Origin of the sequence: Mesorhizobium sophorae (assembly GCF_002270415.1) — a bacterium.
GTDB lineage: Bacteria > Pseudomonadota > Alphaproteobacteria > Rhizobiales > Rhizobiaceae > Mesorhizobium > Mesorhizobium sophorae.
Window position 1 is genome coordinate 451,305 of sequence record NZ_NNRI01000022.1, and the last position, 54,894, is coordinate 506,198.

55 protein-coding genes (1 of these 55 cut by a window edge) are annotated in these 54,894 nt (G+C 62.9%); 29 read left to right on the plus strand and 26 right to left on the minus strand.

Going from position 1 to position 54,894, the window contains the following annotated elements:
* Positions 1-556 precede the first annotated feature (556 nt).
* The gene (locus CGZ66_RS33245; protein WP_095090902.1) at positions 557-1,495 is read left to right on the plus strand and encodes a YegS/Rv2252/BmrU family lipid kinase; all 939 of its coding nucleotides are present in this window, start codon (positions 557-559) and stop codon (positions 1,493-1,495) included.
* Between the two features lie 80 nt (positions 1,496-1,575).
* Here the strand turns inward: CGZ66_RS33245 and CGZ66_RS33250 are convergent, their stop codons facing one another.
* Genes CGZ66_RS33250 through CGZ66_RS33260 form a run of 3 tightly spaced genes read right to left on the minus strand, consistent with a single transcriptional unit; the run spans position 1,576 to position 5,317 of the window.
* On the minus strand, positions 1,576-2,493 hold the full coding sequence (locus tag CGZ66_RS33250; protein WP_095090903.1) for an NAD(P)-dependent oxidoreductase: 918 nt from the start codon (positions 2,491-2,493) through the stop codon (positions 1,576-1,578).
* Entirely contained in the window at positions 2,490-3,704 is a 1,215-nt protein-coding gene (locus CGZ66_RS33255) for a mandelate racemase/muconate lactonizing enzyme family protein (protein ID WP_095090904.1), read from the minus strand. The genes CGZ66_RS33250 and CGZ66_RS33255 overlap by 4 nt, the downstream gene beginning before the upstream one ends.
* Positions 3,701-5,317 (minus strand): GMC family oxidoreductase, encoded by a 1,617-nt coding sequence (locus tag CGZ66_RS33260; protein WP_095090905.1) that lies wholly within the window; start codon positions 5,315-5,317, stop codon positions 3,701-3,703. Before CGZ66_RS33260 ends, CGZ66_RS33255 begins: the two co-directional genes overlap by 4 nt.
* A gap of 202 nt (positions 5,318-5,519) precedes the next feature.
* Between CGZ66_RS33260 and CGZ66_RS33265 the strand changes: the two genes are divergently transcribed.
* Together CGZ66_RS33265 and CGZ66_RS33270 are read left to right on the plus strand one after the other, a co-directional pair.
* Positions 5,520-6,461 (plus strand): phosphoribosylaminoimidazolesuccinocarboxamide synthase, encoded by a 942-nt coding sequence (locus tag CGZ66_RS33265; RefSeq protein WP_095091707.1) that lies wholly within the window; start codon positions 5,520-5,522, stop codon positions 6,459-6,461.
* A 91-nt stretch (positions 6,462-6,552) separates the two neighbouring features.
* Positions 6,553-6,948: an acyl-CoA thioesterase gene (locus CGZ66_RS33270; protein ID WP_095090906.1), complete on the plus strand. Its 396-nt coding sequence runs from the start codon at positions 6,553-6,555 to the stop codon at positions 6,946-6,948.
* A 256-nt stretch (positions 6,949-7,204) separates the two neighbouring features.
* Here the strand turns inward: CGZ66_RS33270 and CGZ66_RS33275 are convergent, their stop codons facing one another.
* Entirely contained in the window at positions 7,205-7,573 is a 369-nt protein-coding gene (locus CGZ66_RS33275; protein ID WP_167392347.1) for a winged helix-turn-helix transcriptional regulator, read from the minus strand.
* 89 nt (positions 7,574-7,662) lie between these two features.
* Here CGZ66_RS33275 and CGZ66_RS33280 point away from each other — a divergent pair, with 89 nt between their 5' ends.
* Positions 7,663-8,268: an NADPH-dependent FMN reductase gene (locus CGZ66_RS33280; RefSeq protein WP_095090908.1), complete on the plus strand. Its 606-nt coding sequence runs from the start codon at positions 7,663-7,665 to the stop codon at positions 8,266-8,268.
* 180 nt (positions 8,269-8,448) lie between these two features.
* Here the strand turns inward: CGZ66_RS33280 and CGZ66_RS33285 are convergent, their stop codons facing one another.
* Positions 8,449-9,819 carry an IS1182 family transposase gene (locus tag CGZ66_RS33285; protein ID WP_095081263.1) on the minus strand — a complete coding sequence of 457 codons (1,371 nt, stop codon included), beginning with the start codon at positions 9,817-9,819 and terminating at the stop codon, positions 8,449-8,451.
* A 78-nt stretch (positions 9,820-9,897) separates the two neighbouring features.
* Positions 9,898-10,311, minus strand: a complete 414-nt coding sequence (locus CGZ66_RS33290) for a winged helix-turn-helix transcriptional regulator (protein WP_095090909.1) — start codon at positions 10,309-10,311, stop codon at positions 9,898-9,900.
* Between the two features lie 97 nt (positions 10,312-10,408).
* Between CGZ66_RS33290 and CGZ66_RS33295 the strand changes: the two genes are divergently transcribed.
* Complete coding sequence (locus tag CGZ66_RS33295) at positions 10,409-11,389, plus strand: quinone oxidoreductase family protein (protein ID WP_095090910.1); 981 nt, start codon at positions 10,409-10,411, stop codon at positions 11,387-11,389.
* Positions 11,390-11,431: 42 nt separating this feature from the next.
* Here CGZ66_RS33295 and CGZ66_RS33300 read toward each other — a convergent pair whose 3' ends face one another.
* Positions 11,432-13,489, minus strand: a complete 2,058-nt coding sequence (locus tag CGZ66_RS33300; RefSeq protein ID WP_095090911.1) for an ABC transporter ATP-binding protein/permease — start codon at positions 13,487-13,489, stop codon at positions 11,432-11,434.
* A gap of 101 nt (positions 13,490-13,590) precedes the next feature.
* Between CGZ66_RS33300 and CGZ66_RS41420 the strand changes: the two genes are divergently transcribed.
* The 4 genes from CGZ66_RS41420 to CGZ66_RS33315 all read left to right on the plus strand — a co-directional run bounded on the left by CGZ66_RS41420 (position 13,591) and on the right by CGZ66_RS33315 (position 17,161).
* Positions 13,591-13,725, plus strand: coding sequence for a hypothetical protein (locus CGZ66_RS41420; RefSeq protein WP_280952842.1), 135 nt, complete (start codon positions 13,591-13,593; stop codon positions 13,723-13,725).
* Positions 13,726-13,915: 190 nt separating this feature from the next.
* Positions 13,916-14,470 carry a winged helix-turn-helix transcriptional regulator gene (locus CGZ66_RS33305; RefSeq protein WP_095090912.1) on the plus strand — a complete coding sequence of 185 codons (555 nt, stop codon included), beginning with the start codon at positions 13,916-13,918 and terminating at the stop codon, positions 14,468-14,470.
* Complete coding sequence (locus CGZ66_RS33310) at positions 14,467-15,591, plus strand: HlyD family secretion protein (protein ID WP_095090913.1); 1,125 nt, start codon at positions 14,467-14,469, stop codon at positions 15,589-15,591. Before CGZ66_RS33305 ends, CGZ66_RS33310 begins: the two co-directional genes overlap by 4 nt.
* Positions 15,592-15,598: 7 nt before the next feature.
* Entirely contained in the window at positions 15,599-17,161 is a 1,563-nt protein-coding gene (locus tag CGZ66_RS33315) for a DHA2 family efflux MFS transporter permease subunit (protein ID WP_095090914.1), read from the plus strand.
* A 55-nt stretch (positions 17,162-17,216) separates the two neighbouring features.
* Here CGZ66_RS33315 and CGZ66_RS33320 read toward each other — a convergent pair whose 3' ends face one another.
* The 5 genes from CGZ66_RS33320 to CGZ66_RS33340 form a co-directional block, all read right to left on the minus strand.
* Positions 17,217-18,527: a hemolysin family protein gene (locus CGZ66_RS33320; protein ID WP_095090915.1), complete on the minus strand. Its 1,311-nt coding sequence runs from the start codon at positions 18,525-18,527 to the stop codon at positions 17,217-17,219.
* Between the two features lie 157 nt (positions 18,528-18,684).
* Positions 18,685-19,392: an LssY C-terminal domain-containing protein gene (locus CGZ66_RS33325; RefSeq protein ID WP_095090916.1), complete on the minus strand. Its 708-nt coding sequence runs from the start codon at positions 19,390-19,392 to the stop codon at positions 18,685-18,687.
* An 85-nt stretch (positions 19,393-19,477) separates the two neighbouring features.
* Positions 19,478-20,284, minus strand: a complete 807-nt coding sequence (locus CGZ66_RS33330) for an extensin-like domain-containing protein (RefSeq protein WP_095090917.1) — start codon at positions 20,282-20,284, stop codon at positions 19,478-19,480.
* A gap of 117 nt (positions 20,285-20,401) precedes the next feature.
* Complete coding sequence (locus CGZ66_RS33335) at positions 20,402-21,433, minus strand: extensin-like domain-containing protein (RefSeq protein WP_167392349.1); 1,032 nt, start codon at positions 21,431-21,433, stop codon at positions 20,402-20,404.
* Between the two features lie 177 nt (positions 21,434-21,610).
* The gene (locus CGZ66_RS33340; protein WP_095090918.1) at positions 21,611-22,036 is read right to left on the minus strand and encodes a DUF3775 domain-containing protein; all 426 of its coding nucleotides are present in this window, start codon (positions 22,034-22,036) and stop codon (positions 21,611-21,613) included.
* Between the two features lie 145 nt (positions 22,037-22,181).
* Here CGZ66_RS33340 and CGZ66_RS33345 point away from each other — a divergent pair, with 145 nt between their 5' ends.
* On the plus strand, positions 22,182-22,718 hold the full coding sequence (locus CGZ66_RS33345; protein WP_095090919.1) for a tetratricopeptide repeat protein: 537 nt from the start codon (positions 22,182-22,184) through the stop codon (positions 22,716-22,718).
* A gap of 306 nt (positions 22,719-23,024) precedes the next feature.
* Positions 23,025-23,498 (plus strand): transcription elongation factor GreA, encoded by a 474-nt coding sequence (greA, locus tag CGZ66_RS33350; RefSeq protein ID WP_095090920.1) that lies wholly within the window; start codon positions 23,025-23,027, stop codon positions 23,496-23,498.
* A 262-nt stretch (positions 23,499-23,760) separates the two neighbouring features.
* Here greA and waaC read toward each other — a convergent pair whose 3' ends face one another.
* From waaC to rfaD, 3 genes are read right to left on the minus strand one after another with little or no spacing between them, the layout of a single operon-like run.
* Complete coding sequence (gene waaC / locus CGZ66_RS33360) at positions 23,761-24,729, minus strand: lipopolysaccharide heptosyltransferase I (protein ID WP_095090921.1); 969 nt, start codon at positions 24,727-24,729, stop codon at positions 23,761-23,763.
* A complete protein-coding gene (gene waaF, locus CGZ66_RS33365) occupies positions 24,726-25,733 on the minus strand; it encodes a lipopolysaccharide heptosyltransferase II (RefSeq protein ID WP_095090922.1) in 1,008 nt (335 codons plus the stop codon). Before waaF ends, waaC begins: the two co-directional genes overlap by 4 nt.
* On the minus strand, positions 25,706-26,656 hold the full coding sequence (gene rfaD, locus CGZ66_RS33370) for an ADP-glyceromanno-heptose 6-epimerase (RefSeq protein WP_095090923.1): 951 nt from the start codon (positions 26,654-26,656) through the stop codon (positions 25,706-25,708). Before rfaD ends, waaF begins: the two co-directional genes overlap by 28 nt.
* A 164-nt stretch (positions 26,657-26,820) precedes the next feature.
* Between rfaD and CGZ66_RS33375 the strand changes: the two genes are divergently transcribed.
* From CGZ66_RS33375 to CGZ66_RS33390, 4 genes are all read left to right on the plus strand, one after another.
* A complete protein-coding gene (locus tag CGZ66_RS33375; protein ID WP_095090924.1) occupies positions 26,821-27,453 on the plus strand; it encodes a LysE family translocator in 633 nt (210 codons plus the stop codon).
* A 140-nt stretch (positions 27,454-27,593) separates the two neighbouring features.
* On the plus strand, positions 27,594-29,087 hold the full coding sequence (gene rfaE1 / locus CGZ66_RS33380; RefSeq protein WP_095090925.1) for a D-glycero-beta-D-manno-heptose-7-phosphate kinase: 1,494 nt from the start codon (positions 27,594-27,596) through the stop codon (positions 29,085-29,087).
* A 7-nt stretch (positions 29,088-29,094) separates the two neighbouring features.
* Positions 29,095-29,667: a D-sedoheptulose-7-phosphate isomerase gene (locus tag CGZ66_RS33385; protein WP_095090926.1), complete on the plus strand. Its 573-nt coding sequence runs from the start codon at positions 29,095-29,097 to the stop codon at positions 29,665-29,667.
* A gap of 6 nt (positions 29,668-29,673) precedes the next feature.
* A complete protein-coding gene (locus CGZ66_RS33390) occupies positions 29,674-30,312 on the plus strand; it encodes an HAD-IIIA family hydrolase (protein ID WP_095090927.1) in 639 nt (212 codons plus the stop codon).
* Positions 30,313-30,377: 65 nt separating this feature from the next.
* Here CGZ66_RS33390 and CGZ66_RS33395 read toward each other — a convergent pair whose 3' ends face one another.
* The gene (locus CGZ66_RS33395) at positions 30,378-31,172 is read right to left on the minus strand and encodes a glycosyltransferase family 2 protein (RefSeq protein ID WP_095090928.1); all 795 of its coding nucleotides are present in this window, start codon (positions 31,170-31,172) and stop codon (positions 30,378-30,380) included.
* A 247-nt stretch (positions 31,173-31,419) separates the two neighbouring features.
* The gene (locus CGZ66_RS33400; protein ID WP_095090929.1) at positions 31,420-31,899 is read right to left on the minus strand and encodes an Lrp/AsnC family transcriptional regulator; all 480 of its coding nucleotides are present in this window, start codon (positions 31,897-31,899) and stop codon (positions 31,420-31,422) included.
* A 252-nt stretch (positions 31,900-32,151) separates the two neighbouring features.
* Here CGZ66_RS33400 and trxB point away from each other — a divergent pair, with 252 nt between their 5' ends.
* Both trxB and CGZ66_RS33410 read left to right on the plus strand, forming a co-directional pair.
* Positions 32,152-33,126 (plus strand): thioredoxin-disulfide reductase, encoded by a 975-nt coding sequence (trxB, locus tag CGZ66_RS33405; RefSeq protein WP_095091710.1) that lies wholly within the window; start codon positions 32,152-32,154, stop codon positions 33,124-33,126.
* Between the two features lie 79 nt (positions 33,127-33,205).
* Complete coding sequence (locus CGZ66_RS33410; RefSeq protein ID WP_095090930.1) at positions 33,206-34,102, plus strand: LysR family transcriptional regulator; 897 nt, start codon at positions 33,206-33,208, stop codon at positions 34,100-34,102.
* 45 nt (positions 34,103-34,147) lie between these two features.
* Here CGZ66_RS33410 and CGZ66_RS33415 read toward each other — a convergent pair whose 3' ends face one another.
* The 3 genes from CGZ66_RS33415 to CGZ66_RS33425 all read right to left on the minus strand — a co-directional run bounded on the left by CGZ66_RS33415 (position 34,148) and on the right by CGZ66_RS33425 (position 39,143).
* Positions 34,148-34,645, minus strand: coding sequence for a methyltransferase family protein (locus CGZ66_RS33415; protein WP_095090931.1), 498 nt, complete (start codon positions 34,643-34,645; stop codon positions 34,148-34,150).
* Between the two features lie 721 nt (positions 34,646-35,366).
* A complete protein-coding gene (locus CGZ66_RS33420; protein WP_095090932.1) occupies positions 35,367-37,418 on the minus strand; it encodes an elongation factor G in 2,052 nt (683 codons plus the stop codon).
* A 195-nt stretch (positions 37,419-37,613) separates the two neighbouring features.
* Positions 37,614-39,143 carry a putative bifunctional diguanylate cyclase/phosphodiesterase gene (locus tag CGZ66_RS33425; protein WP_095090933.1) on the minus strand — a complete coding sequence of 510 codons (1,530 nt, stop codon included), beginning with the start codon at positions 39,141-39,143 and terminating at the stop codon, positions 37,614-37,616.
* Positions 39,144-39,388: 245 nt separating this feature from the next.
* Here CGZ66_RS33425 and CGZ66_RS33430 point away from each other — a divergent pair, with 245 nt between their 5' ends.
* On the plus strand, positions 39,389-39,784 hold the full coding sequence (locus CGZ66_RS33430) for a (R)-mandelonitrile lyase (protein ID WP_095090934.1): 396 nt from the start codon (positions 39,389-39,391) through the stop codon (positions 39,782-39,784).
* A gap of 81 nt (positions 39,785-39,865) precedes the next feature.
* Here CGZ66_RS33430 and CGZ66_RS33435 read toward each other — a convergent pair whose 3' ends face one another.
* A complete protein-coding gene (locus CGZ66_RS33435; protein ID WP_095090935.1) occupies positions 39,866-41,068 on the minus strand; it encodes a pyridoxal phosphate-dependent aminotransferase in 1,203 nt (400 codons plus the stop codon).
* A gap of 203 nt (positions 41,069-41,271) precedes the next feature.
* On the opposite strand from CGZ66_RS33435, the gene CGZ66_RS33440 reads away from it, so the two are divergent.
* The 3 genes from CGZ66_RS33440 to CGZ66_RS33450 all read left to right on the plus strand — a co-directional run bounded on the left by CGZ66_RS33440 (position 41,272) and on the right by CGZ66_RS33450 (position 43,902).
* Complete coding sequence (locus tag CGZ66_RS33440; protein ID WP_095090936.1) at positions 41,272-42,168, plus strand: EAL domain-containing protein; 897 nt, start codon at positions 41,272-41,274, stop codon at positions 42,166-42,168.
* On the plus strand, positions 42,165-43,013 hold the full coding sequence (locus CGZ66_RS33445) for an EAL domain-containing protein (RefSeq protein ID WP_095090937.1): 849 nt from the start codon (positions 42,165-42,167) through the stop codon (positions 43,011-43,013). The genes CGZ66_RS33440 and CGZ66_RS33445 overlap by 4 nt, the downstream gene beginning before the upstream one ends.
* A 280-nt stretch (positions 43,014-43,293) precedes the next feature.
* A complete protein-coding gene (locus tag CGZ66_RS33450; protein ID WP_095090938.1) occupies positions 43,294-43,902 on the plus strand; it encodes a glutathione S-transferase family protein in 609 nt (202 codons plus the stop codon).
* A gap of 401 nt (positions 43,903-44,303) precedes the next feature.
* Here CGZ66_RS33450 and CGZ66_RS33455 read toward each other — a convergent pair whose 3' ends face one another.
* Positions 44,304-44,516 carry a cold-shock protein gene (locus tag CGZ66_RS33455; RefSeq protein ID WP_010910991.1) on the minus strand — a complete coding sequence of 71 codons (213 nt, stop codon included), beginning with the start codon at positions 44,514-44,516 and terminating at the stop codon, positions 44,304-44,306.
* A 286-nt stretch (positions 44,517-44,802) separates the two neighbouring features.
* Between CGZ66_RS33455 and CGZ66_RS33460 the strand changes: the two genes are divergently transcribed.
* Positions 44,803-45,132, plus strand: a complete 330-nt coding sequence (locus tag CGZ66_RS33460; RefSeq protein ID WP_095090939.1) for a hypothetical protein — start codon at positions 44,803-44,805, stop codon at positions 45,130-45,132.
* Between the two features lie 45 nt (positions 45,133-45,177).
* Here CGZ66_RS33460 and CGZ66_RS33465 read toward each other — a convergent pair whose 3' ends face one another.
* Positions 45,178-45,747 (minus strand): methylated-DNA--[protein]-cysteine S-methyltransferase, encoded by a 570-nt coding sequence (locus CGZ66_RS33465; RefSeq protein ID WP_095090940.1) that lies wholly within the window; start codon positions 45,745-45,747, stop codon positions 45,178-45,180.
* Positions 45,748-45,928: 181 nt separating this feature from the next.
* Here CGZ66_RS33465 and CGZ66_RS33470 point away from each other — a divergent pair, with 181 nt between their 5' ends.
* Together CGZ66_RS33470 and CGZ66_RS33475 are read left to right on the plus strand one after the other, a co-directional pair.
* Positions 45,929-46,861 (plus strand): lytic transglycosylase domain-containing protein, encoded by a 933-nt coding sequence (locus tag CGZ66_RS33470; protein WP_095090941.1) that lies wholly within the window; start codon positions 45,929-45,931, stop codon positions 46,859-46,861.
* A gap of 5 nt (positions 46,862-46,866) precedes the next feature.
* Entirely contained in the window at positions 46,867-47,355 is a 489-nt protein-coding gene (locus tag CGZ66_RS33475) for a GNAT family N-acetyltransferase (RefSeq protein ID WP_095090942.1), read from the plus strand.
* A 9-nt stretch (positions 47,356-47,364) separates the two neighbouring features.
* On the opposite strand, the gene CGZ66_RS33480 is transcribed toward CGZ66_RS33475, so the two are convergent.
* Positions 47,365-47,709 (minus strand): hypothetical protein, encoded by a 345-nt coding sequence (locus tag CGZ66_RS33480; protein ID WP_095090943.1) that lies wholly within the window; start codon positions 47,707-47,709, stop codon positions 47,365-47,367.
* Positions 47,710-47,889: 180 nt separating this feature from the next.
* Here CGZ66_RS33480 and CGZ66_RS33485 point away from each other — a divergent pair, with 180 nt between their 5' ends.
* The 4 genes from CGZ66_RS33485 (at position 47,890) to CGZ66_RS33505 (ending at position 50,340) form a co-directional block, all read left to right on the plus strand.
* A complete protein-coding gene (locus tag CGZ66_RS33485; protein WP_095090944.1) occupies positions 47,890-48,633 on the plus strand; it encodes a DUF899 family protein in 744 nt (247 codons plus the stop codon).
* A 299-nt stretch (positions 48,634-48,932) separates the two neighbouring features.
* Positions 48,933-49,397 carry a cupin domain-containing protein gene (locus CGZ66_RS33495; RefSeq protein WP_095090945.1) on the plus strand — a complete coding sequence of 155 codons (465 nt, stop codon included), beginning with the start codon at positions 48,933-48,935 and terminating at the stop codon, positions 49,395-49,397.
* A 74-nt stretch (positions 49,398-49,471) separates the two neighbouring features.
* Positions 49,472-49,864: a RidA family protein gene (locus tag CGZ66_RS33500; RefSeq protein ID WP_095090946.1), complete on the plus strand. Its 393-nt coding sequence runs from the start codon at positions 49,472-49,474 to the stop codon at positions 49,862-49,864.
* 83 nt (positions 49,865-49,947) lie between these two features.
* Complete coding sequence (locus CGZ66_RS33505; protein WP_027044169.1) at positions 49,948-50,340, plus strand: RidA family protein; 393 nt, start codon at positions 49,948-49,950, stop codon at positions 50,338-50,340.
* A gap of 198 nt (positions 50,341-50,538) precedes the next feature.
* Here CGZ66_RS33505 and CGZ66_RS33510 read toward each other — a convergent pair whose 3' ends face one another.
* Complete coding sequence (locus CGZ66_RS33510; RefSeq protein WP_095088125.1) at positions 50,539-51,882, minus strand: ISNCY family transposase; 1,344 nt, start codon at positions 51,880-51,882, stop codon at positions 50,539-50,541.
* Between the two features lie 295 nt (positions 51,883-52,177).
* Entirely contained in the window at positions 52,178-53,932 is a 1,755-nt protein-coding gene (locus CGZ66_RS33515) for an ATP-dependent nuclease (RefSeq protein WP_095090947.1), read from the minus strand.
* Between the two features lie 310 nt (positions 53,933-54,242).
* Here CGZ66_RS33515 and CGZ66_RS33520 point away from each other — a divergent pair, with 310 nt between their 5' ends.
* Positions 54,243-54,894, plus strand: partial view of an FAD-dependent monooxygenase gene (locus CGZ66_RS33520; RefSeq protein WP_206073831.1) — the 5' portion only. The gene runs 500 nt beyond the window's last position; only the first 652 of its 1,152 coding nucleotides appear in the window; its start codon is at positions 54,243-54,245; its stop codon lies off the right edge, out of view.

Consider the following 54,894-nt stretch of genomic DNA (forward strand, 5'->3'; position numbering starts at 1 on the left):
ATCAGGACACGGTCGCGGCAGCAACTTCCGTAAAGTCGTCGCGCCATGCCGGCCTTGATTTTGACGGTCCTGCCAGCCCGCCACCCGAGAGCAGCGCCCGTTCGGGACCACGCCGGTCTCCGCCCTTGCGGGCTTTGCCCTGCGCACCATCGAAGGTTTTTGCCGTCCTTCATGGCAGCATCAGTCCGCCGTCGGCGTTGGCACGCTTTCCGCGGCCCCGTAGGTCTCGGCATCCGTCCCTCCAACAGGCAAGCCTGCTCTCGCTCAGGGCCGTACGGGCCTCAGGAAATCCGCCTTTCACTTCGCCTTTCGGCTGGGCGATCGGTAGCCGCCTGAGATGGGTTCAATGTACGCCGGGTAAGTGGTCGGCGACACTGCGGCAGGCCTGTGGATAATGGGATTATCGGGGATCAAGCAAGGACAACGGATCTTCCGGTCCGCCATGACGGGTGGCAGCAGTGGACATTCGCCCTTGCCCTGTCGGCGGGCGCGGGTTTCAATGCCGGCAAAGGATTCGAGGCGCCGGGCGCCTTGATGTCCTTGCGGGAGGGTGTGCTTGAAAGTCGGAGTGGTCCTCAATCCGATTGCCGGCGGCGGCCGGTTGAAACGGCATTGGCCGGAGGTCGCCGCGTCGCTGAAAAAGCATTTCGGCGAATTCGAGCTGCGTGAGACGCAGGCCGAAGGTGACGCCGAAAGACTGGCACTCGATCTCGCGGCAAACGGTTTCGACCTTGTGATCGCGGCCGGCGGTGACGGCACTGCCAGCGAGGTGGCCGACGGGCTGCTGCAGGCGTCCAAGGAAGGCCGCAGGACAACCGAGCTTGGCCTCTTGCCGTGCGGGACCGGCATCGATTTCGCGCGCGGGCTCGGCCTGCCGCGCGAGGTTGATGCGGTGCTGAAGCGGCTCGCCGAGACCAAGCCTCGGAAAGTCGATGCCGGGCGCATTTGCTACATCGACGACCATGGCGCGCTGGCCAGCCGGCATTTCATCAACATCGCCAGCCTCGGCCTGTCGGGCGCCACCGACCGCGCCGTCAACGCCGACAAGCGCAAGGGCAAGATGTCGGCCAAGACGCTGTTCCTGTGGCGCACCGTGGTCGAATTCATCCGCTACCGCTTCCAGCATGTCAGGATCACGGTCGACGACGGCACGCCGGTCGAGGCGCGCATGGCGCTGGTGGCGGTCGCCAACGGCAAGTTCTTCGGCGGTGGCATGATGATCGCGCCGGATGCTGAACTGGCCGACGGGCAGTTCGACATCGTCATCCTGCGCGCCGCCGGCAAGCTGAAGCTGATCTGGGATATCCGGCTGCTCTATGGCGGCCGGCACCGCAACCATCCCGCGATCACCATCCTGCGCGGCCGGAAAGTGGTGGTCGAGCCGCTCGGCGATGTCGAGACGAACGGCGCGATGGTCGACATCGATGGCGAGTCGCCAGGACGCATACCGGCGACCTTCGAGATCCTGCCCGGCGCGCTGACGCTCAGATATTGAATCAAGTCGTTAACAGATCGATTCAGGTGAGTCCGGAGATGGGTCCAACCAACTGAAATCGCTTGATTTCTTGCCTGGTGTCAGACTTCGAGCTTGGCTGGAAAACCGGGCGCGCGCAGGTCAGTGCCAACGGCATCTTCCAGCAGTTTGACGATCTGGGTCGACCACGCGGCGCCGCCATAGGCTTCCTTGCCTTGTTCAAAAATCGCGTTGACGCGCGGTGCCAGCTCGAGCGGCACGCCAGACTGTTCGCCCATGGCGAGCGCGAAGCCGAGATCCTTCAGCGCCAAGTCCATGGTGAAGCCGATGTCGTAGGAGCCGTTGAGAATGAGCTGGCTTTCGGTCTCATGGACGAAGCTGTTGCCGGAGGAGGCAACGATGGCGTGGTAGGATTGGGCGAGGTCGAGCCCGCCTTGCCTGGCCAGCATCAGGGCCTCGCCGGCGGCGACGAGATGGATGAAGGCGAGCATGTTGGTGATCACCTTGATCACCGCCGCCGAGCCGATCGGACCCATCAGGAACGATTTCGCGCACATCGCTTCGATGGCCGAGCGATGGCGCGCATAAAGTGCTGCATCGCCACCGACCAGTGCGGTGATTTTTCCGACCGCCGCCAGATGCACGCCACCGGTGACCGGGCATTCCAACGTTTCGATGCCCCTGGCCGAGGCGAGGGCGGCCAGACGCACGATCTCGTCGCGGCCGTTGGTCGACATCTCGATCCAGGTGCCGCCCTCCGGCAGGCCCTCAAGCAAACCGCCTGGACCGGCCAACACCGCTTCGCTGACTTTGGGCGAGGGCAGGCAGGTTACCGCATTGCCGGCTCGCGAGGCGGCCTCGGCGGGACTGTTGGCGGCGGTGGCGCCCAGCGCAACGAGGCGCTCGACAGCAGCGGGCTCGCGGTCGAAGACGGTGACCGCGAAGCCGTTGCGGATCAGGCTGGCGGCCAGATTGCCGCCGAGATGGCCAAGGCCGATGAAGGCGTAGCTTTCGCTCACGGTATCAGCGGCGTCTGCATCATCTGCAGATGCAATTCCTTGCCGGTGTAGGGATGCGCATCGCAGACCGCTTCGTTGAGTTCGACACCGAGGCCGGGCTCCTTCGACGGGATGACATTGCCGTCCTGCCACTCGATCTTCTTCGTGAGCAGCGTCGCGTGGAACCCATCCCACTGCTTCAGCGATTCTAGGATGAGGAAGTTGGCCAGCGTCACCGCCAGCTGGATGTTGGCAGCACCGACGATCGGCCCGCAATAGCAGTGCGGGGCGACCTGGATGTGGTAGGCCTCGGCCATGGCGGCGATCTTCTTGGTTTCGAGGATGCCGCCGGAGCGGCCAAGGTCGGGCTGCAGGATGGTCGCGGCGCGGTTCTCGATGACGCGGGCGAATTCGAACTTGGTCGTCAGCCGCTCGCCGGTGGCGATCGGGATCGACGTGCCTCGCGCCACCTGCGCCATCACTTCAGGCATGTCGGGCGGCACCGGCTCCTCGAACCACAGCGGGTCATAGGGTTCGATGGCGCGGGCCATCCGTAGCGCGCCGGAGGCGGTGAACTGGCCATGGGTGCCGAACAGGATGTCGGCGCGTGTGCCGACCGCCTCGCGGATCGCCTTGATCATGCGGGTGGAGACATCGATGTCGACGAGGCGCGGCTGATGGCCGTCGAAGGCGGTGTAGGGGCCGGCCGGGTCGAGCTTTACGGCATTGAAGCCCTGCTCGACATATTCGAGCGCGCAGGCAGCCGCCATCTCGGGGTCGTTGTAGACGTTCCTGCCGTCCGGAGCGTCCTCGGAGTGGACGCTGCCGGTGTGCGGGTAGAGATAGGTGTAGGAGCGCAGCGTCTCGTGCACCTGGCCACCGAGCAGTTTGTAGACCGGCTTGTTGGCCTCCTTGCCGACAATGTCCCAGCAGGCCATTTCCAGCGCCGAGAAACAGCCCATGCCGGACACGTCCGGGCGCTGGGTGAAGCCGGACGAATAGGCGCGGCGGAAGAAATTCTCGATGTCGTGCGGATCGCGGCCGATCAAATAGCGCTCGGCCATGTCCTCGACCATCTTCGCCGTGACATGGGCGGAGAAGGTGGCGTTGTAGGCCTCGCCATAGCCGACGACACCGCCATCGGTGGTCAGCTTGACGAATATGAAATACTTACCGCCGATGCCGGGCGGCGGGTTGCCGACAACCCAGGTCTTGACGTCGGTGATTTTCATTTTTGGTCCTCCAGAACCAGTTCGGCGCCCTTCCAACCGGTCATGATCGAGGCGGCGTTGGTGTTGCCGGTGATGTTGTCGGGAAAGATCGAGGCGTCGATGACGCGCAAGCCCTCGATACCGTGCAGCTTGAGGCGCGGATCGACCACGGCGCGCGCGGGATCGGAGCCCATGCGGCAGGTCGACACCGGGTGATAGACGGTGCCCGAGCGCTTCCGGAAATCCTGGATCAGATCGGCGTCGGATGTGATCGACGGGCCCGGCAGCACCTCTTCCTCGATGATCTCGGCCATTGCCGGCATCGAGGCGATCTTGCGCACGAACTTCACCGCGTCGAGCATCTCGGCGACGTCGGCCTCGGTCGAATAGGCATTGGCCGATATCCTGGGATAGTCGCGCGGATTGCTGGAACGGATCATGATCTCGCCGCGGCTCGACGGGCGGCAATTGGACAGGCCGATGGAAAAGCCCGGCCACGGGTCGGGCGTCAGGATCGGACGCTCGCCGCTTTTGGGAATGACGGTCGAGAAGGCCTGGAAATAGAGCTGCATGTTGGGGCGGGTCGCCGCCGGGTCGGTGCGGAAGAAGCCGCCGGCATTGTTCATCGACAGCGACAGCGGCCCGGACCGCGTCAGGATGTATTGCATGCCGACCAGGAGCTTGCCCCACCACGGACGCAGTGTCTGGTTGAGCGTCGGCAGCCTGCCCTTGAAGGTGTAGTTGATGCCGACATGGTCCTGCAGATGCGCGCCGACGTTCTCGTTGGCGTGGACGACGGCGATGCCAAGCCCCTTGAGCAGCTCCGAGGGGCCGACGCCGGACAGCTGCAGCAATTGCGGCGAGTTGACCGAACCGCCCGACAGGATGACCTCACGGCCGGCACGCGCCGTCTTGGTCTCGCCGTTCTGCAGATATTCGACGCCGACGGCGCGCTTGCCTTCGAACAGCACCCGGGTCGCCAGCGCGTTCATCTCGACGCGGACGTTGGCGCGCTTCATCGCCGGGCGCAGGAAGGCACGCGCCGCCGACATGCGGCGGCCGTTCCTGGTCGAGATCTGGTAGACGCCAACGCCTTCCTGGGTAGCACCGTTGAAATCCGGGTTGAGCGGCAGACCGGCCTGCTGGCCGGCGGCGAGATAGCGCTTGGTCAGCGGGTGGACCGCGTCCGAACAATCGGTGACATGCAGCGGGCCGCCGACACCGCGCCATGCGTCGGCGCCGGCCTGATTGTCCTCCAGCGCCTTGAAGGCGGGCAAGATATCGTCATAGCCCCAGCCTGGGTTGCCGGCGGCTGCCCAGGCATCGAAATCCTCGCGCGCGCCCCGGATCCAGACCATGGCATTGATCGAGCTCGAGCCGCCGAGCAGCTTGCCGCGCGGCCAGTGGTCGGCGTTGCCGGCGAGCCCCGGGTCGGGCTCGGCCTTGTAGTTCCAGTTCACCGCCGGATCGAAGAAGGTCTTGCCGTAGCCGAGCGGCATCTGCACGTAGAAGCGGCGGTCGGTGCCGCCGGCCTCCAGCACCAGCACGGAAAAGCGTCCGGAGGCCGACAGTTTGTCGGCCAGGACCGAGCCGGCCGAGCCGGAGCCGACGATGATGAAGTCATAGGTCTGCATGATTGGTGGGCGGCTCCGGAAATCTGGCCACAGCCTAGACGCGGTGGGTCCGCCGCGTCGCCGCGCCTTCCGGCATCGGTTGTGAAAAAAGCGACCGCGATGCCAGGTCGAGTTGCGGGGAATCCCGACAATCGCGCTTGATATGCATGGGGTCGACAGCTTATGCGATGATATCAGCCAATCTGCGGAAGGCAGGAATCATATGCGCACCTTGCCTGATGCTTTCATTCCGGAATTGCCGGGCCACTACAGCGGCAAGGTCCGCGAAAACTACGACCTGCCGGACGGCAGGCGCATCATCATCGCCACCGACCGTCTCAGTGCCTTCGACACCATCCTGACCTCGATCCCGTTCAAGGGGGAGATCCTCACCCAGACGGCGCGGTACTGGTTCGAGGAAACCGCCGATATCTGCCCGAACCATGTTCTCGAATATCCGGACCCGAACGTCGTCGTCGGCACAAGGCTGGACATCCTGCCGGTCGAGATCGTCGTGCGTGGCTATCTGGCGGGAACCACCAGCACCTCGATCCTGACAAGGTACCGGCGCGGTGATCGGGACATGTATGGAATGACCCTGCCGGACGGCCTGCGCGACAACGAAAAACTGGCCGAGCCGATCATCACGCCGACCAGCAAGGCCCTGCACGGTGGCCATGACGAGCCCCTGTCCAAGGCCGAGATCCTTGACCAGGGCCTTCTCACGCCGGCGCAGTGGGATACCGTATCGGGCTATGCCTTGCAGCTGTTCGCCCGTGGACAGCAGCGCGCCGCCGAACGCGGCCTCATCCTCGCCGATACGAAATACGAATTCGGCACCGACAAGAACGGGACCATAATCCTTGCCGACGAAATCCACACGCCGGACAGCAGCCGGTACTGGATTGCAAAGAGCTATGAGGAAGCCCTCGCCAGCGGCAGCCGGCCGGAGAGTTTCGACAAGGATTTCATCCGGTCGTGGGTCTCTGCGCGATGCGATCCTTACAGCCAACCGATACCCGACATACCCGACGAGATCGTCGAACAGGCATCCCGGGTCTATGCACAGGCTTACGAGGCAATCACGGGCAGAGAATTCTCTCCCGACCTTTCTGGGCATAGCGTCCTGGATCGCATTCGCTCAAACCTCGCGCGTTACTTCTAGCGGCCAAGCGAGACTTCGGTGGGTGGCGCGTTGACCTCTCGGCGCCATGACGCTACGGGATCGAGGGCATTGACCTCGAAGGATTTCCCCCATGGTGCACTACGCTGAAGGACGGCCGCTCGGCGATCTGACGCTGCGCACGCTGGCCATGCCTTCGGATGCCAATGCGGCCGGCGACATCTTCGGCGGCTGGGTGATGGCGCAGATGGACCTTGCCTGCGGCATCCGTGCTGCCGAGCGCGCCAAGGGCCGCGTGGTGACGGCGGCGGTCAAGGAGATGTCGTTCGCCAAGCCGATGAAGATCGGCGACACGCTGTGCATCTACACCCATGTCGAGCGTGTCGGCCGCACCTCGATGACGCTCAAGGTCGAGGCCTGGGCGCAGCGCTATCTCTCAGACCTGATGGAGAAGGTCACCCATGCCGATTTCGTCATGGTGGCGCTGGATGGCGAGGGCAAGCCAAAGGCGGTTCCGGCAGAAGCCTGACCGGGGCTTCGGCGCGCAGCCATGCCGGGGTGAACACGCGGCAGATGCGAAACGGGCCGCGCGCACGGTCTGTTGATGAACGAAGACAATCAGTCAACGATTGCTGAACGCCGCGCTGGCAGGTACCGCCGCGGCTTTGTCCTTGTCCGCTGACGGCGTTCGTCTGAAAGCCAGACCCGAACCCGGTCAACTGCCGCCGACGGAATGCAATGTCGCTAGCGCAGCCATCGGCGAAAACCATTCCAATACAAAGGCTTCAGGCATGCGTCGCGTCGAATTTCTCGCGTGCTGCCCGCACGCGCGTGGTGTTGACGCGAGCCCATTCACCGAGTGCGCTGACCGGGATCAGCAACTCATGGCCGAGTTCTGTCAGCTCGTAATCGACGCGTGGCGGAATGGTCGGGAACACCGTGCGGGTGACGAAGCCGTCTCGCTCCAATCCGCGCAAGGTGGTGGTCAGCATCTTCTGCGAGATGCCGCCGACAGCAGCGCGTAACTCATTGAATCGCAACGGTCCTTGGCCGAGCTTTCCGACCACGAGAACGGTCCATTTATCGCCGACGCGCTGCAGGATTTCCGAAACGGCGCGGCAATCTTCGGTGTTGAGCGGGTTCCTCAGTAACAAAAAGGTGCCTCCTTGCGCCGCGAGTTGACAGTATCTCATATAGCGCCGGTATCCAAACGATACCAGCTTTACTTGCAAGGAAGAGCCCCATGTCAAAACCCAAGATCGCCATCGTTGTCGGTTCCACGCGCGCCGCGCGCTTCGCCGACGTACCAACCCAGTGGATCGCCAAGATCGCCAAATCGCATGCCGATATCGACGTCGAGATCGTCGACCTGCGCGACTTCCCGCTGCCGTTCTTCGACGAGGTCGCATCCTCCGCCTGGGCACCGTCGCAGAATGAAGTGGCGAAGCGCTGGCAGAAGAAGGTCGCCGAATTCGACGGCTTCATCTTCACCGCCGCCGAATACAATCATGGTCCGACGGCCGTGCTGAAGAACGCCATCGACTACGCTGCCAACGAATGGAACAAGAAGCCGGCCGGCTTCGTCGGCTATGGCAGCGTCGGCGGCTCCCGCGCCGTCGAGCAGCTGCGCCTTCATGCGGTCGAATTGCAGATGGCGCCGGTCAAGTCGGCCGTCCATATCGCCTGGGGCGACTTCCTCGCCGTCCGCCAGGGCGAGAAGAAGCTCGAAGAGCTCGAGCACCTGAACCAGGCCGCCACGGCGCTGGTCAACGACGTCGCGTGGTGGGCCAAGGTGCTGAAGGCAGCACGTCAGGCCGACGCCGTCGCCGAGGAAGTCAAGGCGGCCTGACCGCCGGTTCGAATTGTCCTCCCAAGGATCCGGGGCGGCGCTTGCGCCGCCCTCAGACTGCTGACAAACCCCGTCTATTTTAGGCGGGGTTTTGTTTTATGCGACTGAACGGGTTAGCGATTTCGTTGTCAGGACAATTTGACAGGAGGTTGCAGGACGGGGACCCGTGGTTCGCTGGCCTCAGGCGATGCCTGGTTTTGGCTTTGGCCACAGGCAAAGGGCGATTTTCTTGATGTTCTGGGCGGCGGCTGCAATCAGGCACTGGCAGGCGACGCGAACGTGACTTCGGAAGCGGGCGTAGCGGTGGCCATGCAGTTGCTTGGCGTCCGCGAAGGAGCGCTCGACGGTCTCCTTGCGGCGGCGGTAGATAAGCTTGCCCCAGCCGGTGAGGCGATTGGCGTCGATGCGCTCTCGCGCATCTTGCCAGACATGGCGGGTGATGGTGCGTGTCGCGGCGGCGTTGGTCGTGCAGGAGGCCAGCAGCGGGCAGGTTTGGCAAATGGCCGGGTCGCTCTTGTATTGGCGGTAGCCGTTGCGATCGGTGGTGGCGTAGCTGAGAAGCTGGCCCTGTGGGCAGCGATAGCCATCCAGATCCGGCTCATAAGCGAAGGCGGTTTTCCTCATCATGCCGGGCTTGGGTGGTGTTGGATTGCGATAGCCGGTGACGCCGAGGATGTCGCGGTCCTCCAATCCCTTGGCGATGCCAGCGGTTGCGTATCCCGCATCGAGCCCAACCGCCCCCACTTGGAAGCCGAAGCGTTGGCGCTGTCGGTCGAGGCGTGAGAGATAGACGATCGAGTCATGCACGTTGGCCGGCGTGGCATGGGTGTCGGTGATGATGGCATGGGCGGCGTCCACCGTGCGGTGGTCGAGATAGAAGAAGCCCTTCGGCTTGCCGTCGCGCACCATGTAGCCGCTGTCGGGGTCGGTACGCGACACCTTGGTCTGCTTCTCGGCGGGCTGGCGTTCCTTCTCCTTCAACGGCTTCTTGCCATGTTGGACCCGGTCCTCCTCGATCGCGGCGTCCAGCGCTTCCCAGTAGTCGGCGCGCGACTTGGCCACCACCGCAAGGTCGAAGCGGTTCTTGTTGGCGCTGGCCTTCAGATGCGTACTGTCGGTGTAGAGCACTGTGCCGTCGACAAGCCCATGCCGGATCGCCTGCTCGACGATCCTGTCGAAGATACCCTGCGCGATGGTCTCATCCTGATAGCGCCGGCGTCGGTTCTGCGACAGCGTCGAGGCGTCGAACACCTTGTCCGTCAGCTTCAGCCGCAGGAACCAGCGATAGGCGACGTTGACCTCGATCTCGCGCACCAACTGGCGTTCCGAGCGAACCCCAAACAGGTAGCCGATGAACAGCGCCTTGAACATCAAGGTCGGGTCGAGCGGCGGCCGGCCATTGTCGGCGCAGTACAGCGGCGCGGTCAGATCGTGGATGAACGAAAAGTCGATCGCGCGCTCGATCTTGCGCAACAGATGATCAGCCGGAACAAGCTGATCCAACGTTACCATCTCAAGCGCGGTCTGTTCGGGGGCGGGTCGCTTCAACATGACCCAGTGAATCAAAAACCCCCAGCAAAAGCCAGGGGTTTGTCAGCAGTCTGGGGGCGGCGCTTGCGCCGCCCTTTTTCAATTGTGGGAGGCGTGCGTCTCCCGCGCCGGCCTTGGGCGGATGATGCAATCGGCGAGGCGATCCCTTTCGTTGAGTTCGTCGGCGTGGTGCTGGCCCCATTGGCAGAGTGCCAGCAGGATCGGCTCGAGGCTGAGGCCGAGACTTGTCGCGGAGTATTCGACGCGCGAGGGGACTTCGGCAAAGATCTCGCGGCTGACGAGGCCGTGCTCCTCCATTTCGCGCAGCTGCTGGATCAGCACCTTCTGGGTGATGCCAGGCATCATCGCCTTCAGCGCCGACAGCCGTCGCGGGCCATCAAAGAGATGGTAGAGGATGACCGCCTTCCAGCGCCCAGCGATCACTTTCAGGGCGCGTTCCGCCGGCAGCATCGGCAATCGCTTGATGGGCGGTCTCTTGCTGGGATTGGCCATGGTCACCTCCTGGTCAGCAGGGGACAAATGAGTGTGTAGTCGAGGCTGCGCAGATAGTGGCAAACCGTGGCCGATGCCATAGCGATCGGAGTTTGCCATGAAAGCCATTCAGCTCAGCCGCTTCGGCGGTCCCGACGTGCTGGAGGCGGTAGACCTGCCGTCGCCAGTGCCGCAGGCCAGCGACGTGTTGGTCCGCGTCCATGCCGCCGGGATCAATTTCTTCGAAGTGCTGATGCGCAGGGATGGCTACGCGGTGACGCCGCAACTGCCGATGATCCTTGGCGTCGAGGCCGCGGGCTTCGTCGAGGCCGTTGGACACGGGGCGGATGCGTCGCTGCTGGGAACGCGTGTCGCCGCGCCTTTGTTCGTTTCAAAGCATCCTCACAGCGGCTATGCCGAGCAGGTGACGATCGACGCCGATCTCGTCGTGCGGCTGCCAGATGCCCTGTCGTTCGAGGATGCCACAGCGTTGATGGTACAGGGGCTGACGGCCCTTCACCTGCTGCGGCAAAGCCCGCCCGGCGGCAAGTCGGTGCTGGTGCCGGCCGCTTCGGGTGGCGTCGGGTCGCTGCTTGTCCAGCTGGCCAGGCTAAAGGGCGCACGCAAGGTGATCGCGGCCGCCGGCGGCAAGGCCAAGCTCGATCTCGCTTTGTCGCTCGGCGCTGATGCCGCCGTCGACTATCTCAAGCCGGATTGGCCCGCTCACCTCGGTGACATCACGGACGGGCAGGGCGCCGATATCATCTACGACACGGTCGGCGGCGCACTGACGGCTGCGTTGCTGCAGGCTCTGGCACCCGGCGGCGAACTGGTGTTCGCCGCACTTGGCCGCTACACGCTCGCGGCTTCCGACCTGGAAGCGATGATCGGCCGCAACCAGTCTTTGAGAGGTTTCGCGCTGCTGCCGCTGCTGTCCACGGACGTACTGAAAGCCAGCCTGTCCGAGCTGTTCCAACTGGCGGCAAGCGGTCGGCTGCAGGTTGCGATCGGCGGCCGCTTCCCGCTCGACCAGGCTGGCGAAGCGCACCGCTTGCTGGACGAGCGCCGCTCGACGGGGAAGGTGGTGCTGATCCCCTAGTTTTGGTAGATCAATCGCCTGCAGAGACCGCTTTACCCATGGTCACGCTGCCTTTCGGCCAGAGCCCCACAAGGCGCGCCCGATCAAGTTGCGTCTGCCCTTGCGTGGGACAAGATCGATATCGCTGACAAGCTTTGCGCCGCCCTCGCGCCGCTCCAATGTGATCTTGCGGCTATGGAAGGCTTCCAGTTCGGCTCGATGCGCCACGCTTATGATGGTGACCTTCGGCAATTCTTGGATGAGCACCTCCATCATCTTGCCCTGGCTCTTCTCATCGAGCGCCGCGGTTGCTTCATCCAGCACGATGATGTCGGGGCTGTGCAGCAGGAGACGCGCGAAGGCAAGCCGCTGTTTTTCGCCACCCGACAAGGTCTGGTCCCATGGCGCGTCTTCCTCGATCTTGTTGGCGAGATAGGCGAGCCCCACTCTATCGAGCGCAGCCTTGATCTCCTTAATCGTCCAGTTGTCGGCGGCGGCGGGATAGGCGACTGCGCGGCGAAGCGTGCCCGAGGGGATGTAGGGTCGTTGCGGCAACATGAACAGCCGCCTGTCGGCGTGGAAATTGACGCTGCCGCCACCCCACGGCCAGAGACCCGCGACGGCCCGCACCAGCGTGCTCTTGCCTGAACCGGATTCACCGGCCACCAGCACCCGCTCGCCTGGTTCGATCACGACCTTGGTTTCCTTGACCACGGACGTGCCGTCGTCGAGCGTCACGGAGAGATTGTCGATGCTGAGCATCGCACCGTCTTCGGTTTCGCCGCGCTGGATGCGTCCCAGGGCGTCGCTCTGCTCGGCGCGCTCGAGCCCATCGAGCGACATCATCAGCGAGGCGATGCGCCTTGCCGAGGCGTTCCAGTCGGCGAGACGGGGGTAGTTGTCGACCAGCCATCCGAATGCGCCCTGCACGATAGCAAAGGCGGAGGCAGCCTGCATGACCTGTCCAAGTGTCATGCTGCCTTCGAGAAACTTTGGAGCGCAAAGCAAAACCGGCACGACCGGCGCAAACAGGCTCGACCCCTGTGACACCAGTGCGGTGCGCATGTGCTGGCCTGTGAGGAGCGCCCATTGCCTGAGCACATGGGCGAACCTCTTGTCGATGCCGCTGCGCTCCTCCTCCTCGCCGCCGAGCAATGCGATACTCTCGCCGTTCTCGCGCACGCGCGTCAGCGTGTAGCGGAATTCGGCTTCCGCCTGGTTCTTTTCCTCGGAGAGGTGGACGAAATGGCGGCCAATCACCGCCATTGAGGTGGACGTGATCGCGGCATAGATGACCGCCGTGATGACGAGGAAGCCGGGAACCGTGATGGTCGAACCCGAGATTGTGAAGCTCAGGGCTCCGCCGATCGTCCACAGCACCACGATGAAAGTCGAGGCCGACAGAAACGCGTTGATGACACCGGCGGTGAAGTCGACCGGGGATTCGGTGGCAATCCGCAAATCCTCCGAAACGCGGGCTTCGGGGTTCTGGTGGTCGCCGCCGACGAGGTTCAACTGATAGTAGCGGCCGTTCGCGAGCCAGCGCGCGATGACCGCAGTGGTGAGCCAGGAACGCCAGCGGCGCTGAATCGTCATGCGAAGGAAGACTTGCGTAACGACAAGGCTTCCGCTTCCGAGCACCAGCGGCACGAAAACGGCGCTCAGGAAGTACACGGTATGGGCATCGCGTTGCTCAAGGGCGTCGAAAATCGCCCGGTTCCAGCGATTGATCCCATACTGGAAGCCGACGTTCACGCATATCAGGATCAACAGCCCGATCGTGAACGGCCAGGCGAGCCTGTCACCGCCGCGGCCCCAGTAACCGCGCGCACTGATCCAGAAGCGCTTCAACAAGTATTTCTTGCGCGCCTGCTCGGCCTCCTCGGGCGTCAGTTCCGGATCGGGTTCGATGACATCCGGCGGCGGCGCGGCCTGGCCGTTGACCTCGGGCGCGGCCTGCCCGTCGACCTCGGGCGCGGCCTGCCCGTCGACCTCGGGCGCGGCCTGCCCGTCGACCTCGGGCGCGGCTTCGACAGTCGATGCCTTTTCCTGGCGCGACTTTTCAGCTCCGCGTGGTTTGGCACCGTTGACAGATTTCGGCTTGGATTTGACCCCGGACATAGGCCGATAACGGCTTAAAAATCAAAAGGTTTCATGGATGTCAGCGCTTCTCGACAATTATCAGCGCGGCTAGGCAAAGGGGGGTGGCGAGGAGCTTGTCGATGAAACGCACGCGGGCCGGCATGGGGCCGGCCCGCCGCGGCCATTCAGGCTACCGCCGGGATGTGACGCGGGCCGGCAAGCATGGCGAGGCCAAGGCCTTTGGTCGAGCACATGACCCAATCATTTTGACGTGACGTCGTCGCGATCCGTATCCACGGTGGGGCGCACGGCGCCGCCGTCCATCCGATGGGCGGAATCGACGTCTTGGTGTTTTAGCCGATCTCCGTTGAAAACCGGGTTCCAGCCCTCGATCCTCACAAGTCACTTGCATAATGCAATCCACTAGGCTATGAGGCACTTTCATTTTGAAAGAGACCAGCGACAATGGTTGCCAAAACAAGCTTCGAAACCCGCCCATGCCCCATCGCGCGCAGCCTCGACGATGTGGGTGAGTGGTGGAGCATTCTTCTGCTGCGGGATGCGTTCCAGGGCCTGACGCGCTTCGACCAGTTTCAGAAGAGCCTGGAGATTGCGCCCAACATTCTGACGCGGCGGCTGAACAGCCTGGTCGAGCGCGGCCTGTTCGAGAAGCGCGTCTACTGCGAACGGCCGCTTCGCCATGAATATGTGCTGACCTCCAAGGCGCGCGATTTCCGCCCGGTCCTGCTTTCCTTGCTCGCTTGGGGCAACAAGCATCTGGCGCCCGAGGGCCCCAGCCTCGTCGTTGTGGACAAGGCTGACGGGCGCTGGGCCGAGCCGGTGCTGGTCGATCGCCAGACCGGCAAGGAACTCGACAGCGAGGACTTCGCCATGGCAACGGCACCCAAGGCCACCGATCGCATGCGGCGGCGATATCGCTTCAGCAGCGAAGGCTCAGGCCTTCCGCTGGTCGACAACGCGTTGCTTCAGCACAGCCAGGACGAGGGGCGCGGCAGATGAACAAGGTTCTCTCGCCGGCCGAATTGCAGCCATCGGTCGCCCAAAATCTCACGCCTGCCATTTCCGTTGCCGCCACTCCCATGCCCGCCAGGAAGCGTCGCAGGCCGCTGCTGATGTTGGCAGGCCTTGTCGTGATCGGCATCGCCGGCTGGTACGGCGTCCAGTGGTGGCAGGCCGGCCGCTTTCTCGTCTCGACCGATGACGCCTATGTCGGCGGCAACGTCACGCCGCTGGCGCCACGGGTCGCCGGTCATATCGACCAGATCCTTGTCGAGGACAACCAGCATGTCGAGGCGGGTCAGCTCGTGATCCGCATCGACGACCGGTCCTTCAAGGCGGCGCTGGAGCATGCGCAGGCATCGGTCCAGCAGCAGCAGTCGGCTCTCGACAATCTTCATGCCCAAATCTCGCTGCAGAATTCGGTGATCGAGCAGGCCGAGGCCGATCTCGAGGCTAAGAGCGCGGCCGCCGTTTTCACCACTCAGGACGCGAAACGCTATGAAGTGCTGGCCAGCACGAGGGCCGGTTCGCAACAGGACGCCCAGAGAAGCTTTGCCGCCGACGGTCAGGCCAAGGCGTCGGTGACCGCCTCTCGGGCGGGGCTTGCCGCCGCCAAGCAGCAGCTCGATGTGCTCAACACGCAGATTTCGGAAGCAACCGCCGCAGTTTCCGCCGCCAAGGCCGATCTCGACACGGCGCAGCTCGATCTCGGGTTCACGCAGATCCGTTCTCCCATCGACGGTGTCATCGGCAATAGGCTGGCACAAGTCGGCACCTATGTGTCGCCGGGTAGCTATCTCTTGACGATCGTTCCGGAGAGGGGGCTGTGGGTCGACGCCAATTTCAAGGAGGACCAGCTACGGCAGATGGCCGAGGGGCAGCCGGCGACGGTCTATACCGACATTGCACCTGACGAGCCGCTCAAAGGTCATGTCACCAGCCTGGGGCCTGCAACCGGGGCCATCTTCAGTGTGATCCCGCCGCAGAACGCGACCGGCAATTTCACCAAGATCGTCCAGCGCGTCCCCGTCAGGATCACCATCGACCAGGACCAGGTGCAGAAGGTTGCGCTCAGGCCAGGTCTGTCGACCGCCGTGAAGGTCGATACCGCGTCGCGCTGAGGACGCCATGTCAGAGCGCGCCGTCCCGCAGTCCTTCTTCGCGAGCATCCTGCCGTTCATGGTGATGTGCGTGGGGATGTTCATCGCGCTTCTCGACATCCAGATCGTCGCGTCCTCGCTCCAGGATATCGGTGGCGGCCTGTCGGCTGCCCAGGATCAGATCGGCTGGGTGCAGACATCCTACCTGGTGGCGGAAATCATCGTGATCCCGCTGTCGGGCTGGCTCACGCGCGTTTTCTCGACCCGGTGGCTTTTCACCATCTCGGCGGCCGGCTTCACCCTGGCAAGCATGCTTTGCGGATTGGCCTGGAACATCGAAAGCATGATCGCTTTCCGCGCACTGCAGGGGCTGCTCGGCGCGTCGATGATCCCGACGGTCTTCACCTCGTCGTTCCACTATTTCCAGGGTCCGAGGCGGGTCTATGCGGCCGCGGTGGTTGGCAGCATCGCTTCGATCGCGCCGACGCTCGGCCCCGTCATCGGCGGCTGGATCACCGATACGCTGAGCTGGCATTGGCTTTTCTATGTCAACGTCATTCCCGGCACCATCATCACCATCCTCGTCGCCACCCTGGTCAAGATCGACGAACCCGATCCGTCCCTTTTGAAGGGCGCCGACTACATCGGCATCGTCCTGATGGCGGTCAGCCTGGGCACACTTGAATATGTTCTCGAGGAGGGCTCGCGCTGGAACTGGTTCGATGATGCGACAATTCGCAATGGCGCCATCCTCGCCGGGGTCACCGGGGTTCTGTTCGTCGTCCGCAGCCTGACCTATTCGCAGCCGGTGGTCGATTTCCGTGCCTTCGGCAACCGCAATTTCGCGATCGGCTGCTTTCTCTCGTTCATCACCGGTGTCGGCATCTTCGCCACGATCTTCCTGACGCCGCTGTTCCTCGGTTACGTGCGCGGCTACGACGCCCTGCAGACCGGGCTGGCGGTCTTTTCCACCGGCGTCGCTTCGATGGTCGGCGTCCCGGTCTACATCTTCCTCGCCAAGCGCTTCGACACGCGCTGGCTGATGATGTTCGGGCTTGCCTCCTTCGGTGCGTCGATGTGGAGCTTCAGTGCCATCACCAGCGAATGGGGCGCCGCGCAGCTGCTTCTGCCCCAAATCTTTCGTGGCTTCCCACAGGTCTTCGCGGTCGCGCCCAGCGTCAATCTCGGTCTCGGCAGCCTGCCACCCGAACGGCTGAAATATGCCAGCGGGCTGTTCAACACGATGCGCAATCTCGGCGGTGCGGTCGGCATCGCCGTTTGCGGCGCGATCCTGAACGACCGCACCAACTTCCATTTCCTGATGATTGCATCGCATTTGACGCCACAGAATGAGGCTGCGATGCGCCTCGTCGACAACGTCGCGCTGCGTTATGGCCAGATCCCGGGCGCAGTGGCCGACGGTCACACTGCTTCGCTGAAACAGCTGTGGCAGCTGGCTTATCGCGAGGCATCCACGATGGCTTACGCGGATGCGTTCCTGGTGATCATGATCGCGTTCGTCATCGCGACGGCTCTCGTACCGTTCCTGCGCAACGTCACACCTAAGGCGCCGCCTCCGGACGCACATTGAGGCGGGATCAAAGCGACGATCGAACGAATCAGACAGGGAGCCTGAAGGCCGTTCGTCAGCGCACGGCTTCTCGGTGCGAGCCGGGCAGTCGGGTGGCGATCAGCTTGTCGATGCGGCGGCCGTCGAGATCGACCACCTCAAAGCGCCAGCCCTGCGCGTCGACGCATTCGCCGGTCGCCGGCAGGTGATGCATGTGCGCCAGCACGTAGCCGGCGACGGTCTCATAGTCGCGGTTTTCCGGCAGGTCGATGCCCAGAATCTCGGCCATTTCGTCGGCCTGCATGTAGCCGGCGAGCAGCCATGAGCCGTCCTCGCGCTTGACGGCGTTTTCCTCGTCGCCGGCATCGGTGTCCGCCCTGAAGACGCCGGTGATGGCTTCGAGAATATCGGCCGGGGTGACGATGCCTTCGAAATGGCCGTATTCGTCATGCACCAGCGCCATTGGCACGTCGGATTCCTTGAGCTTCTGCAACACGTCCAACGCGTCGGCCTGGTCATAGACGATGGGGGCGGCGCGCGCATGCCGGCGCGGGTCGAGCACATGGCCGGCAAGCAGCGCGGCGAGCACGTCGCGCGTCTGGACGACGCCGACCATGACGTCGACGCCACCGTCGCCCGCAGGCAGGCGCGAATGCTGGGTCTCCATCAAAAGCTTGCGGATGGTGCCCTCGTCGGACTGCAGATTGATCCAGTCGACCTCGGTGCGCGGCGTCATCACGGCGCGTACGGCGCGGTCGCCAAGCCGCATGACGCCTGCGATCATGCGCCGCTCGTCGGATTCGATGGTGCCATGGTGCTCGGCCTCGGCGACCAGCATCTTGATCTCCTCGTCGGTGACCTTCTCCTCGCTTTCGCCGCGCTGGCCGAGCAGCCACAATATGGCGCGGCCGGAAATGTCGAGCAGGAAGACCAGAGGAGCCGAGACGGTGGCGAGGATGGTCATTGCCGGGGCCGCCCGCGCGGCCACGCGCTCGGGATCGCGCAAGGCGATCTGCTTGGGCACCAGCTCGCCAACGATGAGCGAGAAATAGGTGATGATGGCGACGACGATGCCGACGCCGACCGGATCGGCGACGTTTTCGCGCATGCCGGCCGAGGCCAGGAAGGTGGCCAGCCGGTCGCCCAGCGTGGCGCCGGAAAACGCGCCGGAGAGAACGCCGACCAAAGTGATGCCGATCTGCACCGAGGACAGGAACTTGCCGGGATTGGAGCCAAGCTCAAGAGCCCGGCCGGCGCCGTTGACGCCGCGGTCGATCATCGCCTTGAGCCTGGCCGGGCGCGACGAGACGATGGCGAGCTCGGACATGGACAAAAGGCCGTTCACACAGATGAGGACGACCACGATAGCGATTTCGACGTATAGCATGAGCGGTCAATAGCATTGCGGCGCGGCTTTCGAAAATAGTCCGCCAAGATTTTTAGAAGATGACAGTGACAGCTCTCAACCGATGTCGTCTGCGGCATCGGGGTCACGGCCAATTTTCAGGTCGATCCCGGACCATCTGGTCTCAGAACACATGATCTCACGGCAGTTGCTTCAACACGCCGACAACGGCCTCGCCGTCGGTGAAATAGGGATCGCCGCCCCCATTGCGCCCGCTGCTGGTGGCGCCGATGCCGGCCATGTCTCTGGTCGAGATCAGCGTGCCGGCGGTGGCCAGATCGCGCATCAGGAAATTTCGTTCGGCATCGATGTCGGGGCCAATGTGATGGGTGATGGCGCCGGTATCGTGGCTCAGCCCCACGCCGCGATCGAAGCTGGCCGAACCGAGCCACAGCGGCCGGCCGTCGTCGCCGCTCGCGCCTGTCTGCCAGAGGCGGACATGATGACGCCGGTCGGCGCTGGCTCCCACCGGCTTTTCGAACGCAAGATCCTGGGCTCGGCCGTCGAACAGCAGCCGGCTGACCGGCGCATCGGGATAGGGATGGTCGAAGAGCACGCTTTCACCGATCTCGATCGCGGTCGTCAAGGTCACGGCGTCGGCAGTGTCCCAGCCGGCGACGGCGAAGGCATGGACCACTTCCTTCTTGGTGCCGACAAGGCCGACATTGATCGGATCACCCGGAATGCCCTGCGGCGTGTGCGTCACCATCTCGAAGAGCTGGGTGCGAAAGCCGCGATCCCGGAATGTCCAGAATTCCGGCGCGGCGAAATAGGCGAGCGCCAGATAGGCGGCCAGGAAGGCCGTCATCCAGATTGCAATGCGTCGCCGAAAACTTCGCTGGCTCATCACCGTCGCCCGAACGTTCCGGCATCACTCTATGCGATGTCGTGTTTCGCCGGCAAAGGGCGTCGACATGCTGTTGTCCGACACTCTAGCGGCAGGCGCGATAACCGTTCCTGCGGTTCTTGATGTCGAAGTGGAAGTGGTTGCGGTGGTCGTAATTGTAGCCGGGGCCAAGCACGGTGGTGAAATACTGGCAGCCGTCGGCGCGCACATTGTTGAGGAAACCGCGGGTGCGGAAGGCGAACAGGCCGGGCTTGCGCACGTCGATGTCGTCGCCATTGTTGAGCTCGATGCTCATCACGTCGAGCGCGTTGCCCTTGCCGTGCTCCGACAGCACACCTTCGCCGGCAATGTTACGGCAGGAATAACTGGAACCCTGGTGGATGGTCTTGACGCCGGAGAAATAGCGCCAGCGGGCGGAGGGAACGAGTTCGTTCTTCGTCCAGCCGGCGAAGGTCGCGGCCATGTCGCAGGTCAGCGTGGCGGCGGGCTTCATCTGGATGCTGCCTATGGCCGAGACCTTGACCGGATAATCGATGCCGCACTGACCTTCATGGATCGGCGCCAGGTCGGTGTAGGCGACATCGAGGCGCTTCAACTGCTGGCGGCAGTCGGTTTCGCTGGCCGGCATCTGCTCGACCGGCGACATCGGCTCATCCATGCGCGGATAGGCGGCGCTCGTCATATAGGGATTGGACGGAACAAGCTTCTGCATGCCCGTGTATTGCGGCACGGCAGCGGTCTGCGAGCCGACATCGACGGCCGGTTCAAGTGACAGCACGCTGCCGGTGTTGCAGGCCGAAACCGCCGCGAGGGCAAGGCCGGCGGCGACCATCGCAACATGTTTCGATTGGCGCGCGGCGGTGGAAAACACGACGCGAAATTTGCCGGCCATTGGCGGAAATCCCATTCACGGATATCCGGCATTTTAACGATCAAGGGTAAAGGAAAACTCAGCGCCCGTGTTCATGCCTGCGGCCGAATTGCGGCATGCAGTGTCGGCCCACCAGGCTCACTGGCAGAAGGTGCCACCATGCCGGCGCGGTTCGAGATCAAGATGGAAATGCAAGGCATGGTCGGGGTCGGCGCCTGGTCCGAGCACGGTCTTGAACGGTCCGCAGGCGGCCTTGCGCACGGCGTTGAGGAATTTCGCGTCCTTTTCCGGCGGCGCCGGGCCGACTTCGATCTTCTTGCCGTCCGACAGCGTGAAGCTGGCGATGTCGAGCGCGTTGCCGAAGGCGTGTTCCGACAGTTTTCTCGTGCCGTGGCGCGGCCGGCAGACAAAGGCCGATGCCTGGCCGATCGATTGCAGATCCGCCCCGAATTCGGCTTTCGCGGCCGGCTGGATGACGTCAGCGGCGAAACGCGCCGCAGCTTCGGCCATCGGGCAATTGAGCTCGGTGCCGGGGCCGATGGCGATCGACTTGCCGAGTGTCTTCAGCACGATCGGGTAGGGGATCGAGCAGCCGATGTCGGGATTGCTTTCTGCCTTGTGTTCCTCGAATTCGACACCGAGCGTCTTCAGCCGCTCGCGGCAAGAGACTTCCTCGTCGGGCATCTTGTCGTCGGGGAGATCGGCCGAGCGCGGGTCGGGCAGCATTTTCTCGTCGCCTGCATCCGCCGGCTTTTGCGGTGGCTGCGGGGCGACGGCCGGTGGCTCAACCTCGGGCTCCACGGTCCCAGGCTTTGGTGGTGGCGTCGGCGCCACGGAAGGCGGCTCCGGTTCGTTTTCCGTATCGGCCGATGGTTCGGGGCGCGCCTGCTTTTTTTGATGCGACTTATCTTGATTGAGCCGGTCAGCCGCTCCGCCGCTCTTTGGAGCTTGCGTCTTCAGCTCGTCCTTCTTTGAAACCTCGGCCTTCTGCGCGTCTGCGGGACGTGGCTCCGGCACCGGAACGTCGGCTGGTGATGTCAACGGATCCTGCGTTTTCTGCTGTATCTTTGTCGGGCCCGGCGTGACGTGCTGAGGGCCCCGCCGTTTCAGCCGATGCTTGCCCCGCGGTTCCAGCGGCTGGTCGGCCCGCAGCGACATCGGCTGCTCCACCTGGGGCTTGTGGTGCCGCTGCCGATGTCTGGCGTCAGCGGGCGTAACAAGCACAGCCGCGATGGCTACGACCAGTGCAATCCTGCAGGTTTGGGAAAAGACAATCGACCCCATGGCCGTCAACGGCGCGGACGCAAGGAGGTTGCCTTGGCCCCATCACGAACGGTAACCGCTATGTTACGCGCCGATCGCTTCCAGCCCTTCCTCCAGCCAGTCGGCAAGCAGAGGCATGCCAAGCAGATACTTCGCCGTGCGCCTGTTGGCGCGTTCGCGCGCCGCTGCAAGCGCATCCGCCCATTCGGTGCCATCGTAGTCGCCGCGACCGATCCAGGCCAGGGCGATGAGTTCGGCAGCTTCGTCGACATTGAGGTCGTTGATCAACTCACGCAGTTCTTCCTCGGTGAGGTTTTCGGAACTTTCCTCGGCGAGGCCGTCATGATGGTGGTTGGCATGGGCCTCGCCGTCGAGTTCGACCTCATGCTCGGCGCCACCGGCATAGTCTTCATTGACGGCGGCACTCAATGCCTTGGCCTTGAGGATGAACAGGCGCACGGTGTCGGGGCCGATCGAAAGCTCCCAATCCTTTTCAAGGCGCCGCTGCACATTCCGTCTCCGTCAGGTCGTTTGCTTGAATGATAGCGGATTTGCAGCATCCGTCACCTGATGTTCTCCGATATGCTTTTTTTCCGGGATGAAACCGAGGGCGTCCGGCGTTAGTGTTGCATTCTCACCCCTCAAGGAGGCTTCGATGCATAAAAGAATGCTGATCCAGGCGGCGACTGCCCTTGTCGCACTGCAGTTCCTTGCCGTTCCGGTGTACGCCGCCGGCAGTAGCGGCGGCAGCGACCAGACCGTGACCCAGTGCAAGAAGGGCCAGGTCTGGGACAAGAAGAAGAAAAAGTGCGTCGCACCCCAGGAAGGCATGCTGGATGATGACAGCATCTATGATGCCGGGCATTCGCTGGCGCTGGCCGGGCGCTATGACGAGGCGATCGCCGTGCTCAGCCTCGCCGCCAACAAGCAGGATCCGCGTATCCTCAATTATCTCGGTTATTCGCACCGCCATTCCGGCCGCGTCACCGTCGGCCTCGGCTATTACGAGGAAGCGCTGCGCATCGACCCCAACTACACGCTGGTGCGCGAATATCTCGGCGAAGCGCATCTGCAGATCGGCGATCTGGCCGGTGCCCAGCAGCAGTTGATGGAAATCGAAAAGCGGACCGGCAAGGGTTCGCGCGAATACGGTATGCTGTCGGAGCAGATCGACCATTTCATGCGGAGCTGATTTCGGCGCCCAATATTTCTCAATCCGGCCGCGAGCGATCGCGGCCGGATTTTTTGTTGCCGGCCATCGCCGGTTCGCATCTGCCGCGGTAGCATTTGCGAATGCAGCGACGGCATTTGTGAAAGCCGGAGAACATTTTCGCAAAACCGATTTTTGGGCGTGAAAAACCCGCGAAGATTGCTATATTCAGGGAAATTGCGGTGAAACGGTTCCGTTAGCCCGAGGCTCTCGGACCGTTTTCTTTTTGTACCCATCGACAAGGCTTTCCCCGAAGCGCGGGGGTGGCAGCAGGAAAGGTCAGGCATCATGAACAAGGTCCCGATGACAGGCGAGGGGTTCGCGTCATTGAAGGAAGAGCTGCGCTGGCGCCAGCAGGAAGAGCGGCCGCGCATCATCGAGGCGATCTCCGAGGCGCGCTCGCATGGCGACCTTTCCGAAAATGCCGAATACCATGCCGCAAAAGAGGCGCAGAGCCTCAATGAGGGCCGGGTCAACGAACTTGAAGATTATATCGCGCGCGCCGAAGTGATCGATGTCAGCAAGCTCAGCGGCGACAAGGTCAAGTTCGGCGCCACCGTGGTGCTGGTCGACGAGGACACCGAGGAAAAGAAGACCTACCGGATCGTCGGCGACCAGGAAGCCGACGTGAAGTCCGGCCGCATCTCGATCTCCTCGCCGATCGCGCGCGCGCTCATCGGCAAGGAAGTCGGCGACGCCATCGAGGTCAACGCGCCAGGCGGAGCAAGGGGTTACGAGATCGTCCAGGTGCAGTTTATCTAGCGGATTTGAGAAGCGCCGATTTGCGCCGATCTGCTTTTCAAGCCAAGGCTGGCGCCGCCCCTCATCGCCCTGCCGGGCACTTCTCCCCGTATAGCGACGGGGAGAAGGACGCCTTCACCGATGATTTCGCTAATTTTCAGCGTTTGCAAACATCCGCCAACTTTGCGCTCTGCTCCCTTCTCCCCGTCACTATACGGGGAGAAGGTGCCGGCAGGCGGATGAGGGGCAGCACTAACCTTTCCAATTGAATTGATTGAATAAATCAATCCGCCTGGCTACGCTCCAGCAGCCTATCGGCCTCCGCTACCACTTGCCCCGGCGTTACATGGTCCCCGAGTGCGGCCAAAAGCGTTGATGCGTATGGCCCGCGCGGGCCGGTGAGGCCGGGCTCGGTGGCAAGAAAAACCGCAACCGTCGGCAGGCCGAAGGCGCTGGCGAGATGGGTCAGCCCGGTGTCGGCGCCAATGACCAGCGTCGAGCGGCCGATGATCGCGGCGATGTCGGAGAGCGGCGATTTGGGCACCACGACCGTTGACGGAACAGCCCCGGCGATCGCTTCGGCGACGGCCTTTTCGCGCTCGTTCGACCATGTGGTGACCGGCGTCGTTTCCCTTTCAACCAGCAGACGGGCGGTTTCGATCCAGTCTTGAACCGGCCATTTCTTGTCTTCGCGGCTGGTGCCGTGCAGCAGGAAGGCGATTCTGCCACTGATGCCGGCCAGATTGCCGGGCGGCGGGACGATGCCGGAGTCCAGCCTCGAAAGATCGGGCTGGTAGCCGAGCGCCAGCCCGAACAGCCGCCGCGTGCGTTCGATGGCGTGCAGGTCGCGCGGCACGGCGTAGGTGACGTCGTAGACCAGCGTCGCAGAAGGTTCGCGCGCGCTCGACCGGTCGAAGCCGGCGATCGGCGCGCCGGCCTGCCTGGCCACCAGGGCTGACTTCAGCAGGCCCTGCGCATCGATGACGAGGTCGTAGCGGCAATCACGCAGGGTGCGGCGCAAGGCAGCCGCTTCGCGCCATGTGCCGCCGTCGAGCAATGTCTTGCGCCAGCGCCGGATCGCCACCGTGTGGATCCTGTCGATCGCCGGATGCAACGCAACGATGCCGGCGAATGCCTCTTCCACGCACCAGTCGAAGGATATGTCGGGCCTGACAAGGCGGGCATCCTCGACGGCCGGAAAGGTGTGAATGACGTCGCCCATCGACGACGTCTTGACGATGAGGACCTTCATGCGGCTGCCGGGATTTCCAGCAGGCGTTTCGCCGCTGCCACAACCTGCTCGACTTCAAGCGTCTTCAGGCAGTTGAGGTGGCCGAGCGGACAGACCTTCTGGTGGCAAGGCGAGCAGGACAGGCCGAGCCAGACCAGTTCGCACCGTTCCGCCAGCGGCGGCGTATTCTGTGGCGAGGTCGAGCCGTAGACGGCAACGATCGGCGTGCCGACTCCCGCCGCGACATGCATCAGCCCGCTGTCGTTGGACACCGCCAGCCTTGCCGCCGAGATCAGGTCGATGGCGTCCTCCAGCCGCGTCTGACCGGCGAGGTCGACAACGCCGGGGGCGAGGGCGGCGATCTCCGCCGCCACGTCGCGGTCGTTCTTCGAGCCGAACAGCGCGACCTTCAAACCCTTCGCCATGAGATCACGGGCAAGCCCGGCATAGCTTTCGCTCGGCCAGCGCTTGGCCGGGCCGAACTCGGCGCCAGGCATCAGCGCTGCGAATTTCTGGGGCGCGAGTCCGAAGCGGTCGAGCAGAGCGGCCTGATTCTTCGCGTCCACGGTCAGGCGTGGCGGCCGGAAATTGCCGCCCTGGGCGAGGCCGAAATAAGCCTGCGCCGTGCGTCGTTTGACGCTGTCGGGCAGCGGCACGATGTCGGTCAGCAGGCCGTAGCGCATTTCGCGCAAATAGCCGAAACGGCGCGGAATGCGGGCAAAGAACGGGATCAGCGCCGATTTCCAGCTGCCCGGCAGGACATAGGCCATGTCGTAGCGGCCGCGCAGCAGTCGGCCGAAACGCCGGCGAATGGTGAATTCCAGCGCGCCGGGCTTGAGCGGAAAGTCGATCTGCTGGCGGATTTCGGGCATGCGCTTGACCAGCGGTGCGGCCCAGGCCGGCGCCAGCACATCGATCGCGGCGTTGGGATGAAGCTCTTTCAGTGCCGAAAACAGGCACTGCGCCATCACCATGTCGCCCACCCAGCGTGGGCCGATCACGAGGATCGTTGGGCTTTCAGCCATTCGACATAGTCTCTGACACCGGTTTCCACTGTCCGGAATTGGCCATTGTAACCGACCGCGCGCAAACGGGACATATCAGCTTGCGTAAAGCTCTGGTAGCTGCCCTTGAGATGGTCGGGAAACTCGATGAATTCGATCTCGCCCTTGCCCAGCGTGTCGATGACGGTTTCGGCAATGGCACGAAAGGGCTGGGCGCGGCCGGTGCCGCAGTTGAAGATGCCGCTCGATCCGCGCTTCCACAGCCACAGATTGACGTCGGCAACGTCGCCCACATGGATGAAATCGCGGCTTTGCTCGCCCGGTCCGAAGCCATCATAAGCGCCGAACAGTTTCGGGTTCTCGCCCCGCTCGACCTGGTTGAACAGGTGGAAGGCGACCGAGGCCATGGCGCCCTTGTGCGCCTCGCGCGGACCGTAGACGTTGAAGTAGCGCAAGCCCACAACCTGCGCATGATCGGTGTCGAAGACGGTGCGCCTGACATAGTCGTCGAACAGCTTCTTGGAATAGGCATACACGTTGAGCGGCCGCTCGAGCGCCGGGTCTTCGCGAAATTCTGCGCCGCCGCCATAGACGGACGCCGAAGAGGCGTAGAGAAAGGGCACGCGCAGCGCCTGGCAGGCATGCAGCAACCGTTTCGAGAAGGCGTAGTTCACCTCCATCATGAACTTGCCGTTCCACTCGGTGGTGGTCGAGCAGGCGCCCTGGTGGAACACGGCCTCGATGCGGCCGAACGAGCCAGCCTCCATACGGCCCAGGAAATCGTCCTTGTCGAGATAGTCGGCGATGCGCAGATCGGCGAGATTGGCGATCTTGTGGCCATCGGTGAGGTCGTCGACGACGAGGATGTCGTCATGGCCTTCGGCATTCAGCGCGGCGACGATGTTGGAGCCGATCATGCCGGCGCCGCCCGTGACGATGATCATGTTGTTGGCCCTGATACGCGTTTCACTTGCCGATTCCGGCCCTTATAAGGGAGGCAAGGTGGGCTGTCGATAAAGCAGGCAGCGAAGCGGATGTCACAGTGGCGCCGCAAAGCTTCCGCTTCAGTCGGTTTGTGCCACCCGGGACGATCGTGAGGGACAAAAGAATGCCGTCGACCGAACTGCTCATTGCATTTTTCGCCACCACGGCGATCTTCGCCTACATTCCCGGCCCGGCTATGCTCTTCGCCGCCGCGCAGACGATGGCGCGCGGCCGCTGGTCCGGCCTGACGGCAGCACTTGGCATTCATCTGGGCGGCTATGTGCATGTCTTTGCCGCTGCCGCAGGCCTGTCGGTGCTGTTTCACGCCGTGCCGCCGCTCTACCTGGCGGTCAAGCTGGTCGGCGCGCTCTACCTGATCTGGCTCGGCGTTTCGCTGTTCCGCAAGCGCGTCGAGGGCGACATGGCGCTGCCCGCGATCGAGCGGAAATCGGCGCGGCGCGCCTTTTTCGAGAGCATCACCGTCGAGGTGCTCAATCCCAAGACGGCGATCTTCTTCATGGCCTTCCTGCCGCAGTTCATCGATACCTCGGCGGCGCTGCCGGTCTGGCTGCAGTTCGTCGTGTTGGGCACCATCGTCAATCTGATGTTCTCTTCGGCCGATATCGTCTGCGTGTTCCTGGCTGGTGCCGTGATCGGCCGCTTGCGGCGTTCGAGCCGTGCACAGCGCCTGATGCAGCGGGCCGGTGGGGCGGTGCTGGTCGGGCTGGGTGTCCATGTCGCCCTGCAGAAGACCTGACCGCCTGGCCATCGTGGTCATGGCCAGCCGTTGCGCTGCGTGGATTTGCGGTATATCGGCTTCGCCATGAACGAACCGGCCCTTCAATTGATGATTACCCGCAAGGTTGAAATCGGCCATTTCCACGCGTTGCCAGTGACATGATCAAGCACAATCCGCCTTCTCCCGAACCCCTGCACCGCGCCATCGCACGGTTTGGCCAGGCCACCGTGCTGGTGGTCGGCGACTTCATCCTCGACCGGTTCGTCAACGGCGTCATCGAGCGAATCTCGCCGGAAGCGCCGATCCCGGTGCTGCACGGGCGCGGCGAAACCTCGACTATGGGCGGCGCCGGCAATGTCGTCGCCAACATCGTCTCGCTCGGCGCATCCGCTGTTCCCGTGTCGGTGATCGGCGCCGACGCAGCCGGTGACAATCTCGTGCGCATGCTGCGCGAACTCGGCGCTGACACTGCCGGCCTGGCGCAGGCGCGTGGCCGCATGACCTCGTCGAAGAGCCGCTTCAGCGCGCTCAACCAGCAGGTGCTGCGCTTCGACGAAGAGGAGATCAAGCCGCTCGATGTTGCGGAGCGCGACGGTCTGATCCGGCATTTCCGCTCGGCGCTGACGCGCGCCGACATCGTCGTCCTGTCCGACTATGGCAAGGGCATATTGCTCGACGGCGTCGCCGGCGACTTGATCGCCATCTGCCGTGAGGCGGGAAAGCCGGTGCTTGTCGATCCGAAGGGCCGCGACTATGCGCGCTATGCCGGAGCGACCGCCATCACCCCCAACCGCAAGGAGCTTGGGGAAGCTGTCGGCCATGCGGTGTTCGCCGATGACGAGATCGTGGCGGCGGCACGCCAGCTGATTTCAGCGCATGGCTTCGATTTCGTCGTGGCGACGCGCAGCGAAAAGGGCATGAGCGTGGTCGACCCGACCGAGGCGCGCCATATCGCCACCCAGGCGCGCGAAGTGTTCGACGTTTCGGGCGCCGGCGACACGGTGATCGCGAGTTTTGCATTGGCGCTGGCGGCCGGTGCCGACCCTGTCTCGGCGGCATCGATCGCCAATGCCGCCGGCGGCGTCGTGGTGGGCAAGCGCGGCACCGCGCGGCTGACGGTCGAGGAACTCACCGGTGCGCTGTTCCGTTCGCACGGGCCGACCGCCCACAAGGATGCCATCCTCGACGCTACGTCGGCCGCGCGCATGGTCGCGGCGTGGAAGGAGGAGGGCTTGAGCGTCGGCTTCACCAATGGCTGCTTCGACATCCTGCATGCCGGCCACGTCAGTCTCTTGCACGCGGCGCGCAGCCAGTGCGACCGGCTGGTGCTTGGCCTCAACAGCGATGCTTCGGTGCGACGGCTAAAGGGCGTCGGGCGGCCGGTCAACGACCAGCATGACCGCGCCTGTGTGCTCGCCGCCCTTGCCTCGGTCGATGCGGTCGTGGTGTTCGAGGAGGACACGCCCCTGGCGCTGATCGAAGCGCTGCTGCCCGACATGCTGGTCAAGGGCGCCGATTACACGATCGACACCGTGGTCGGAGCCGATGTGGTGCGGAAGGCGGGCGGCCGCGTCGTGCTGATCGATCTCGTCGCCGGCAAAAGCACCACCAACACCATCGGCAAATTGCGCGCCGGCGGCACCACAAGCTGAGGAATTCATGTCTGACCTGAACGACTACCTGGTCCGCTCGGCGGCCTCGATTTCCGCCATGGTCGAGCGCGACCTGACGAGCGAGATGGAGCGGGCGGTGAGCGCCATCGTGACGGCTCTTTCGCAGGGCAAAGCCTTGCTGATCTGCGGCAATGGCGGCTCGGCCAGCGATGCCATCCACATCGCCGGCGAACTGGTCGGCCGCTTCCTCAAGGAGCGCAAGGCCTACAATGTCATCGCACTGCCGGCCAATGCCGCGGTGCTGACCGCCTGGGGCAATGACTATGGCTTCGACACGGTGTTTTCGCGCCAGGTCGAGGCGCATGGCTCGGCGGGCGGCGTGCTGCTGGCAATCTCGACCAGCGGCAATTCGCCGAGCATTCTCGCCGCTGCCGAGCAGGCGCGGATGATCGACATGACGGTGATCGGCCTGACCGGCGACACCGGCGGCAAGCTCAAGCCGCTATCGGACATCCTGCTCAACGTGCCCTCGACCTCGACCCCGATCATCCAGCAGGGGCATCTGTGCCTCTATCATCATCTGTGCGAAGTGGTCGAAGCGCGTCTCAGCAATGGCTGACAGGTCGTGAAGCCCGAACCCTATCCGCTCCAGGAGCCCGGACTGTGGGTCGAGCGGATCGATAGCAGGATTTTTCCGACCGGTACGCCTGCGCTGTTTCTCGACCGCGACGGCACCATCAATCTCGACACCGGCTATCCCGATGACCCGGCCGAAATGGTGCTGCGCGAAAATATCGCCGCTGCGATCGGTGCCGCCAATCGGGCCGGCATTCCCGTCATCATCGTCACCAACCAGTCGGGCATCGCGCGCGGCTACTACGGCTGGAGCGATTTCGCCGCCGTCAATGGCCGCGTGCTCGACCTGCTGCGCGCCGACAACGCGTTCGTGGATATGGTCCTTGCCTGCGCCTATCACGAGGCGGGCGAGGGGCCGCTTGCGATCGCCGATCATCCGATGCGCAAGCCCAATCCCGGCATGCTGCTGGAGGCGGCCAAATGTCTGGGGCTCGATCTGCGGCGATCGCTGATCGTCGGCGACAAGCCGGCGGACATGGAGGCGGGACAGCGCGCCGGCCTTTTGCAGGGCTGGCTGGTCGACGGCGAAGCGGCCGTTCGATCGGGCTTTACAGTCCAGCGCTGGCGCGACCACGAGGATCTGGGTGGCCTGCTCGCCGCAATAGCGGCACTCGGCACCGTGTCATGATCTCGAAAAGTGGAATCCGGCTTCGGGCAAGATCATGATCATGCTCAAGCACCATCCGTGCGGCCTCAAGTCGGATCGTTGTCTCGCGAAGCTTCGTAAAGCTTGGCCTCGGTGGCGAACGAATACACCATCACCATCATCGAATAGACGAAGCCATGCCGGCCGCAAAGGAAATAGCGCTTGGCCAGGTAGAACTTCAGGAAGTTGCCGAGCGGCGACAGGACCAGCCTTATCAAGCCTGGCTTCTTGCCTCTCTCGACCAGCGTGGCAACCTTGAGGCTGGAGTAGGTGTTGGCCCTTGCCAGATCCTCCACGACAGTCATTTCGCGGCGATGCAGCAACACGCCATTTTCAATCGTACCGGTTTCGCCCGGCACCTCGAACGATTCATGGACCCGCAGGTCAATGTCCATGGTGGCCTTGTCGCGGCGGAACAGACGCAGCAGCCTGTTGTGCAGCACCCAGCGGTGCGCATAGCCATAGCCTTTCAGCTTGTCGCGGCGTCTTACGAACCATCCGTCGATGGCCTCGTTGTGAGGCTGCGTCACGGTCACGATCGACCGCCTGAGCAGGGCGTCGACGGCCTCATCGGCTTCAATCGAAAGGCACCATGGCTGCGTGGCTTGATCAAGCGCGAATTGCCGCTGACGTGGGAAACCCGGCCAATCGTTGTGAAACAGCCTTATCGGGTAGCCCTTGGCGATGAACTCCTGAATGACGTCCAGGGTGTTATCCGTCGAACCTGAATCGACGACGACGATGTCGGCGCAGAAGTCGACGCTCTCCAGGCACGGGCCGATCATGTCGGCTTCGTTCATGCAGATGATGAGCGCCGAAACCGGGCTAGAAAATCGAGTCATGATCCCACTCTACAGCACACTGTTCTGTGAAATTACGCTGCTTGCGCCATTTGTTGTTACGCAAGCCCTGTCGAAAAACCCGTCACACTTTCCTGAAATTGCCTTAGGAAACCAACAAAGCAGCCACGTCCGTCAGAACGTTCCGGCTTTCTACACCAGAGCCTGTCGAATGCGAAAGCGGCCCTGGTATGGCGAAGCCGGGAATTCGCATCGAGCGGGGACGATGTGGTGCTGCCGTCGACCAGCCTCAAGGCTGTGCAAACGAGACCAGCCCCTCGTCCTTGACCCGGCGGATGGTGAGCGCGGTGCGCACCGTGTCGACATTCGGGGTCGAAGTCAGCTCCTCGATGACGAAGGTCTGGAAGGCCCCCAGGTCGCTCGCCACACAGTGCAGCAGGAAATCGGATTCCCCCGATACCATCCAGGCGTCGCGCACGATCGGCCAGCCGCGCGTACGCTCTGCAAAGGTGCGCAGTTCGGCGTCGGCCTGGTGATGCAGGCCGATCAGGCAGAAGGCAACGACATCGAGGCCGAGCGCCGGTGCGTTGAGCAAGGCGCGGTAGCCGCGGATGATGCCGGCTTCCTCCAGCCGCTTGACGCGGCGCAGGCACGGCGGCGCCGAAATGCCAACGCGGTTCGACAGTTCGACATTGGTCATGCGCCCATCGGCCTGAAGCTCGCGCAGGATCTTCCAGTCGATGGCGTCGAGATCGGCCTTGAGCGGCATGAGGGCTCTCGATAAGTCAGGGGCAATACGCAAGAATCTTGCGTGATCTTGTAATTAAACGACTTCGCTGTCCATTCCATCCCTCGCTCGGAATATTTCGGCCGATCAAAGCGGCGACAGGGGTGCGACAAAGCTTTCCGGGGACGAATGCCAACCTGCCTTGCTGGCGCCGTGGGCAACACTTACATTACGCGCGATATCGACGAGTTTTCCATGCCGCAATTGTCGGCAGCCCTCCGCAGAGGCTTCCAGATGACCACCAAGCACGCGCCCGTTCTCATCATCGGTTCCGGCCCCGCCGGCTATACGGCGGCGGTCTACGCCGCCCGCGCCATGCTGAAGCCGATGCTGGTCGCCGGCCTGCAGCAGGGCGGGCAGCTGATGATCACCACCGATGTCGAGAACTATCCCGGCTTCGCCGACCCCATCCAGGGTCCGTGGCTGATGGAGCAGATGCTGAAGCAGGCCGAACATGTCGGCACCGACATCATCAACGACATCATCACCGAGGTCGACCTCAATGTGCGGCCGTTCCGCGCCAAGGGCGATTCCGGCACCACCTACACCGCCGACGCGCTGATCATCGCCACTGGCGCGCAGGCCAAATGGCTGGGCATTCCGACCGAACAAACCTTCATGGGCTTCGGCGTGTCGGCCTGCGCCACCTGCGACGGCTTCTTCTACCGCGGCAAGGATGTCGCTGTTGTCGGCGGCGGCAATTCGGCGGTGGAAGAGGCACTCTACCTGTCGAACCTCGCCAAGAGTGTGACGGTCATCCATAGGCGCAGCGATTTCCGCGCCGAGCGCATCCTGCGCGAGCGGCTCCTGAAGAAGGGCAATGTCCGTATCATCTGGGACACGATCGTCGACGAGATCACCGGCCGTCCCGGCAAGGCGCCGCTGCCGCCTTCGGTCGAAGGGCTGAAGCTCAAGCATGCGGTGACCGGCCAGGAAACACATCTCAAGGTCGACGGCGTGTTCGTGGCCATCGGCCACGCGCCGGCGGTCGAATTGTTTGCCGGCAAGCTGAAGCAGAAGCCGAACGGCTATCTGTGGACGGCGCCGGATTCGACCCGCACCGACGTTCCCGGCGTGTTTGCGGCGGGTGACGTGACCGACGACATCTACCGCCAGGCGGTGACCGCAGCGGGGCTCGGCTGCATGGCTGCACTCGAGGCGGAGAAGTATCTGGCCGGCATCGAAGTGCACCGTGAAGCGGCGGAATAAAGAGTTCAGAAGGCGACTTAGAAACGCCGTGTAAAAGCCTGATTTTTCATTCAGACGCCAAAACAGAACGAGGGGTAGCATGGCGTTGGACTGGGACAAGCTACGCGTGTTTCACGCTGCGGCGGAGGCAGGGTCGTTTACCCATGCGGCCGAGACATTGCATCTGTCGCAATCGGCGATCTCGCGGCAGGTCAGCGCGCTCGAACATGATGTCGGCGTGCCGCTGTTCAACCGCCATGCCCGCGGGCTGGTGCTGACCGAGCAGGGCGAAATGCTGTTCCGCACGGCGCATGACGTGCTGATGAAGCTCGAAACCATCAAGTCGCGGCTGACCGAGACCAAGGATCGCCCCTCCGGCGTGCTCAGGGTGACGACCACCGTCGGGCTGGGCGCCGGTTGGCTGACCGAGCGGGTGCAGGAGTTCATAGAGCTCTATCCCGAAATCAGCCTGCAGCTGATCCTCGCCAACGAGGAACTCGACCTCACCATGCGCCAGGCAGATTGCGCCATCCGGCTGCGCCAGCCGCAGCAGCCGGACTTGATCCAGCGCCGCCTGTTCACCGTACACTTCCACCTCTATGCCTCGCCCACCTATGTCGCCAAGCACGGCAAGCCGGCTTCGGTGGCCGAGCTGAAGAGCCATCGCATCGTCACCTTCGGCGTGCCGGTGCCGTCGCATCTGTCGGAACTGAACTGGCTGGAAACGATTGGCGATTTCGAAGGCGGACAAAGGGTGCCGACGTTGCAGATCAATGACATATTGTCGATCAAGCGCGCGGTGCAGGGCGGCGCCGGCATCGCCATGCTGCCCGACTATGTGATCAACAAGGATTCCGACCTGGTGCAATTGCTGCCGGAGACCGAGGTGCCGTCATTCGACACCTATTTCGCTTATCCGGACGCGATGAAGAACCAGGCCAAGCTGCATGTCTTTCGCGATTTCATCATCGCCAAGGCGCGTAGCTGGTCTTTCTGATCCACCCCTGGCGTCCGACTTTCTGGTCTTCATCCAGTTCTAGAATCACCCCCGCCAGGGCGTCAGCCGCGGCAGCCAGGCGGGCACGGCGCGGCGATAGATTTCGTACTGCGCGCCGTAGCGGCGGGCCAGTGTCGGCTCCTCGTAGAGCCGGACGAACGACACCATGGCGATCGCGCCGATGGTCGCGTAGGCGGCAAGCGTCAAACTCGAGAACAGCAGCGCCTGGCCGAGGATGATCGACAGCACCGCGACATACATCGGGTTGCGGACATGGCGGTAGATGCCGCCGATCACCAGTCTCTCGGTCGGTGCAACCGGAGCGGGCGTGCCCAGCCCCTCGAGCGCAAAGCGGCCGAAGGCATGCAGCAGTGCAGCGATCGCGGTGACGATCAGGAGCCCGCCAACAGGCACAAAGCCCGGCAGGCTCGACCATGGCAAGCCCCAGCGATCGGTCAACAGCCAGGGCACCAGCCCGGCAACCACGCCGGGCGCGGCGATGAAGAATGCCGCGCATCCGGCGATCGCCGAAAACGTCCGCATTGGGTGCTTCCTCCCTGACTGCCTGATAAATGAACGGCTGCTGCCTGCTTCCACATCATTGCGCGGTTTTGGCATTTGGGCACAGAAATCGATCGCGATTGGCGATTCTGTAGTGAGAATCGCGCCTCCGTACACTCCGTTTTGCTGATTTTGCTGGTCCTATAGGTCTCGGATATGGGTTAGACCACAGCCTGCGTCTTTTTGCATGCGTGTGTTGCAAAATAGATGCTTGTTTCTTGGGCATGATGAGCACATATATAGATCATCTCCTGGGCGCGTTCTCCTCCCATTAGCGCCCTAGAGTGTTCCCCTCTGGAGGTTAGCCTTAACAGGCACTTCCAATCAAACTCAGCCGGATCTTCGTTGATCCGGCTTTTTTGTTGCCCGAGCCCTGCCGGAGCAACTCGAAAATTCATCAGAATTGCCACGTAACAGTGACATGTAACCTCAGGTAACATGACATGGACGCCCGACACGTGCTATCCACACCATAGGACGCGGTGTGGTCGTGCGGGAGATGGGGGCATCACTCGAACGGCCCGGGCTCAGGCGGCTACCGCGTCCGAACCATTTTCGCTGCCGAAGCTCGGCGGCGCCAGATGCGGCGGACCTTCCGTTTTGCCTCCTGGGAAACGGTCCGCGAATATAACGACGTCCGGTCCCCGCCGGGCGTCGTTTTCATTTGGCCCCCCTCGAACCGGGGTTCGAGGGGAAGACCGAATCAGGCAGCCTTGCCGTTGGCATTCATCGCTTCGTCGGCGAGACGCCCGGTGAGTTCGGCCATGTGGTCGAAGACGGCGCGGTAGCTGGCGACGCCAGCGGTCGCCGAGCGCAACTCGATGATCAGGTCGCCGATCTCGGCCTGCGGCATGGTCGCCTCGACAACATCCCATCCCGGCCAGGCAGGCCGCGCATCATAGCCGAGGATCTGGCCGCGCCGCTGCGGGATGAGCGCGATGATCTTCGAGGTCGCGTCGGAGGGCGTGACGATCTCGACCTTCATCACCGGTTCCAGAAGCACCGGCGAGCAGGCGGCCATGCCTTCCTTCATCGCCAGTCTGGCCGCCATCTGGAAGGCCATGTCGGAGGAATCAACCGCGTGGTAGGAGCCGTCCGAGAGGTTGACGGCGACATCGACGACGGGAAAGCCGAGCGGCCCCGACTTCAGATAGTCGCGCACGCCAGTCTCGACCGACTGGATATAGGTCTTCGGCACGACGCCGCCGGTGATGGTGTCGGTGAACTGGAAGCCGGAGCCGCGCGGCAGCGGCTTGATCTCGATCACCACGTCGCCGAACTGGCCATGGCCGCCCGACTGTTTCTTGTGCCGGCCGCGCTGCTGCGCCGATTTGCGGATCGTCTCGCGATAGGGCACCGCCGGCGCATGACCTTCGACCGGGATCTGGTTCTTGCCTTCCAGCCGCTCGCGCACGACACGCAGATGCATCTCGCCATGGCCCGACAGCACGGTCTCGGCCGAGTCCTGGTTGTGGCGCAGGCTGAGCGAGGGGTCTTCCTCCGCCAGGCGCTGGATGGCGGCCGACATCTTCACTTCGTCCTTGCGCTCCTTGGGGCGCAGCGCGAAAGCGAAGACCGGCTGCGGCGGCTCGAACTCAAGCAGCGGCTTGATGCCGCCCTTGGCCGAACTCAGCGTCTGGCCGGTCTTGACCTCATCCAGCTTGCCCAGCGCCACCGTGTCGCCGGCCTTGGCGATGGTGAGCTTGAACTGATCCTTGCCGAGCATTCGGTAGATGCCGGAAACCTTCGCCGTGTTGCCGCCGGGCAGCCAGAGTTCGGAGCCGTCGACGACCTGGCCTGACAGGATGCGCGACACCGACAGCTTGCCGCCATGCGGCGTGTGGATGGTCTTCATCACCTGAGCCACTGTGGCCGCGCCGTCGGGGGCGCCCAGCCGCTTGCGGGTCGCCTCGATGTCCGGCGCGTCGTGGCGGATCGCCTTCAAGAGGCGCAGCACGCCATTGCCTTTCTCGGCTGTGCCGATCAGCACCGGCGTCACCGCGCCATCGCGCAGATCGGCGGCGAGGTCGTCGAAGATGGCGTCCTTGGGCGGCTCGATCTCCTCGAGCAGTTGTTCCATCAGTTGGTCGTCATGATCGGCCAGCGTCTCCAGCATGGAGAAGCGCGCCTCCAGTTCGCGCGCCTTGTCATCGCCAGGTATTTCGGCCACTTCGCTTTCGGCATATTCGCGATAGATGTAAGCGCGCTCCAGCGCCAGATCGATCGAGCCGATGACGACGCCATCCTTGCGCAGCGGAATCTGGCGCAGCAGCAGCGGCACGGCGCTGGCCGGCTGCAGCATCTTCAGGGTGTCGCGCACGCCGGCGATTGCCTTGTCGACCTTGTTGAGGAACAGGATGCGCGGCACGCCGAGATCGTCGAGCCTGCGCATGATCAGCTGCAGGGCAGGGATCTTCTTTTCGTCGGCCTCGGCAACGACCACAGCGAGGTCGCAGGCGGCCAGCACCGGCTCGGCCTCGAAGGAGAATTCGATGGAGCCGGGACAATCGACGAAAGTAAGCTGCTCGCCCATGAATTCGGTGGTGGCGAAGGTCGCCTCGACGCTCATCGCGTGGGCCCGCGCCTCTGGCGAATGATCTGAAACGGTGTTGCCTGATGAGACGGGGTTTTGTCGGGGGATTGAGCCCGTGCGGGCCAGTATGGCTTCGAGAAGTGTCGTCTTACCGCTGGCGAAGGGACCGATTATGGCAATGCATTTCGGTCCCGTGCGTCGTCCTCCGGCGCGAGTACCCATGACTGACCTCCACTCAGGCGTTTCCCGTAGGACCGACTGGCATGCATGGTTCAGGCTTGGTCAATCGGTCCTGAGCGGCGGCCGGCCTGTTCGACCGTCGCGGGCGGGGTTCTTTTGGTTTGGCCACCTGCCCGAAGCCATCGTCCCACTTGTTTGCCGGCAGGGCAAGAAAAATAGAAATTCTTCGGTGTGGCCTCAGGCGCTCAGCGCCAGCGGCTCGGCATGGACGGCATGCAACGGACCAAGCTTGTCGCGCGGCGCCGGCCGGCCGAAGAAATAGCCCTGGAAACGATTGCAGCCGGCGGCCTTGACCAGGGCGAATTCCTCTTGCGTCTCGACGCCCTCGGCGACGATGGTGACGTCCTGGATGCGTGCGATCTGGGCGAGCGCCGAAACGAAAATCTGCGCCACCTGGTCATGGGCGAGGCTGCGGATGTAGGAGCGGTCGATCTTGATGCTGTCTATCGGCAAGGTCTTCAGATAGTTGAAGCCGCAATGGCCGGTGCCGAAGTCGTCGAGCGCGATGTGGAAGCCGAGGCCGCGCAACGCTTCGAGGCGTCGCAGGATTTCGGGCGTGGCGGCGGTCGCCACCGTCTCGGTGATCTCGATGACGAATTGCGCGGCGCAACGGCCGGTTTCCTTCAGCACGCGATCGCACATGGTGACGATCTCGTCACGCTTCAGCTGTTCGCCGGAGACGTTGATCGATATGCGGCGTCCCGGGAAATGGCTGATATCGGCGCAGGCCCGCTTGAACACCCACTCGCCGAGCATGTCGATCAGGGTCGAGCGTTCGGCGATCGGAATGAACTCGGCCGGCGAGATCAGACCACGAACCGGGTGGCGCCAGCGGATCAGCCCTTCGAAGCCACAGGTGGAACTGTCCGGATTGACGATCGGCTGGTAGTGCAGCTCGAGTTCGCCGAGATAGACCGCCGCGCGCAACTCCCGCTCGACCAGGCGACGATAGCGCTTGTCGGACAGCATCTCCTCGTCGAACACGGTGACGCGGCCACGACCCGCCGCCTTGCTTTCATAGAGCGCCAGGTCGGCGACCAGCATCAGTTCCGTCGTGTTTGAGGCATGTGCCGGCGCCAGCGCCAGGCCGACGGAAATGGAGAGCGGGATGGTCTTGCCCTCATGCGATTTCCCGGCCCGCATGGCATCCAGCAAGCGCCTGACTTTCTTGTTGATGATGGCGAGATCGTTGTGCGGGACGATGACGCCGAATTCGTCGCCGCCGAGCCGTCCGACCATGCCTCCGGCAAAGATGCGCTCGGCGGTCTTGACCAGATGTGCCAGAGCGAGGTCGCCGAACTGATGTCCGAACGTGTCGTTGAGCTGCTTGAAGTGATCGACGTCGATCAACAGCAAGGTCGCATCGCGCCGGTCGCGCATGCTGCCGAGACTGTCGTGCAGCGCTTCGAGGAAATAGCGGCGGGTCATCGCCCCGGTCATCGCGTCCCTGGTCAGGAAATGATGCTTTTCCGCCTCTGCGGCGGCGGCCGACCGCAAGCGATGGACGACGCTGCTGCGCATATACATCAGGGCCAGCAGGGCCAGGCTGGTGGCGAGGATCGAGATAGCGAAGGCGTTGCTGGACGGCTGGTCTCGCGAAAGGTCGACCGCGCCAAGCACCGCGGCGCCGATGCTGATCAGAAGCAGCAACTGGATGCCGCGGTAGATCCGGCCGCTGTGATCCTTGATCGTCGCCAATATGCTCATCTCATCGCCCCTTGAAATGCGGGCTCAGGGCTAGTGAGCAGCTGTTAAGAAGACATTGAATTCGCCATCGTTCGGTGCCGCGACACGGTGCGGGGAGCGTTCATGGTTAAGGAGAAAAAATCGGTCTTGCGGCGGTGCGCGAAACGGCCGGTTGCGCCTGGGATGATATCGGCCGACAATGGATCTTGCGCCAATGTCCGGCGGCGTTTGTCGCCATCACCTCACCAAGTTCCAGGGTTTCCACGATGAAGATCATTGCTTGCGGCAGCGTGCCGACCATCATAGCGCCGGAGAAGTACTTCACCGGCCGCGTGTTGCAGACGCCGATCATCGAGAAGGAGGCGCCGGCGCGGCTGCGGGCCACGCTGGTCAGCTTCGAGCCGGGCGCGCGCACCCACTGGCACACGCATCCGCTCGGCCAGACACTCTATGTCACCTCAGGCGCAGGCCTTGCCCAGACATGGGGCGAGCCGGTCCAGGAGATCAGGGCCGGCGACGTGATCTCGTTCGGACCTGGCGAAAAGCACTGGCACGGTGCGGCGCCGAAATCGGCGATGACGCATATCGCCATGCAGGAGGCGCTCGACGGTGTCCATGCCGACTGGTTGGAAGAGGTGACGTCAGTCCAATATGGCGGCTGAGTGCCGAGCCGGTGAGGAGGCGTCGTTGCCAATAAAAAACCCGGCGGTGAAGCCGGGTTTTCAGTTTCAAGACTGGCCTGATCAGGTCAGCGATGCCGTGAAGCGCTGGATGCGCGTGCAGGCTTCCTCAAGCAGCGTCTCCGAAGTGGCGTAGGAGATGCGGAAGTTGGGACCGAGGCCGAAGGCCGAGCCGAACACCACCGCGACCCCCTCGGCCTCGAGCAGTTCCGAGCAGAAGGTTTCGTCGGTGTCGATCACCTTGCCGGCTTTGGTCTTCTTGCCGATCAGCTGGGCGCAGGACGGATAGACGTAGAAGGCGCCTTCCGGCGACGGGCAGGTTATGCCGCGCGCCTGGTTGAGCATCGACACGACGAGATCGCGCCGGCCCTGGAAGATCGCCTTGTTCCTGGCGATGAAGTCCTGCGGGCCGTTGAGCGCCTCGACCGATGCCCATTGCGCGATGGTGCAGGCGCCCGAGGTCTGCTGGCCCTGGATCATGTCCATCGCCTTGATCAGCGCCACCGGACCGGCGGCATAGCCGATGCGCCAGCCGGTCATGGCATAGGCCTTCGACACGCCATTCATGGTCAGCGTGCGCTCGTAGAGCTTCGGCTCGACTTCGGCGATGGTCTTGAAGACGAAGTCGCCATAGGTCAGGTGCTCGTACATGTCATCGGTCAGCGTCCAGACATGCGGATGCTTCAACAGCACGTCGGCCAGCGCGCGCAATTCAGCCTCGGTATAGGCGGCACCCGACGGGTTCGACGGCGAGTTCATCAGCAGCCATTTGGTGCGTGGCGTGATTGCCTTTTCCAGCACCGCGGCGGTCAGCTTGAAGCCGTTGTCGATCGAGGTGTCGGCAAACACGGAGGTGCCGCCGCATATCGCCACCATCTCAGGATAACTGACCCAGTAGGGGCGCGGTATGATGACCTCGTCACCGGGGTTCAGTGTCGCCATGAAGGCGTTGAACAGGATCTGCTTGCCGCCGGTGCCGACAATGGTCTGCTCGGGCTTGTAGTCGAGATTGTTTTCGCGCTTGAACTTCTTCGCGATCGCCTCGCGCAGCGGCACGATGCCCGACACCGGCGGATATTTGGTTTCGCCACGGCGGATTGCCTCGATCGCCGCATTCTTGATGTTGTCGGGCGTATCGAAGTCCGGCTCGCCGGCGCCGAGGCCGATAATGTCACGGCCGGCATTTTTCAGCTCGCGCGCTTTCTGCGTCACCGCAATGGTCGCGGAAGGCTTTACGCGGGAAAGGGCGTCGGCGAGAAAGGCCATGACCGGATATCTCCAAACAAGGTCGGCGCGGGCCGGGAGCGGCCGCGGCGCTTCTCATGTCGCATGATTTCGCGCAGTGCAAGCATTGTCGGCTGATCCAGGCCTCAAGGAGCCGTGATCGGAAACGATAAATTCATTAACGGGCGGTAGAGGCTTGCGTGACAGGATCGCAGTTTGACCGCCAGTTTGCGGAGCGAGGAACCGTGTCGCGCAGCATCGGGCTTGCCCACATCATCCGTCAGGACGACGGCACCTCCACCGGTGTCTGGGGCATCTACACGCTGCAAAGCGCCTTCCAGCCGATCTTCGCCTTCAACGAAGGCAAGCTGTCGGTGGCCGCGTTCGAAGGGCTGATCCGGCCGTTCCGCGACGGCGAGCCGCAATCGCCGATGAGCTTTTTCAGCACCTGTCCGGCCGCCGACCGCCTGCATGTCGAGGCGCTGACCAGGACGCTGCATCTTCTGAACGCCGGCGCCTGTTTGCCGGAGGAGGCCTCGATCTTCGTCAATTTCGACCCGTCGGTGTTCACCGAGCGCACCGTTGCCGACAATGCCTTGCGCGAAATGCGGCTGGTGCTGCACGAGGCCGGCATCGATCCGCGCCGTGTGGTCTGCGAAGTGACCGAGCAGCGCTCGGCGTCGCAGGAGACCCTGCACAGTTTCGTCGCCGCGCTGCGGGCCAACGGCTTTCGCATCGCCGTCGACGATTATGGCGCCGATGATTCCGACATCAACCGCATCAAGCAGCTAAAGCCCGACATCGTCAAATTCGACGCCTTCTGGATCACGCAGCTGATGGAGTCCGGGGCCGGCTTCGCGCTGCTGACCACGATGGTGAAAAGTTTCGAGCAGCAAGGCATCCGCACTGTGTTCGAGGGCATCGAGGAGGGCTGGCAACTGGAACTCGCCGAGAAATCGGGAGCGTCGATGGTGCAGGGTTTCGTGCTGGCGCGGCCCGAGCTTGCACCGACAAGCTTTCGCGTCTTCGGCAAATCCACGCAGCAGGCCGCCCCCGCGGCCGTTGAAGCCGCGCCTGTCCAATCGGCCTCACCGCATGCGACGCGGCCGGCAAAACCCTTCGGGCGCAAGGTGGCGCCATGAAGCGCGAGCGGCGGCGCGATGTCGGCAACGCGATCCAGGTCGACGAAGTCGGTATCGAATACGGCATCCATGGCGAGTTCCGGCTGCGCAGCGCCTATCAGCCGATTTTCGCGCCGCGCGGCCGCTTCCTTCACGCCGTCGCGGTCGAAGCCCTGATCGAGCCGCACCGTGCCGGCCGCCCCGGTGCGCCGAAGGTGTTCTTCGAAAGCATCGCCGCTTCCGACCGCTTGTTTGTCGAGACCATGTGTCGGGTGCTTCACCTCAGGAATTTTCACAACATCGGCGTCGACGGGCTCGATCTGTTCTTCAACTACAATCCGCTGATCAACGACCATCCCGGGCGGGCGCTGGCCGAGATCCGGCTGATGACCAGGTATCTCGGCGATTTCGGCCTCGCGCCGGGGATGCTGGTCTGCGAAATCACAGAACAGGCGGCCGACGACGCGCTTCTCATCCGACTGGTGCGCGAAATGCGGCGCGACGGGATCCGCATCGCCATCGACGATTTCGGCACCGGCCACTCGACGGAGGAGCGGGTCAGCCTGCTCCATCCCGACATCGTCAAGATCGACGGCACCTGGTTCGCCGAGTTCTGCCGCCATGCCGCCGCCGAACGGTTCTTCCGCCCGCTGGTTTCGACCTTGCACGACCGTGGCGCCAAGGTGCTGGTCGAAGGCATCGAGCAGCCCACACACCTGCGCGTCGCGCTCGAAGGCGGCGTCGACCTGCTGCAGGGGTTTCTTCTCGCCCGTCCGGCGCTGGCCGGCACGATCTTCAACGAAGAGCCGCTCTCCGTCGACACGCTGCTTGGCAGGGATAGCAAGGTTGTGCCGCTGTTTGGCTAGGGCGCGTCGGCGGTTGGCGAAATCCGTGGCGAGGTCGTTCTTCTCCCCGTCACTATACGGGGAGAAGATGGCGGTCTCGCGGTAGACGGCTCAGGTCCGAAGAGAAAAATCCTGATGCGTCGCACTGCCCCTCATCGCCCTGCCGGGCACTTCTCCCCGTAAACGGGGAGAAGGACGCTTACATCAGCGGCGCTGATGGTCCTGCCAAAACAAATCATTGGTTGAGGACGTCGCCGCTGCGATAATCACGCCGGCAGAGGCAGCGCACCGGGGAACTGCAATGATACTCTACGGCATGATCGACAGCGGCAATTGCTACAAGCCACGGCTGCTGATGGCCAAGCTTGGCCTCGCCTTCACCAATGTCGAGGTGAGTTCGCATACGGGTGAGACGCGAAAAGCGGACTATATCGCCAAGAACCCGAACGCCATGGTGCCGCTGCTCGAGCTCGACGACGGCCGGCGGCTTGCCGAATCCAACGCCATCCTGCTCTATCTCGCCGACGGCACGCGCTTCCTGCCGGCGGACAGGTACGAACGGGGACTGGCCTATCAATGGCTGTTCTTCGAGCAATACAGCCATGAGCCCTATATCGCGGTGCGCAAGGCGCTGCTGACCTTTCCCGAACGCGCCCGGGATGCGACGCCGGAGCGGCTGGCGGTGACGCTGGAGCGTGGCAACAAGGCGCTCGGCGTGATGAACAAATTTCTGGAAGCCAATGCGTTCTTCGCTGGCGGTGCCTACAGCGTCGCCGACATCGCGCTCTATGCCTATACGCATACGGCAGAGCAGGGCGGCTTCCAGCTTGATGCCTATCCAGCGGTGGCAGCCTGGCTGAAACGGGTGGAGGCGGATCCAGGGCATGTGCCGATGGACTGGGTGGGGTGAGCAACTTTGGAGATTGGCGAAAGCTTCGGCAGCCAGATGAGGGGCGGCGCCAGCCTTTGTCGTAGTTGGGCTTGGTTTGGCGATAGGCAATCTTGAGGCGTCGCGCTGCCCCTCATCGCCCTGCCGGGCACTTCTCCCCGTGTAGGGACGGGGAGAAGGACGCTGTATCGCCGGTTTAGCCAATTGTCGGTGCCTGAACCCCAGACAAACAAAAAGGCGGGATAAATCCCGCCTTCCCATTTTCGGTAGCCTGATCGGGAGCGTCCAGTCCGGGCTGGCAGCTATCTGCTGATCCAGTCTGTCGGGTCTTTCCGCTCCGGCGCGCTTCTCGCGCGACTGTCAGTACATCCGTGACTTGCCGCGCGCCCCGAGCTCTCGCCCGGCGCGCGCCATTCGCAAAATCAGGCTGCCTTGCTCAGAGATCCAGCGGACGACTTGCCAGTGCGGCGGTCCTGCTCGATCTCGAAGTTGATCTTCTGGCCTTCGACCAGCGTCGACAGTCCAGCACGCTCGACAGCGGAGATGTGGACGAATACGTCCGCGCCGCCCGCGTCAGGCTGGATGAAGCCGAAGCCCTTGGTGGCGTTGAACCACTTGACCGTTCCAGTTGCCATTTAGATAGTCCTTCACATTTGCTTTAGATTGACCGGACCGAAGTCCAGCCGGTGTGCATCGAGATTTTGGAGATAGACGTCAGCAAACGCGATTATCGCGAGGCCCGGATCGATCGGCCGAAATATCAATGGAACGCATATAGGCTGCTTTCGCACGAAAAACAAGACTGCGTGAGAAGGCCGTGATCAGGATGCCGCCCAATGGCCGCCCCAATCGCGTGAGAGCGTCGCAACAGGATCGGGCCCCGGCGGTGTTCAATCCGGGAGGAGCTTGGGGGAGAGGACCATGAAAACCATTCTGCTTGCCGCCTGCCTGACGCTGGTGGCCGCCGAGGCGCAGGCGATCTCACGCTATGATCCGACGCGTATGAGCTGCGGGCGTGTGCAGTCGACGATCGCGCGGCAGGGCGCCGTAATCCTGCGTTACCAGTCGACGCGGGTACCCGGCCTGCCGCTCTATGACCGCTATGTGCAGAGCGAGCAGTTCTGCACCATGGGCGAGGTGAGAGCACGCGCCTACGTGCCGAGCGCCGACACCAGGTCCTGTCCGGTCTATACCTGCAAGCGGCCGGACTATGATCGGCATTTCCGCCGGCGCTTCTTCCACAACGACTAGGCGCCTCGTTGGCGCTTGTCTTGTCGCCTCTTGGGCACGCCTGGTTCAGAATCCGAAGGAAACCTGCGCTGGTGGCGGCGGGCCGACGCGCACGCCTTCCATGGCCAGCATCTTCTCCTTGGTGTTCGAGCCGCCGGGCGCCGAGAAGCCGCCGATCTTGCCGCCGGCGGCAAGGATGCGATGACAGGGAATGACCAGCGGCACCGGATTGGCGCCAAGGGCAGCACCGGTTTCGCGTGGCAGACCGCCATGGCCGGCGCGTTTGGCCAGCTCGCCATAGGTGGTGGTTTCGCCGTAGCCGAGCTTCCGCGCCGCGTCGTAGATGGCAAGGCGGAAGTCGTCGACGCCGTCGAGATCGACCGGTACGCCGGTGAAGTCGACATCCTCGCCGGCCGCATAGGCCTTGATCGAGGCGATCAGGTCGACGGCCCATGGCGGCTGGGCGGTGGAGGCGGAAACGCCGGCATGGCGCATCAGCCGCCGTTCCACCGCCTCGCGGCTGCGTTCAGGCAGGCAGAGCCGGATCAGGCCCTTTTCGCTCCAGGCGATGCCCATGAAGCCGATCACTGTTTCTAACACTGCGTGGCCGGCTGTGATCGAAGATGTCGTTTCCATGATGCGTTCCTTTCCGCAAAGTGGCGAAATCCGGCATTCGTCCCGGTACATATCCAGAACAATATGGCATCCCGGCCAGAGTCTCGCCACCCGAAAACCACCTGAGGGCCCCGATTGCCGGTCGTGAATCGCTGGTGTAAGGAATTTCTTAATAACCCGACAAATCGGACCCGAGCGCGGCTTGCCAGCAAAACACACTCTTATCGCGATCGGCGTGATCCTGGCTACCGCCGGCATCAGCGGTTGCACGTCGACCTCGCAGATGAAATCCGCGCCTGCCCTGACCGAAACCGCGACTGCCGCCGGCGCTGACGCCGGCTTCACGATACCGCTGCCGGAGACGGTTTCGGTGCTGCCGGAATCATCGGGAATCGCACCCGTTCAGACGGCTGAATCGACGTCCGGCCCAGCCACGCCGGCACCCGATGCCGCCGTCCAGTCGGCTGCCGCGACCGCCGCCTTTGCCGGCTCGACCCCGGCAGCGCCGGCGGTACCTGCCATCATGACCGCCAATGCCTGGCAAGCGCCGCCGCCGGCGACCGCAGGCGAGCCCGTCAAGACGGCCGAGACCTATACGACCGCCGGGCTCGTAATGCCCGCGACCGCCAAGGGCGACCGGAAGGTCGTGCCAGGCGTCCAGCAGGTCGCCTATATGGTGCCGCAGAACCCGGCTGCCCTCGTCCAGTTCCCGATGGCACCCGCGGAAGAAGAGCACGCGCCAGGCGTGCGTGGCGACGTCGAGCGTCTGATCGAGAAATACGCCGCCCTCTATCAGGTGCCGGTCGATCTGGTGCGCCATGTCGTCAACCGCGAGAGCACCTTCAACCCGAAAGCCTACAACAATGGCCATTGGGGGCTGATGCAGATCAAGCACGCGACGGCGCGCGGCATGGGCTATGACGGACCGGCCAAGGGCCTGTTCGACGCCGAGACCAATTTGAAATACGCAGTCAAATATCTGCGTGGCGCCTGGCTGGTGTCCGGGGGCAACGCCAAGCGGGCCGACTGGCTCTACCAGACCGGCTACTATTTCGATGCCAAGCGCAAGGGCCTGCTCGAGGCGACCGGGCTTGGCCGTGACCGCCAGCGCAGCCGCCTGCAGCCCGACGCCTGAGCGCGATGCCTGAACCGCGGCCGCCGGCCCTGAACGATATCCGGCTGCGCAAGATCCTCGACGAGACGCTGGTTCCCGCGCACTGGCCGGAAGGCTTTGTGATGCGCTGCTTCGAGCCCGGTGATGCGCCGGCCCTGCATGCGCTGTTGACCGACGTGTTCGACGACGGTGCCGATGGCCCGTTCGACGAGTGGTGGCCGCGTATATCAGGCGATCCCGAATTCGACCCGGCGCTGTGTTTCCTCGTCATCGATGCCAAGGGCCGGCTGGCGGCGGCGGCGCTGTGTTGGACACGCGCCTTCGTCAAGGACCTCGCCGTCCATCCCGAGGCGCGCGGCAAGGGCATTGCCGAAGCGCTGATGTGGCACGCCTTCGCCACCTTTCGCGCACGCGGCGCTGACTATGTCGACCTGAAGACCAACACCGAAGAGAACGCCGCCGCAGTGCGGCTCTACGATCGGCTCGGCATGTTCGAGGTCGATTGGTACAGCTGAGCGGGGCGCTCAGATGTCCGGCGCATTGCCGATCTTCCGCTTGAGGTCCAGCGCCCAGGCGCGCCCCTCGTCGCCGCCCCACAGCAGCCAGGCGATGTAGCCGGCCGACGGGTTTTGCTCGTTGCCGTAGTTCCTGCCGCGCTTGTCGACCTCGTGGCGGGCGAAATAGCTGACCATGCGGCGGATGGTGGAGGGCGCGAGCTTTTCCCGGTTCTTCAGTTCGGTGGCGCGGGCCACGCCGATCTCGGTGCCGCCACGGCCGAATTCGCCGCGCAGGCGCAGCCCCTTGGCGGCATTGTCGGCCACCACTTGCGGGCAGCGCAGGTCGATCTCGTCGCCATCGTCGTTGTGCATTTTGTCCCCCGGACTGCTGGCTTATCCTGTGGGGAGAATGCTGGGAAGAGAGCGAGGTTCCGCTGCAAGGAATCGCCCGAGCTCTGCGCAAAAAAATGTCGGCACCGATGGCCGCCAAACGTCCTTGGGTCGCAGAGCAACCGCGCCGGGACGCCGGCGCCGCGACCGAAGGAGCCGATCATGATCACCTTTCCCAACGAATCCGCCAAATACCGCACCGCCCGCGAAAAACTGCTGCAGAAGGAAATCGGGCTGCGCCGCGCCATGGAAGAGGTTGCGGTTGCGCGGCGCGCGCTGCCGCCCGGTGGGCTGGTGCCGCAGGATTATGTGTTCGACACGCTCGGACCGGACGGCAAGCCCGCGAAGGTAAAACTCTCGGAGCTGTTTGCGCCCGGCAAGGATTCCCTCATCCTCTACAACATGATGTTTCCCCGCCACCCGCGCGAGACGCGCGACGTGGCGACCAGCGGCGGCACGGCGAAGCTCGCGCGGCCGGACCAGCCATGCCCGTCCTGCACGGCGCTGCTCGACCAGTTCGACGGCGCGGTCGGTCATCTCGAGGCCGCCGGTTTCACTTTCGCCGTGGTGGCGAAAACCGCGCTCGAAAACCTGGTCACGCTCGGCCGCGACCGCGGCTGGCGCAACATGCGGCTGGTGTCTTCGGCCAACAACGGCTTCAAGCGCGACTACAATGCGGAGGCGGCCGATGGCGCACAGTCGCCGCTGCTGTCGGTGTTCCATCGCGACGCCGACGGCATCCGCCATTTCTGGAGTTCCGAACTGGATTTCGCGCCAACGGACCCAGGCCAGGATCCGCGTGGCGTCGGCACCTGCGAGCCGCTGTGGAACCTGATGGATTTCACGCCCGAGGGCCGGCCGAACTGGAACGAGCAGCTGCAATATGGCGAGGCTTGTTGTCACTAGGAGGGCCTTGCCTTCTAGGCGTCGCCGAGTTGGAGGACGCCTTATCCGAAGATCAGCGCTCTACGGCGCCCCCCTCTGTCCTGCCGGACATCTCCCCCACAAGGAGGGAGATTGGCAGCTGTGGCGCCGGCCCTCTTCTTGCAACGTTGAAAATTGGCGAAAGCGGGCGCGACATCCGATCTCCCCCCTCGTGGGGGAGATGTCCGGCAGGACAGAGGGGGGCGCCGTAGAGCACCACGGCAGGCGCTTCATTGCTCGGCGATAAACTACAATGTCGGCACAAACCGGGATAGCATTCCATGCCCAAGATCGACCTGTCAGCCGTGCCCATCCGCAAAGGCTCCGGCTACCCCGCGCCTTTCGATCAACCCTGTGCCGATCGCACGCGGCGGCGGCTGGGCGATGCGGGCGGGCTCACCGATTTCGGCGTCAACCTGATGACCTTGCCGCCCGGCGGCTGGTCCAGCCAGCGCCACTGGCACAGCCATGAGGACGAGTTCGTCACCGTGCTGGAAGGCGAACTCACGCTGGTCGAGGACGGCGGCGAGACGCTGCTCAAGGCAGGCGACTGCGCGACCTTTGCCAAAAACAGCGGCAACGGCCATCACCTGATCAACCGGTCGTCCACCACGGCGCTCTATCTGGAGGTCGGCTCGCGCGACCCGGACGATGTCATCACCTGTTCCGACATCGACATGATGAGCCCGAGCTCCGACGGACGTTTCCTGCACAAGGACGGTAGGCGGTATCCGGGGCAGGGGTAGCCCTGGACCATGCATCCGCGCTGGCGTTCACCGGGCGGCGCGATAAGCTCCCGGCAAACCCAGGGAGGATTGCCGTGAAGAAAGAAATCATCGAAGTGCCGGTGCTGTCGGCAGCGGTGCGTGCCTTGGGCGTGCCGCTGTCGCTGGTGACCAAAGCCGCCGGGCTGGTCTTCGTGTCCGGCACGCCGCCGCTCGATATCTTGACCGGCAGACTGGTCAAGGGCGACATCGAAGCGCAGACCGAAGCATCGCTGAAGGCGCTGAAGCATTGCCTGGAAGCGGCCGGCACTTCGCTGGACAACGTGGTGATGGTGCGCATCTACGCCGTCAATTCCGGCTTCTACAACGCCATCAACCGGGTCTATGCGAGGCATTTTCCCGAGAATCCGCCGTCGCGGACCTTCGTGCCGGTGGCGTCATGGCCGATGGAGTTCGATATCGAGATCGAATGTGTGGCGGTGGGCTGAGCCGAGCGGCTCTGGACCATGCGTCCGCGCTGGCGTTCGCCGGGTGGCGCGATAAGCTCCCGGCAAACCCAGGGAGGATTGCCGTGAAGAAGGAAGTCATCGAGGTGCCGGTCATGTCGGCCAAGGTGCGGGCGCTTGGCCTGCCCTGTTCGACAGCGGTGAGGGCCAACGGCTTCGTGTTCATCTCGGCGACGCCGCCGGTGGACATGGTGACCGGCGAGATGGTGCGCGGCGACATCGAAACGCAGACCGAGGCGTCGCTGAAAGCGCTGAAACATTGCCTGGAAGCGGCCGGCACCTCGCTGGACAATGTGGTGATGGTGCGCATCTACGCCGTCAATTCCGGCTTCTACAACGCCATCAACCGGGTCTATGCGAAGTATTTTTCGACCAACCCGCCGGCGCGCAGCTTCGTGCCTGTGGCGTCATGGCCGATGGAGTTTGACATCGAGATTGAGTGTGTGGCTGTGGCGTGAGACTAGTCTAGTTTCCGTCCATAAACCTGCGTTTTTTACAGCGTTTACAATCGCTTATCCTCGGTTGGCAGAGCATTTGAAGGCATGCGACGGAACTACCGGCGCTGGTTTGGTCAGAGCGGTGCTACGAGCGCGATTAGGCGCACGCCCCGCGACCGGATTGGCCGGTGCGGGTGCGACTGCGATGCCTGGTCGGCGTCAGGTCGCTTTGAGGCGAATGAAGAGGACGAGGTTGTAGGCCACGACCGAGGACCAGACGTAGGTCTTGAAGTGGTCGAGGCCGCGCCAGGTGCAGCAAGCCAGGCCGTAAGCACGTTTGAGGCAAGAGATGCCAGCTTCGATGCCGGCGCGGAAGTTGCGTAGCTTGCGATAGACCCACTTGCTTCTGACCATGTCCTCGATCCTGAGGCCGGCTTTCTTGTGGAATGCCATGTCGGAGACGCCCCACGCCTTCGCTTTAACCAGGTTGTCGCGCGTGGCGAAGCCGCCATCGGCGGCGGCTTGCCGCGGCGCTTGACCATAGATGTCGATGTGGCGTTCCAGCATCGGCAGCAAGCGGTCGCTGTCGGCCGGGTTGCCTGCTTCGATGACCAGATCGAGGATCATGCCGCTCCTGCCGGAGGTCAGGTTGAGCTTGTGGCCGTATTCGGTGTCGCGGCTGCCTTTGACGATGATATCGGCATGCGGTTCGAACAGGCTGACCAACTTCTCGCGGGCCGGCACCGGCTCGCCGGCCAGCACGCGCCGCTCGCTCTGTCTGATGATGCGTTCGATCAGCGGCCGATAGTGACGAACCTGGGCCTGCCACAGTGCGATGGGCGGCGGAGTGCTCGCCTCGGCCAATCGCTCGGTCGCCTCCTTCAGATAGGCCAAGGTCGCGCGAGTGATTACGATCAGTTCGCGGTAGAGTTGGACGCGATTGGGTCGGCCGCGCGTGAACTGGATCTTGCGGGCGCGCTTCTTGGCTGCGCGGCAATGATCGCGCCATGATGCGCCAGCGCCGCCGACCAAGCTATCGGCCCGCTTCAGAAGGCGCACCATGACCCGCACGGCATCCCAAAGCAGGCTACTGTCGCTCGGCTCGTGCATGAGTGCCGAGGTCACGGTGCTGTCCAATCGCACGACCGTGCCGTCTTCGAGCTTCGCCTGCCGAGCGCCCGACAGGAGTGTCCGATTGACCTGTTCCCAGGTCTCGGGCCTGATCGCGCTGATCGTCTTTTGCAGCACCGACTTCTGCGGACTCCACGACCATGGCATCCGCGCAAAGGCACGAAACGAGGCGGAGTCCTCAAGATGGAACGCCAGCTCCTGATAGCTCAGCTGGCGGTATTGCTTGAGCAGCGCACAACGCAACACTGCTTCGGCGGGCAACCCTTGCCGTCCAGTGGCCTTGACGCCATCTCGACACAGGTCCCGCGCCACCAGCCCGAGTAGGTCGCGATGCTCATCCAGCCATTGCGACATCGCCTTCAGTTCATGGCCGATCTCGTGTGTGGCGAAAAGATCGAATATGCTCGCTTGGACGGTGCGTTCTTGGCGCATTGTCGGCTCCGGCGGTGGCAGATTGTGCTTTGGAATCAGTGGCATGAAACCAAAGTGTACCTGAAACCGCCGGGCCTTGCTTACGCAAAGCTCCGATTCACGTAATAATATCAATATATTGGCGTTTGTGGACGGAAACTAGTCTAGGCTTCCCCTTCTCTCCCTTGGGGGAAAAGAGGCGTGAGCTAAGTGAAGGCGGATGAGTGTATCGGACGGAGCTGGCGGTTGCCGGACTACGAGAAGATGGCAGGGACCACCCTGAGTGGCTAAAACCTGTCTGTTTAATATACGTGACTTACCTGCGCAGGAATGCTGCCATGTTGTTCAAGCGCAAAATAATATCTGCGGGAACTTCATCTTGTGTCATCTCTTCCAAGATCTGATTTGCAGTTATTGATGCGCCGAAATCTCTCTGAAAGGTCGCAGATAGCACCGAGATGAAGTCTTTTCCTGGAAGCATCGCGAACCTGGTTTCCTCGTTGTCCCAGTTCTCTTCGAACCGTTGGTTCGCACGCGAAATGTGAGTAGGGAGTGCCGTATGACGATCTACATCACCGTGGTGACTTATGTAGTGAGCGATCTGTTGGGTGCGGCAGACGTCACGGAATCCATCTGTCAGCTGGAGGACACGCCGTCGAATTTCAGCTAAATCTAGATCGTGCCCCCGGGCCAATAATCGTTGCTGGATTGCCGCAGCCAAAGGTCGAGTTACGATGAGATAGTTCTCAATCTCTTTCCTTCCAAGAACATCGACCCAAAGATTTTCGTTAGCCAAGCTCGCCTTGAAGGTGTCGACTTCCTCGACGCAACGATAATCGCGATCAAAGATCGCAGCTATCCGAACATCAAGATGAAATATGTTGTGCAGCGCCCAGTCAACTTCCTTGACCCGCGTCCATTGTGAAAAACCGCCGGTTTGGAGATAGACTGTCTTGGAGTCTTGGAATATATCGTCCAATCTAGCTTTTGCGGCCAGTTTACGCAGAAGCTTTTTGTCGCCACCCTCAAAGAAAACTATTCGATCTGCTCTTGCTAGCCGCGCAAATTCGGCGTTTTCAGATGAACCTATATAAGAATAGAGTCGTCGAAAAGCATCGTCAGAGATCACACGTTGCGCCGACCGATGCCCCGAATTCACAAGAAGTATGTCTCCGCTGTCAGCCTCGTTTAGTATTTCAGAAGAATGTGTTGCTATAAATATCTGACCGAAACGCTCCTTCGCTATCCTCAACATCTTTTTTTGAAGATCGGGGTGCAAATAGATGTCTGGCTCATCCAGGACCAGTATCGATCGGTCATCTCCCCGTAAGAATTGGAAAGTCATCTGCATCCAAACCTGAAATCCGAATCCTGACCAATAAACTTCCCGAAGAAATCGATCTTCTGAATATAACATACTTACGTATGCGCGACCATGGCGAACGATCTCAGGGCGCTGCAGTTCGATATTAGGCCATCCCGCAGAAACTAGATTTGAAAACCGAGCGAATTCCTCGTCGTTTTTTCGCATAACTATGTTGCGGAAATTTCTGCTCGCAAGGCGCGTTGTTTCATTTCGAAAAACCGTTTCGTCGGAGACGTACTCTTCTTCGGACTCGAGTGCAGATAAAGTTGGAACGATAACTAGGTTAATGGGCACAAGTCGCCGATAGTCGGCGCTTGTTCGTGGAACCCGCCGGTCTGTTTCGACGAAAGCTAGAATTACGTGGTCGGGGTGCAACCGGATATGGATCGTAGAACCGTTGTCGATCGATATTGAGATACGCGCAAAGTCGTCGCCGTAGTTCCTGACCACGTTTTCAATTGGAATGCCAATTAGCGTATGCGCCAGCTCGTAGGTCGCACATCCCCCAAAGCCATCGTGCTCGCGATATATTGGACGAGCACGACTGGCATATCGGTGGACCGCACTAAAGATGCGAAGCGCGTCCAGTACAGTTGATTTTCCTGCATTGTTCGGCCCAACAAAAATATTTGTTTGCCGGCAAGACACGGTAAAGCGCTCAAAGCGCTTATAATTTTCGACCAAAATCGAGCGGATAAATGCCATTCATTAGGCTTGCACAGTACTGGAACAGAGGCAATTTGCCCTCTGAGTTATCCAAGCCGATTTCTTTAAAAGTACTCACACAACGGTCGTATCGCCAAGATACCGGCAGAGTATGGCTCCAAGTGCGATGCCGCACGTATGCCCTTTTGTCTACTTTCTCGGCAACGATGCACGCCTTACAACACGGTCGCCGTTTGCCTGCGCTGTGCACCGGCGTTAGGCTGCCCATATTGACCGTGGCCGCGGTGGGCACCCGCCAAGGGCTGACGATGCTTGAGGAGCCGGAGCAATGAGCACGAGCCCGCTGCGTGTGGCGGTCATTGGCGGCGGCATCGGCGGCGCCGCCGCCGCTGCTGCCCTGCTTCAACGTGGCATGGACGTCCGGCTCTACGAGCAGGCGACGGCCCTGGCCGAGGTCGGCGTCGGCGTCGTGATCCAACCGAACGGTGTCCGGATGCTTCGGCGGCTCGGCCTTGGCGACGAGCTGATCCGCTCGGGGGCCAGATGGATCGACCCACAGTTTCGTCGCGCCGATGGATCCTATGCGGCTGCGATGTGGCCCCCCGAGCTTGCCAGCCAAATCGAGTTCTACGGCATGCACCGTGCCGATTTGCTAGCAATGTTCGTCGATCGGCTACCTGCCGATAGTGTGAAGACCGGCCACAGATGTATCGGCTTCGAACAGGACGATGAGCAGGCCGTCATCACTTTCGCCAATGGTTTGCTCACCACGGCCGACGTCGTGATCGCCGCTGACGGCATCCATTCTACCCTTCAGCAGTTCGTCGTCGCCCCGTCCGCCCCGCTCTATTCGGGATCGGTCGCCTATCGAGGGGTGATCCCGGCGGCTGGTGTCTCGTGGCCGCCGGGAGCGATGCGCAACTGGCTTGGTGCAGGCAAGCATTTTCTCATCTATCCGGTGCGCGCCGGCCAGCTCATCAACTACGTCGGCTTTGTGACGA

Excerpts from the sequence above, each read along its gene's own strand:
- CGZ66_RS33435 (WP_095090935.1), bottom strand. The coding sequence starts at position 41,068 with ATGGCCTTTCTCGCCGACGCCCTTTCCCGCGTAAAGCCTTCCGCGACC.
- CGZ66_RS33420 (WP_095090932.1), bottom strand. The coding sequence starts at position 37,418 with ATGGGTACTCGCGCCGGAGGACGACGCACGGGACCGAAATGCATTGCC.
- CGZ66_RS33260 (WP_095090905.1), bottom strand. The coding sequence starts at position 5,317 with ATGCAGACCTATGACTTCATCATCGTCGGCTCCGGCTCGGCCGGCTCG.
- waaC (WP_095090921.1), bottom strand. The coding sequence starts at position 24,729 with ATGAAGGTCCTCATCGTCAAGACGTCGTCGATGGGCGACGTCATTCAC.
- CGZ66_RS33325 (WP_095090916.1), bottom strand. The coding sequence starts at position 19,392 with ATGAGCCAGCGAAGTTTTCGGCGACGCATTGCAATCTGGATGACGGCC.
- CGZ66_RS33480 (WP_095090943.1), bottom strand. The coding sequence starts at position 47,709 with ATGCACAACGACGATGGCGACGAGATCGACCTGCGCTGCCCGCAAGTG.
- CGZ66_RS33315 (WP_095090914.1), top strand. The coding sequence starts at position 15,599 with ATGTCAGAGCGCGCCGTCCCGCAGTCCTTCTTCGCGAGCATCCTGCCG.
- CGZ66_RS33510 (WP_095088125.1), bottom strand. The coding sequence starts at position 51,882 with ATGCGCCAAGAACGCACCGTCCAAGCGAGCATATTCGATCTTTTCGCC.
- CGZ66_RS33270 (WP_095090906.1), top strand. The coding sequence starts at position 6,553 with ATGGTGCACTACGCTGAAGGACGGCCGCTCGGCGATCTGACGCTGCGC.
- CGZ66_RS33475 (WP_095090942.1), top strand. The coding sequence starts at position 46,867 with ATGCCTGAACCGCGGCCGCCGGCCCTGAACGATATCCGGCTGCGCAAG.
- CGZ66_RS33285 (WP_095081263.1), bottom strand. The coding sequence starts at position 9,819 with ATGTTGAAGCGACCCGCCCCCGAACAGACCGCGCTTGAGATGGTAACG.
- CGZ66_RS33320 (WP_095090915.1), bottom strand. The coding sequence starts at position 18,527 with ATGCTATACGTCGAAATCGCTATCGTGGTCGTCCTCATCTGTGTGAAC.
- CGZ66_RS33330 (WP_095090917.1), bottom strand. The coding sequence starts at position 20,284 with ATGGCCGGCAAATTTCGCGTCGTGTTTTCCACCGCCGCGCGCCAATCG.
- CGZ66_RS33400 (WP_095090929.1), bottom strand. The coding sequence starts at position 31,899 with ATGCCGCTCAAGGCCGATCTCGACGCCATCGACTGGAAGATCCTGCGC.
- CGZ66_RS33295 (WP_095090910.1), top strand. The coding sequence starts at position 10,409 with ATGAAAGCCATTCAGCTCAGCCGCTTCGGCGGTCCCGACGTGCTGGAG.
- CGZ66_RS33255 (WP_095090904.1), bottom strand. The coding sequence starts at position 3,704 with ATGAAAATCACCGACGTCAAGACCTGGGTTGTCGGCAACCCGCCGCCC.
- CGZ66_RS41420 (WP_280952842.1), top strand. The coding sequence starts at position 13,591 with ATGAAACGCACGCGGGCCGGCATGGGGCCGGCCCGCCGCGGCCATTCA.
- CGZ66_RS33455 (WP_010910991.1), bottom strand. The coding sequence starts at position 44,516 with ATGGCAACTGGAACGGTCAAGTGGTTCAACGCCACCAAGGGCTTCGGC.
- rfaE1 (WP_095090925.1), top strand. The coding sequence starts at position 27,594 with ATGATCAAGCACAATCCGCCTTCTCCCGAACCCCTGCACCGCGCCATC.
- CGZ66_RS33395 (WP_095090928.1), bottom strand. The coding sequence starts at position 31,172 with ATGACTCGATTTTCTAGCCCGGTTTCGGCGCTCATCATCTGCATGAAC.
- CGZ66_RS33460 (WP_095090939.1), top strand. The coding sequence starts at position 44,803 with ATGAAAACCATTCTGCTTGCCGCCTGCCTGACGCTGGTGGCCGCCGAG.
- CGZ66_RS33345 (WP_095090919.1), top strand. The coding sequence starts at position 22,182 with ATGCATAAAAGAATGCTGATCCAGGCGGCGACTGCCCTTGTCGCACTG.
- CGZ66_RS33280 (WP_095090908.1), top strand. The coding sequence starts at position 7,663 with ATGTCAAAACCCAAGATCGCCATCGTTGTCGGTTCCACGCGCGCCGCG.
- CGZ66_RS33305 (WP_095090912.1), top strand. The coding sequence starts at position 13,916 with ATGGTTGCCAAAACAAGCTTCGAAACCCGCCCATGCCCCATCGCGCGC.
- CGZ66_RS33485 (WP_095090944.1), top strand. The coding sequence starts at position 47,890 with ATGATCACCTTTCCCAACGAATCCGCCAAATACCGCACCGCCCGCGAA.
- CGZ66_RS33515 (WP_095090947.1), bottom strand. The coding sequence starts at position 53,932 with ATGGCATTTATCCGCTCGATTTTGGTCGAAAATTATAAGCGCTTTGAG.
- CGZ66_RS33430 (WP_095090934.1), top strand. The coding sequence starts at position 39,389 with ATGAAGATCATTGCTTGCGGCAGCGTGCCGACCATCATAGCGCCGGAG.
- CGZ66_RS33445 (WP_095090937.1), top strand. The coding sequence starts at position 42,165 with ATGAAGCGCGAGCGGCGGCGCGATGTCGGCAACGCGATCCAGGTCGAC.
- waaF (WP_095090922.1), bottom strand. The coding sequence starts at position 25,733 with ATGGCTGAAAGCCCAACGATCCTCGTGATCGGCCCACGCTGGGTGGGC.
- rfaD (WP_095090923.1), bottom strand. The coding sequence starts at position 26,656 with ATGATCATCGTCACGGGCGGCGCCGGCATGATCGGCTCCAACATCGTC.
- CGZ66_RS33410 (WP_095090930.1), top strand. The coding sequence starts at position 33,206 with ATGGCGTTGGACTGGGACAAGCTACGCGTGTTTCACGCTGCGGCGGAG.
- CGZ66_RS33415 (WP_095090931.1), bottom strand. The coding sequence starts at position 34,645 with ATGCGGACGTTTTCGGCGATCGCCGGATGCGCGGCATTCTTCATCGCC.
- trxB (WP_095091710.1), top strand. The coding sequence starts at position 32,152 with ATGACCACCAAGCACGCGCCCGTTCTCATCATCGGTTCCGGCCCCGCC.
- CGZ66_RS33385 (WP_095090926.1), top strand. The coding sequence starts at position 29,095 with ATGTCTGACCTGAACGACTACCTGGTCCGCTCGGCGGCCTCGATTTCC.
- CGZ66_RS33425 (WP_095090933.1), bottom strand. The coding sequence starts at position 39,143 with ATGAGCATATTGGCGACGATCAAGGATCACAGCGGCCGGATCTACCGC.
- greA (WP_095090920.1), top strand. The coding sequence starts at position 23,025 with ATGAACAAGGTCCCGATGACAGGCGAGGGGTTCGCGTCATTGAAGGAA.
- CGZ66_RS33465 (WP_095090940.1), bottom strand. The coding sequence starts at position 45,747 with ATGGAAACGACATCTTCGATCACAGCCGGCCACGCAGTGTTAGAAACA.
- CGZ66_RS33375 (WP_095090924.1), top strand. The coding sequence starts at position 26,821 with ATGCCGTCGACCGAACTGCTCATTGCATTTTTCGCCACCACGGCGATC.
- CGZ66_RS33450 (WP_095090938.1), top strand. The coding sequence starts at position 43,294 with ATGATACTCTACGGCATGATCGACAGCGGCAATTGCTACAAGCCACGG.
- CGZ66_RS33300 (WP_095090911.1), bottom strand. The coding sequence starts at position 13,489 with ATGTCCGGGGTCAAATCCAAGCCGAAATCTGTCAACGGTGCCAAACCA.
- CGZ66_RS33290 (WP_095090909.1), bottom strand. The coding sequence starts at position 10,311 with ATGGCCAATCCCAGCAAGAGACCGCCCATCAAGCGATTGCCGATGCTG.
- CGZ66_RS33310 (WP_095090913.1), top strand. The coding sequence starts at position 14,467 with ATGAACAAGGTTCTCTCGCCGGCCGAATTGCAGCCATCGGTCGCCCAA.
- CGZ66_RS33265 (WP_095091707.1), top strand. The coding sequence starts at position 5,520 with ATGCGCACCTTGCCTGATGCTTTCATTCCGGAATTGCCGGGCCACTAC.
- CGZ66_RS33495 (WP_095090945.1), top strand. The coding sequence starts at position 48,933 with ATGCCCAAGATCGACCTGTCAGCCGTGCCCATCCGCAAAGGCTCCGGC.